57 protein-coding genes (1 of these 57 only partly in view) are annotated in these 56,388 nt (G+C 73.9%); 32 read left to right on the top strand and 25 right to left on the bottom strand.

The features are described 5' to 3' along the window. Positions 1-137: the start of a cysteine hydrolase gene (locus E4P40_RS28490; RefSeq protein ID WP_135157732.1), read on the bottom strand. It extends 400 nt beyond the left edge of the window; the window shows 137 of its 537 coding nt (coding positions 1-137); its start codon is at positions 135-137; the stop codon falls past the left edge of the window. Beyond that, positions 134-1,624, bottom strand: a complete 1,491-nt coding sequence (locus E4P40_RS28485; RefSeq protein WP_135157734.1) for a cytosine permease — start codon at positions 1,622-1,624, stop codon at positions 134-136. The genes E4P40_RS28490 and E4P40_RS28485 overlap by 4 nt, the downstream gene beginning before the upstream one ends. 157 nt (positions 1,625-1,781) lie before the next feature. Here E4P40_RS28485 and E4P40_RS04960 point away from each other — a divergent pair, with 157 nt between their 5' ends. Further along, positions 1,782-2,783, top strand: a complete 1,002-nt coding sequence (locus E4P40_RS04960; protein ID WP_135157737.1) for an iron-siderophore ABC transporter substrate-binding protein — start codon at positions 1,782-1,784, stop codon at positions 2,781-2,783. A gap of 63 nt (positions 2,784-2,846) precedes the next feature. Here E4P40_RS04960 and mftE (E4P40_RS04955) read toward each other — a convergent pair whose 3' ends face one another. Continuing rightward, complete coding sequence (gene mftE, locus E4P40_RS04955; RefSeq protein ID WP_135157739.1) at positions 2,847-3,554, bottom strand: mycofactocin biosynthesis peptidyl-dipeptidase MftE; 708 nt, start codon at positions 3,552-3,554, stop codon at positions 2,847-2,849. Between the two features lie 107 nt (positions 3,555-3,661). Here mftE (E4P40_RS04955) and E4P40_RS04950 point away from each other — a divergent pair, with 107 nt between their 5' ends. Then, entirely contained in the window at positions 3,662-4,141 is a 480-nt protein-coding gene (locus tag E4P40_RS04950) for a pyridoxamine 5'-phosphate oxidase family protein (RefSeq protein WP_135157742.1), read from the top strand. 12 nt (positions 4,142-4,153) lie between these two features. Here E4P40_RS04950 and E4P40_RS04945 read toward each other — a convergent pair whose 3' ends face one another. The 11 genes from E4P40_RS04945 to E4P40_RS04895 all read right to left on the bottom strand — a co-directional run bounded on the left by E4P40_RS04945 (position 4,154) and on the right by E4P40_RS04895 (position 14,748). Continuing rightward, positions 4,154-6,037, bottom strand: a complete 1,884-nt coding sequence (locus E4P40_RS04945) for an EAL domain-containing protein (RefSeq protein WP_135157744.1) — start codon at positions 6,035-6,037, stop codon at positions 4,154-4,156. A gap of 232 nt (positions 6,038-6,269) precedes the next feature. Continuing rightward, positions 6,270-6,791 (bottom strand): hypothetical protein, encoded by a 522-nt coding sequence (locus tag E4P40_RS04940; RefSeq protein WP_135157746.1) that lies wholly within the window; start codon positions 6,789-6,791, stop codon positions 6,270-6,272. Positions 6,792-6,844: 53 nt separating this feature from the next. Then, a complete protein-coding gene (locus E4P40_RS04935; RefSeq protein WP_135157748.1) occupies positions 6,845-8,293 on the bottom strand; it encodes a bifunctional 3-(3-hydroxy-phenyl)propionate/3-hydroxycinnamic acid hydroxylase in 1,449 nt (482 codons plus the stop codon). A 38-nt stretch (positions 8,294-8,331) separates the two neighbouring features. After that, a complete protein-coding gene (locus E4P40_RS04930; protein ID WP_135157750.1) occupies positions 8,332-9,006 on the bottom strand; it encodes a hypothetical protein in 675 nt (224 codons plus the stop codon). Between the two features lie 83 nt (positions 9,007-9,089). Further along, positions 9,090-9,569 (bottom strand): MOSC domain-containing protein, encoded by a 480-nt coding sequence (locus E4P40_RS04925; protein WP_245160139.1) that lies wholly within the window; start codon positions 9,567-9,569, stop codon positions 9,090-9,092. Between the two features lie 53 nt (positions 9,570-9,622). After that, positions 9,623-10,297: an ATP-dependent Clp protease proteolytic subunit gene (locus tag E4P40_RS04920; RefSeq protein ID WP_135157752.1), complete on the bottom strand. Its 675-nt coding sequence runs from the start codon at positions 10,295-10,297 to the stop codon at positions 9,623-9,625. Continuing rightward, positions 10,297-10,563 carry a helix-turn-helix transcriptional regulator gene (locus tag E4P40_RS04915; RefSeq protein ID WP_135157754.1) on the bottom strand — a complete coding sequence of 89 codons (267 nt, stop codon included), beginning with the start codon at positions 10,561-10,563 and terminating at the stop codon, positions 10,297-10,299. The genes E4P40_RS04920 and E4P40_RS04915 overlap by 1 nt, the downstream gene beginning before the upstream one ends. Positions 10,564-10,587: 24 nt before the next feature. After that, complete coding sequence (locus E4P40_RS04910; protein ID WP_135157755.1) at positions 10,588-11,724, bottom strand: XdhC/CoxI family protein; 1,137 nt, start codon at positions 11,722-11,724, stop codon at positions 10,588-10,590. Positions 11,725-11,771: 47 nt separating this feature from the next. Beyond that, a complete protein-coding gene (locus E4P40_RS04905) occupies positions 11,772-12,905 on the bottom strand; it encodes a VWA domain-containing protein (protein ID WP_135157757.1) in 1,134 nt (377 codons plus the stop codon). Next, positions 12,898-13,812, bottom strand: coding sequence for a MoxR family ATPase (locus E4P40_RS04900; RefSeq protein WP_245160140.1), 915 nt, complete (start codon positions 13,810-13,812; stop codon positions 12,898-12,900). Before E4P40_RS04900 ends, E4P40_RS04905 begins: the two co-directional genes overlap by 8 nt. A gap of 102 nt (positions 13,813-13,914) precedes the next feature. Next, positions 13,915-14,748, bottom strand: coding sequence for a PRC and DUF2382 domain-containing protein (locus E4P40_RS04895; protein ID WP_135157759.1), 834 nt, complete (start codon positions 14,746-14,748; stop codon positions 13,915-13,917). A 339-nt stretch (positions 14,749-15,087) separates the two neighbouring features. Here E4P40_RS04895 and E4P40_RS04890 point away from each other — a divergent pair, with 339 nt between their 5' ends. Beyond that, the gene (locus tag E4P40_RS04890) at positions 15,088-15,897 is read left to right on the top strand and encodes a DUF3097 domain-containing protein (RefSeq protein ID WP_135157760.1); all 810 of its coding nucleotides are present in this window, start codon (positions 15,088-15,090) and stop codon (positions 15,895-15,897) included. 18 nt (positions 15,898-15,915) lie between these two features. Here E4P40_RS04890 and E4P40_RS04885 read toward each other — a convergent pair whose 3' ends face one another. The 4 genes from E4P40_RS04885 to E4P40_RS28800 all read right to left on the bottom strand — a co-directional run bounded on the left by E4P40_RS04885 (position 15,916) and on the right by E4P40_RS28800 (position 20,374). Beyond that, complete coding sequence (locus tag E4P40_RS04885; RefSeq protein ID WP_135157761.1) at positions 15,916-18,573, bottom strand: FtsX-like permease family protein; 2,658 nt, start codon at positions 18,571-18,573, stop codon at positions 15,916-15,918. Between the two features lie 70 nt (positions 18,574-18,643). Beyond that, complete coding sequence (locus E4P40_RS04880; RefSeq protein WP_135157763.1) at positions 18,644-19,369, bottom strand: ABC transporter ATP-binding protein; 726 nt, start codon at positions 19,367-19,369, stop codon at positions 18,644-18,646. Continuing rightward, a complete protein-coding gene (locus E4P40_RS04875) occupies positions 19,366-19,953 on the bottom strand; it encodes a PadR family transcriptional regulator (RefSeq protein WP_135157764.1) in 588 nt (195 codons plus the stop codon). The genes E4P40_RS04880 and E4P40_RS04875 overlap by 4 nt, the downstream gene beginning before the upstream one ends. A 94-nt stretch (positions 19,954-20,047) precedes the next feature. Then, positions 20,048-20,374 (bottom strand): aldo/keto reductase, encoded by a 327-nt coding sequence (locus tag E4P40_RS28800; RefSeq protein ID WP_245160142.1) that lies wholly within the window; start codon positions 20,372-20,374, stop codon positions 20,048-20,050. On the opposite strand from E4P40_RS28800, the gene E4P40_RS28795 reads away from it, so the two are divergent. The 4 genes from E4P40_RS28795 (at position 20,342) to E4P40_RS04855 (ending at position 24,905) form a co-directional block, all read left to right on the top strand. Further along, positions 20,342-20,773, top strand: a complete 432-nt coding sequence (locus E4P40_RS28795; RefSeq protein ID WP_245160141.1) for an aldo/keto reductase — start codon at positions 20,342-20,344, stop codon at positions 20,771-20,773. The two genes, E4P40_RS28800 and E4P40_RS28795, sit on opposite strands and share 33 nt — an antisense overlap. A 94-nt stretch (positions 20,774-20,867) precedes the next feature. After that, complete coding sequence (locus tag E4P40_RS04865) at positions 20,868-21,455, top strand: PadR family transcriptional regulator (protein ID WP_135157764.1); 588 nt, start codon at positions 20,868-20,870, stop codon at positions 21,453-21,455. Continuing rightward, positions 21,452-22,177: an ABC transporter ATP-binding protein gene (locus tag E4P40_RS04860; RefSeq protein WP_135157763.1), complete on the top strand. Its 726-nt coding sequence runs from the start codon at positions 21,452-21,454 to the stop codon at positions 22,175-22,177. Before E4P40_RS04865 ends, E4P40_RS04860 begins: the two co-directional genes overlap by 4 nt. A gap of 70 nt (positions 22,178-22,247) precedes the next feature. Then, positions 22,248-24,905, top strand: a complete 2,658-nt coding sequence (locus E4P40_RS04855) for an FtsX-like permease family protein (RefSeq protein WP_135157761.1) — start codon at positions 22,248-22,250, stop codon at positions 24,903-24,905. An 18-nt stretch (positions 24,906-24,923) separates the two neighbouring features. On the opposite strand, the gene E4P40_RS04850 is transcribed toward E4P40_RS04855, so the two are convergent. After that, positions 24,924-25,742 carry a DUF3097 domain-containing protein gene (locus E4P40_RS04850; protein ID WP_245160143.1) on the bottom strand — a complete coding sequence of 273 codons (819 nt, stop codon included), beginning with the start codon at positions 25,740-25,742 and terminating at the stop codon, positions 24,924-24,926. Between the two features lie 330 nt (positions 25,743-26,072). Between E4P40_RS04850 and E4P40_RS04845 the strand changes: the two genes are divergently transcribed. The 11 genes from E4P40_RS04845 to E4P40_RS04795 all read left to right on the top strand — a co-directional run bounded on the left by E4P40_RS04845 (position 26,073) and on the right by E4P40_RS04795 (position 36,667). Then, complete coding sequence (locus E4P40_RS04845; RefSeq protein ID WP_135157759.1) at positions 26,073-26,906, top strand: PRC and DUF2382 domain-containing protein; 834 nt, start codon at positions 26,073-26,075, stop codon at positions 26,904-26,906. A 102-nt stretch (positions 26,907-27,008) separates the two neighbouring features. After that, positions 27,009-27,923: a MoxR family ATPase gene (locus E4P40_RS04840; protein WP_245160140.1), complete on the top strand. Its 915-nt coding sequence runs from the start codon at positions 27,009-27,011 to the stop codon at positions 27,921-27,923. Next, positions 27,916-29,049 carry a VWA domain-containing protein gene (locus E4P40_RS04835; protein WP_135157757.1) on the top strand — a complete coding sequence of 378 codons (1,134 nt, stop codon included), beginning with the start codon at positions 27,916-27,918 and terminating at the stop codon, positions 29,047-29,049. Before E4P40_RS04840 ends, E4P40_RS04835 begins: the two co-directional genes overlap by 8 nt. A gap of 47 nt (positions 29,050-29,096) precedes the next feature. Next, positions 29,097-30,233 carry an XdhC/CoxI family protein gene (locus E4P40_RS04830; protein ID WP_135157755.1) on the top strand — a complete coding sequence of 379 codons (1,137 nt, stop codon included), beginning with the start codon at positions 29,097-29,099 and terminating at the stop codon, positions 30,231-30,233. 24 nt (positions 30,234-30,257) lie between these two features. Beyond that, entirely contained in the window at positions 30,258-30,524 is a 267-nt protein-coding gene (locus tag E4P40_RS04825; RefSeq protein WP_135157754.1) for a helix-turn-helix transcriptional regulator, read from the top strand. Beyond that, the gene (locus E4P40_RS04820; protein WP_135157752.1) at positions 30,524-31,198 is read left to right on the top strand and encodes an ATP-dependent Clp protease proteolytic subunit; all 675 of its coding nucleotides are present in this window, start codon (positions 30,524-30,526) and stop codon (positions 31,196-31,198) included. Before E4P40_RS04825 ends, E4P40_RS04820 begins: the two co-directional genes overlap by 1 nt. Before the next feature lie 53 nt (positions 31,199-31,251). Then, a complete protein-coding gene (locus tag E4P40_RS04815) occupies positions 31,252-31,731 on the top strand; it encodes an MOSC domain-containing protein (RefSeq protein WP_245160139.1) in 480 nt (159 codons plus the stop codon). 83 nt (positions 31,732-31,814) lie between these two features. Further along, complete coding sequence (locus tag E4P40_RS04810) at positions 31,815-32,489, top strand: hypothetical protein (RefSeq protein WP_135157750.1); 675 nt, start codon at positions 31,815-31,817, stop codon at positions 32,487-32,489. Between the two features lie 38 nt (positions 32,490-32,527). Further along, the gene (locus tag E4P40_RS04805) at positions 32,528-33,976 is read left to right on the top strand and encodes a bifunctional 3-(3-hydroxy-phenyl)propionate/3-hydroxycinnamic acid hydroxylase (RefSeq protein WP_135157748.1); all 1,449 of its coding nucleotides are present in this window, start codon (positions 32,528-32,530) and stop codon (positions 33,974-33,976) included. A 53-nt stretch (positions 33,977-34,029) separates the two neighbouring features. Then, positions 34,030-34,551, top strand: a complete 522-nt coding sequence (locus E4P40_RS04800; protein WP_135157746.1) for a hypothetical protein — start codon at positions 34,030-34,032, stop codon at positions 34,549-34,551. A gap of 232 nt (positions 34,552-34,783) precedes the next feature. Beyond that, positions 34,784-36,667: an EAL domain-containing protein gene (locus E4P40_RS04795; protein WP_135157744.1), complete on the top strand. Its 1,884-nt coding sequence runs from the start codon at positions 34,784-34,786 to the stop codon at positions 36,665-36,667. Positions 36,668-36,679: 12 nt separating this feature from the next. Here E4P40_RS04795 and E4P40_RS04790 read toward each other — a convergent pair whose 3' ends face one another. After that, entirely contained in the window at positions 36,680-37,159 is a 480-nt protein-coding gene (locus tag E4P40_RS04790; protein ID WP_135157742.1) for a pyridoxamine 5'-phosphate oxidase family protein, read from the bottom strand. 107 nt (positions 37,160-37,266) lie between these two features. Here E4P40_RS04790 and mftE (E4P40_RS04785) point away from each other — a divergent pair, with 107 nt between their 5' ends. Beyond that, positions 37,267-37,974, top strand: coding sequence for a mycofactocin biosynthesis peptidyl-dipeptidase MftE (mftE, locus tag E4P40_RS04785; protein WP_135157739.1), 708 nt, complete (start codon positions 37,267-37,269; stop codon positions 37,972-37,974). Positions 37,975-38,037: 63 nt separating this feature from the next. Here the strand turns inward: mftE (E4P40_RS04785) and E4P40_RS04780 are convergent, their stop codons facing one another. Beyond that, the gene (locus E4P40_RS04780) at positions 38,038-39,039 is read right to left on the bottom strand and encodes an iron-siderophore ABC transporter substrate-binding protein (RefSeq protein ID WP_135157737.1); all 1,002 of its coding nucleotides are present in this window, start codon (positions 39,037-39,039) and stop codon (positions 38,038-38,040) included. 157 nt (positions 39,040-39,196) lie between these two features. Here E4P40_RS04780 and E4P40_RS28480 point away from each other — a divergent pair, with 157 nt between their 5' ends. The 9 genes from E4P40_RS28480 (at position 39,197) to E4P40_RS04735 (ending at position 50,797) form a co-directional block, all read left to right on the top strand. Beyond that, complete coding sequence (locus E4P40_RS28480) at positions 39,197-40,687, top strand: cytosine permease (RefSeq protein ID WP_135157734.1); 1,491 nt, start codon at positions 39,197-39,199, stop codon at positions 40,685-40,687. Beyond that, a complete protein-coding gene (locus E4P40_RS28475; protein WP_135157732.1) occupies positions 40,684-41,220 on the top strand; it encodes a cysteine hydrolase in 537 nt (178 codons plus the stop codon). Before E4P40_RS28480 ends, E4P40_RS28475 begins: the two co-directional genes overlap by 4 nt. A gap of 164 nt (positions 41,221-41,384) precedes the next feature. After that, a complete protein-coding gene (locus tag E4P40_RS04765; RefSeq protein WP_135157730.1) occupies positions 41,385-42,671 on the top strand; it encodes a multidrug effflux MFS transporter in 1,287 nt (428 codons plus the stop codon). A 97-nt stretch (positions 42,672-42,768) separates the two neighbouring features. Continuing rightward, positions 42,769-44,100 carry a phytochrome sensor protein gene (locus E4P40_RS04760; protein WP_135157728.1) on the top strand — a complete coding sequence of 444 codons (1,332 nt, stop codon included), beginning with the start codon at positions 42,769-42,771 and terminating at the stop codon, positions 44,098-44,100. 43 nt (positions 44,101-44,143) lie between these two features. Continuing rightward, on the top strand, positions 44,144-45,394 hold the full coding sequence (locus E4P40_RS04755) for an MFS transporter (protein ID WP_245160138.1): 1,251 nt from the start codon (positions 44,144-44,146) through the stop codon (positions 45,392-45,394). 302 nt (positions 45,395-45,696) lie between these two features. Continuing rightward, positions 45,697-46,203 carry a (2Fe-2S)-binding protein gene (locus E4P40_RS04750; RefSeq protein WP_245160137.1) on the top strand — a complete coding sequence of 169 codons (507 nt, stop codon included), beginning with the start codon at positions 45,697-45,699 and terminating at the stop codon, positions 46,201-46,203. Continuing rightward, a complete protein-coding gene (locus tag E4P40_RS04745) occupies positions 46,200-48,692 on the top strand; it encodes a molybdopterin cofactor-binding domain-containing protein (RefSeq protein ID WP_135157723.1) in 2,493 nt (830 codons plus the stop codon). The genes E4P40_RS04750 and E4P40_RS04745 overlap by 4 nt, the downstream gene beginning before the upstream one ends. A gap of 28 nt (positions 48,693-48,720) precedes the next feature. After that, a complete protein-coding gene (locus E4P40_RS04740) occupies positions 48,721-49,575 on the top strand; it encodes a xanthine dehydrogenase family protein subunit M (protein WP_135157721.1) in 855 nt (284 codons plus the stop codon). Positions 49,576-49,660: 85 nt separating this feature from the next. Then, positions 49,661-50,797, top strand: a complete 1,137-nt coding sequence (locus E4P40_RS04735; RefSeq protein ID WP_135157719.1) for an SRPBCC family protein — start codon at positions 49,661-49,663, stop codon at positions 50,795-50,797. 7 nt (positions 50,798-50,804) lie between these two features. Here the strand turns inward: E4P40_RS04735 and E4P40_RS04730 are convergent, their stop codons facing one another. From E4P40_RS04730 to E4P40_RS04720, 3 genes are all read right to left on the bottom strand, one after another. After that, on the bottom strand, positions 50,805-51,365 hold the full coding sequence (locus E4P40_RS04730) for an alpha/beta family hydrolase (protein WP_245160136.1): 561 nt from the start codon (positions 51,363-51,365) through the stop codon (positions 50,805-50,807). 68 nt (positions 51,366-51,433) lie between these two features. Further along, the gene (locus E4P40_RS04725) at positions 51,434-52,111 is read right to left on the bottom strand and encodes an HAD family hydrolase (protein ID WP_135157715.1); all 678 of its coding nucleotides are present in this window, start codon (positions 52,109-52,111) and stop codon (positions 51,434-51,436) included. 5 nt (positions 52,112-52,116) lie between these two features. Further along, positions 52,117-52,782 carry a DedA family protein gene (locus E4P40_RS04720; RefSeq protein WP_135157714.1) on the bottom strand — a complete coding sequence of 222 codons (666 nt, stop codon included), beginning with the start codon at positions 52,780-52,782 and terminating at the stop codon, positions 52,117-52,119. A gap of 72 nt (positions 52,783-52,854) precedes the next feature. Here E4P40_RS04720 and E4P40_RS04715 point away from each other — a divergent pair, with 72 nt between their 5' ends. The 3 genes from E4P40_RS04715 to E4P40_RS04705 all read left to right on the top strand — a co-directional run bounded on the left by E4P40_RS04715 (position 52,855) and on the right by E4P40_RS04705 (position 55,080). After that, positions 52,855-54,153 (top strand): amidohydrolase, encoded by a 1,299-nt coding sequence (locus E4P40_RS04715; RefSeq protein WP_135157712.1) that lies wholly within the window; start codon positions 52,855-52,857, stop codon positions 54,151-54,153. A gap of 85 nt (positions 54,154-54,238) precedes the next feature. Then, complete coding sequence (locus E4P40_RS04710) at positions 54,239-54,598, top strand: metalloregulator ArsR/SmtB family transcription factor (RefSeq protein ID WP_135157710.1); 360 nt, start codon at positions 54,239-54,241, stop codon at positions 54,596-54,598. Then, positions 54,595-55,080 (top strand): SRPBCC family protein, encoded by a 486-nt coding sequence (locus E4P40_RS04705; RefSeq protein WP_135157707.1) that lies wholly within the window; start codon positions 54,595-54,597, stop codon positions 55,078-55,080. Before E4P40_RS04710 ends, E4P40_RS04705 begins: the two co-directional genes overlap by 4 nt. A 4-nt stretch (positions 55,081-55,084) precedes the next feature. Here E4P40_RS04705 and E4P40_RS04700 read toward each other — a convergent pair whose 3' ends face one another. Next, positions 55,085-55,894, bottom strand: a complete 810-nt coding sequence (locus tag E4P40_RS04700; protein WP_135157705.1) for an MBL fold metallo-hydrolase — start codon at positions 55,892-55,894, stop codon at positions 55,085-55,087. 92 nt (positions 55,895-55,986) lie between these two features. Between E4P40_RS04700 and E4P40_RS04695 the strand changes: the two genes are divergently transcribed. Continuing rightward, positions 55,987-56,388 (top strand): DNA gyrase modulator (locus E4P40_RS04695; RefSeq protein ID WP_280790574.1); only part of this gene is annotated, 402 nt, incomplete at its 3' end.

The raw sequence follows: 56,388 nt of genomic DNA, 5'->3' as shown, positions 1-56,388 counted from the left end.
ACGACGCGGTCGCCGAAGCCCTCGACCAGCCGGCGGACGCGCGGCCGGATCTCGGCGAACCGGGGCGCCGTCCACGGGGAGTCCTCGTCGCCGAAGACGTGCTGCAGATCGACGACGACGAGCCAGCCGTCGGTCACCGGGACAGCTCCGCCTGCTCCTGGGCCCGGACCGCCGGCCCGCGGAGCGCGAGGGTGCCGAGCAGGCCGATGAGGAAGGCCGCGAGGACGCCGAGGTTCGCGAAGGCCCACGAGCCGTCCCGCCCGCCCAGCCCGGAGGGCTCCAGGAGGTAGCCCTGCCAGTCGAGCCACTCCGCGAAGGTGTTGGTGACCAGACCCCACCCGACGACAGTCCCGACGAGCAGCAGGACCAGCGGCACCGGCTGCACGCTGCCGTAGCGGCCGCGGGGGTCGAACAGTTCCCGCTCCGCGTAGTCGCGCTTCCGCAGCGCCAGGTCGGCCAGCATGATGCCGCACCATGCCGCGATGGGGACGCCGAGCGTGATCAGGAAGCCCTGGAACGGTCCGATGAAGTCGTCGGCGAAGAAGACGACGGCGACCGTCCCGATGACCATCAGGACGCCGTCGATCATGGCGGCGACCGGGCGGGGGACGCGCACCCCGGCAGCCAGCAGCGAGAGGCCGGACGAGTAGATGTCCAGCAGCGCCCCGCCGATCAGGCCGAGGACGACGACCAGGATGAACGGCACGAGGAACCAGGTCGGCAGGATCGTGCCGAGCGCGCCGATCGGGTCGAGGCCGATGGCCGCGGACAGCTCGGGGTCCGAGCCGGCCAGCAGGAGCCCCGTGACGAGCAGGATCACCGGGGCGAGCGCGCCGCCGAACGTGGTCCAGCCGACGACCCCGGCGGTCGAGGCGTGCCGGGGGAGGTACCGCGAGTAGTCGGCGGCGGCGTTCACCCAGCCGAAGCCGTAGCCGGTCATGGCCAGCACCAGGGCACCGATGAAGGCGGCCGTGGAGCCCGACGGCGCCGACGAGACCGCCGACCAGTCGATCTCCGGCGCCACCAGCGCGACGTACACGACGGTGAGCACTCCGGTGACGACGGTGATGACGGTCTGCATGCGGATGATCAGGTCGAACCCGAGGACCCCGCCCACGACGACGAGCCCGGCGACCACGAGCAGGGCGACCACCTCGGTGGCGGTGCCACCGCCCCAGCCGAGCTGGGTGAACACGGTGGACGTCGCCAGCGTGGCCAGCGAGACCAGTGCCGTCTCCCAGCCGACCGTCAGGATCCAGGACAGCACCGACGGCACCTTGTTGCCGTTCACCCCGAAGGCCGCACGGCTGAGCACCAGGGTCGGCGCGGACCCGCGCTTGCCGGCGATGGCGACCAGCCCGCAGAGCAGGAAGGAGACGACGATGCCGACGACCCCGGCGATCACGGCCTGCCAGAACGAGATGCCGAAACCGAGCAGGAACGAGCCGTAGGCCAGCCCGAGCACGCTGACGTTGGCGCCGAACCAGGGCCAGAAGAGCTGCCGCGGGGTGCCCTTGCGCTCGCTCTCGTCGATGACGTTGATGCCGTTGGTCTCGACCGCCACTCGCGGCGTCGGTACCTCGAGGCCGGGACCGGTCAGGTCGTGCTCCGCTCGCTGAGACATCGTGTCCGTCCTCCGGTCCGGGGCGCCCTGTCGCGCTCGGCACAGTAACCGCGGCGGGCAGGGTCGCCCGCCGGGGCGGGCCGTGGACGGGGTGGCGACCCAGCCGTGACGATCCTGTGGTAAGGTGAGCCTTACCTATCTGCCTGGAGGAGCTCCCATGCCGACCCGTCCGGCCGTCCCGGCCACCCTGCCGGCCACCCTGATGGCCGGCCTGCTGGTCCTCGCCGGGTGCGGCGGCGCCTCCGGCGACGACGGCGGCCCCGACGCCGGGAGCAGCACCTCCTCCGGAGCCTTCCCCGTGACCGTGAGCACCGCATTCGGCGACGTCACGGTCGAGGAGGAGCCGACGCGCGTGGTGGCGCTTGGCTGGTCGGACGCGGAGACGTCGCTGGCGCTGGGCGTTCAGCCGGTCGGCGTCAGCGACTGGCTCGCCGTCGGCGGCGACGGTCTCGGCGACTGGGTCGAGGAGGGCTACGACGAGGCGCCGGAGATCATCGAGACGCTGGAGCCCAGCTACGAGGCGATCGCGGCGCTCGAGCCCGATCTCATCCTCGACACCCGCTCCCCCGCCACCCAGGAGCGCTACGACCTGCTGAGCGCCATCGCTCCCACGATCGGGCAGCCCGAGGGCGTCGACCCGTACCTGACCACCTGGCAGCAGCAGCTGGAGATGGTCGGCCGGGCGCTGGGCAGGTCGGACGAGGCGGCCGACCTGGCGACGCAGGTCGAGCAGGCGTTCACCGACGCCGCCGCGGAGCACCCGGAGTTCGCCGGCACGGAGGTGGCCGTGGGCGCCTACTCGTCCGAGGGTTTCGGCGCGTACGTGCGCGGCGACGCACGCGTCGAGTTCATGGAGGATCTGGGCTTCAGGAACAAGACGGCCATCGACGACCTCTCGACCGGCGGCTTCTTCGTGCCGGTCAGCGACGAGCAGCTCGACCTGCTCGACGCGGAGCTGACCGTCGTCTTCCCGATCTTCGTCGAGGCCTCGGAGTTCACCTCCGACCCGCTGTGGCAGAGCCTGCCGTGGGTGCAGGGCGGGCACGCCGTCGTCCTGGACGACGTCACCGTGCTCAACGCCTTCTCCAGCGCCTCGGCGCCCGGCCTGCTCTACGCCCTGGAGACCGTGGTCCCGATGTTCGCCGAGAGCCTCGACTGACTCGCGGGGCTCAGCGCGGCCGCAGGAAGCACCCGACCGCGTGTCGTCCGGAGGACGACCCCCCTACTCGACGAGCCGGCCCGCGGGGTCGACCCGCCAGGAGCGGCCCGCGGCGACGAGCCGGTGCACCAGCTCGTCCACCAGGGCCGCTCCCTCGAAGGCCGACGCGCCGGCCGGGTCGCCGAGCACACCCGTGGGGCTGACGCCGGCCACGCCCTCGGCGCGCAGGCGGGGCAGCAGGCGGCCGATCGGCGTGGTCACCCCGGCCACGGCGGACGCCAGGCGGACCCCCTCCGGTTCCACGTGCAACATCAGTGACGTCTCGGTGCGGCCGGCGTGCGCGTCGCCGCCGGCCACCCCGCAGGGGAACCAGGCGACGTCCCGGCCCTCCGAGCGCAGCAGCGGCACCGCCGCGCGCAGCGCGTCGTGGTTGCCGCCGTGCCCGTTCACCAGCAGCACGCGGCCGGCCCACCGTCCGGCCGAGCGCCCGTACTCCACGAGCAGGCCGGTGAGGGCCTCGGTGCCGATCGAGATCGTCCCGGGGAAGCCCTCGTGCTCCCCGCTCGCGCCGTAGGCCAGCGCCGGCGCGAGCAGGGCGCCGTCGAACGCCTCGATGGCGGACTCGGCGACCGCGCAGGCCACCGAGGTGTCGGTGCTCAGCGGCAGGTGATGACCGTGCTGCTCGACCGATCCGAGCGGCACCACGAGCAGCGGGACGGCCGGGATCTCCGGCCAGGCGGCCGCGCTCAGGTAGGGGCCCCGATTGGACATCGCCGCAGCGTAGGCCGCGGATCGGGATCCGGGACGGGATCCCGGTCCGGTGAGCGGACCCGCGGACGCGGGTGTCAGGGGACCGGTTGTGGGCAATGGAATCCACCATGAGCGACGAGCAGACCGCCAAGGTGGCCGAACTGATCAAGGGTGAGCGTTTCGGCTTCCTCACCACGACCGCGCCCGACGGCACGGTGACCAGCCGACCCATGACGCTGCAGGAGGTGGAGTTCGACGGCGACCTCTGGTTCTTCGCCGAGCGGGATTCCTCCGCCGTCCAGCACGTGACCGTCTCTCCGCAGGTCAACGTCGGCGTCGGCTCGGGCGGCACGTGGGTGTCTCTGACCGGGCGCGCGTTCGTCGTCGAGGACAGGGAGAGGAAGCGGGAGCTCTGGAACAGCGCCGTCGAGGCCTGGTTCCCCGAAGGTCCGGACGACGACCGCGTCGTCCTGCTCAAGGTGGACGGCGACTCGGCGGAGTACTGGGACAGCCCCGGCGGGCGACTGGCGACCGTCTTCAGCTTCGCGAAGGCGAAGGTGACCGGTCAGCGGATCGACGCGGGGGAGAACGAGAAGGTCGACCTCTGAGCAGGCCCCTGGTCAGACCGTGCGGGCGCCCCGCAGCCGCTCGGCGGCGGGCGGGCCGGCCGGGGCCGGCACCCGGGGGAGCGGCATGGGCAGGTGCGCGGTGCAGCGGTCGGCCGGCTCGGGCCGGGCGAAGAAGTAGCCCTGGGCCTGCGCGCAGTCCAGATCCACCAGGGTCTGCCGCTGCTCCTCGGTCTCGACGCCCTCGGCGACGACGCCGAGGCCCAGGGTGCGGGCGAGCTCGACGATCGACGTGATGAGCGTGGTCGCAGAGCGGTCCTGCGGCAGGTCGCTGACGAAGCTGCGGTCGATCTTGATGATGTCGGCGGGCAGGTGGCGGAGGTAGGACAGGCCCGAGAAGCCGGTGCCGAAGTCGTCGATGGCGATGCGGATCCCGAGCGCCCGCAGCTCCTCGAGCTGGGCGACCACGGAGTCGGCGTCGCGGACGAGCACGCCCTCGGTGACCTCCAGGGTCAGCTGCCCCGCGGGGAAGCCGGTCTCCTCGAGGGCGGCGACGACGTCGCGGACGACGTCGCCGTCCTGGAACTGGCGGGGCGAGACGTTCACGGCCATCCGCAGGGGCGCACCGGTCCGGGTGGACCACGCCGCGCCCTGCCGCAGGGCGGCCCGCAGCACCCAGCGACCGATGCCGGTGATGGCACCGGTCTCCTCGGCGAGCGGGATGAACTCGAAGGGCGGGATGAGCCCGCGCTCCGGGTGGTTCCAGCGGACGAGCGCCTCGAAGCCCGTGGTGCGCCCGTCGGTCAGCCGCACGATGGGCTGGTAGTGGACCTCGAGCTGGCCGGCGACCGCGGCGTCGGCGAGGTCCTGGGCCAGGCCGGCACGGCGGCGGGCCGCCTCGGCCATCCCGTCGGCGTAGACGACCAGGCGGTTCTTGCCCTGGGCCTTGGCGAGGTACATCGCGAGGTCGGCGTTGCGGAGCAGGGCACCGGCGGTGCCGTCGCCCCCGTCGGTGGAGGCGGCGACCCCGACGCTGCCGTGGACGGTGACGGAGCCGCCGTCCAGGGGGACCGGGAGGGCGAGCGACGTGAGCACCCGCTCGCCGACCGCCCGGGCGACGTCCGGACCACCGTGGACGACGACGGCGAACTCGTCTCCGCCGATGCGCGCGACCACGTCGCCGGGCCGCACGCACCCGCGCAGGCGGTCGGAGAGGACGAGGAGGAGCTCGTCGCCCGCGGCGTGACCGCGGCTGTCGTTGACGTCCTTGAAGTCGTCCAGGTCGATGAACAGCAGGCTCACCGCGCCACCGCGCTGCAGGACGCGGTGCGTGATCTCCTCGAGCAGGGTGCGGTTGGCCAGGCCGGTCAGCGGGTCGCTGAGCACCTGGTCCTCGTTGAGCCGCCAGGCTGCGAGGTGGGCGAGGCTGGCGGCGAGCACGAAGGCGCCGTGGATCCCGGCCCACACCCACGGGTTGTGCTGGGCCTCGTGACTGAAGACGACGTGCGGATAGACGGTCCCGACGGCGCCGTGGTGGAGGATCACCATCAGGAGTGCGATGCCGTAGGGCACCCAGTCCTGGTACAGCGAGACCACGCCGACCATCACGAAGAAGATGAAGTGCGACTCGGTGACGCCCTGCCACAGGTGGACGAGGGCGACCGAGGCCGCCATCAGGCTGACGGTGGTGGCCGCGGCCTGGCCCTTGCGGCCGAGCTGGGGGAGGACGGCCAGCGCCACCGGGCCGGCGACGGCGAGGATGACGGCGACGGCGGCGGGCTGTCCGTAGCCGCGCAGCCAGGCGAAGATCACGAGCAGCGCCGACGACGCCAGGCACAGCCGCACGATGGCGCGGTGCCGGCGCTGCCACACGGCGTCGGGCAGCAGGCGACCCTCGGGGAGCAGCCGGGCCGCCCTGGCCCGCAGTTCGAGGATCACGTCCGCTCCATCGGACGGATCCGGGCTTTCCTGTAGCGGATGCCCGCCGGATGCCCCCAAGGGGTGGGTTGCGCGGAACGTCAGCGCACGTGGAGCCCCACCAGCGGCGATCCGTCGCAGCTCCTGACCGGGACGGGAGGGATCCGGGCATGTCCTGAGCGATCCCGGCGTGAGTGTGCGCAGACCGTGGTGAGGCGGGGCGCATCACCACGATCTGCGCACGGTCGGTCGCTCAGTCGTCGGAGCCGCGCCCGCCGCCTCCGCGGCCGGAGTTGTCGTCGTCATCCCCGCCGGAGCCGCGCCCGGAGCTGTCGTCGTCCCCACCGCGGCGGTCACCGCCGTGGTCGTCACCGACGTCGTGACCGGGGCCGTCGTCTCGGCCGTGACCGCCGCGGACCCGGCCGTCGCTGTCGTCCGGGGCGTCGTACGTCGGGCTCGGCGTCGACGAGCTGTGCGTCGCAGTGCCGTGGCCGGGGCCGTCGTCGGCACCGTGGCCGCCGCCGACCCGGTCGCCGCCGTGGTCGTCCGGGCGGGAGGAGTGGGTGGGCACCGAGGTGGGGGTGGTCTCCGCCGTCCGCTCGGCGGTGGACGACGAGCTCGAGGCGGTGGACGAGGACGTGGTGCCCGACGGCACCGTCGTGACCACGGAGGAGTCCTCCGTCGGCGTCGAGCCGCTGGGAGCGGCGGCATAGGCGAGCCCGGCCACGGAGGCGCTCATGGCGAGGGCGGCTGCGATGATCACTGGCTTTCTCATGCCGGCAAATGTGCGACCGCCCGGGACAAGGCCACGCTAAGGCGACGTCAACCTCAGCCCCGGGACCGCGGGAGCACGGCGCGGACGATGCGGTCGGGACGGATGCCGATCCGGGGAGCGCTCCCCAGCCACCGGTGCAGCGTCCCCCCGGGGTCCTCGAGGGACACCTCGCTGCCGTCGGCCCGGTGGACGCACAGGTCCGACGTGAGTTCCGACTCCCCCGGCCCGAGGACGTCGTCCAGGCGGCACCACCGGCCGTCGGCGACCACCTCGGGGTCGGGGACGAGCGTGCCGGCCAGCCGGCGACCCGCCCGCCCGCGGCGCTCGACCAGCGGACCCGGTCGGAGCGGCGGGGTCCGACTGTCGGTGGCCAGCGCGGCGACGGCCGGGATCCGCCGGACGGCGGCCAGCACCCCCCGGCGGACGACGTCGCCACCGCGCCCTCCACCCGTCATGAGCCGACCCAGCAGCAGGGCGACGCGGATCAGCGCACGGGCGTGCGGCTCGCGCTCGGCCTGGTAGGTGTCCAGCAGCTCCTCGTCGGCGGCCCCGTCGAGGACGTCGGCCAGCTTCCAGACCAGCTGGTGGACGTCACGGAGCCCCAGCCCCATGCCCTGGCCGACGAACGGCGGGCTCAGATGGGCGGCGTCCCCGGCCAGCAGCACGCGCCCGGCTCGCCAGCGGTCGGCCACCTGTGCGCGGAAGGTGTACTCGACCGCGCGGACGAACTCGACGGACGCGGGGTCGACGGGGGCCAGCAGCGCCGCCAGCCGCGCGGGCGTGGTCAGGTCGGCGACGGTCTCCCCGGGCGCCATCCGGGTCTCCCACCGGTACCGGTCACCGGTGACGGGCATGAACGTCGCCGGGTGCCGCGAGTCGCAGACCTGGTGTGCGCCGGGCCAGACGGGCAGCGCGTCCGCCGACCGGACGTCGAGCACGAGCCACCGGTCCGCTGGGCCGAGGTCGCGCATGGCCGAACCGATCAGGCCGCGCACGGTGCTGTTCGCGCCGTCGCACCCGAGCACCGCGGGGGCCCGGACGGACCGGTCCGCACCGCCGTCCCGGGGGCGGACGGTCAGGGTGACGCCGTCGCCGTCCTGGGTCAGGCCGGTCACCTCCGCACCGCGCCGGACGGCGACACCGGCGTCCTGCGCCGCTGCGGCGAGGACCTCCTCCAGGTCCGGCTGGTGCACGAAAGAGCCCTGCGGGAAGCCGTGGATGCCCGCGTCGGGATGGCGGTCGAACTCGGCGAGCACGCGGTGCGCCCCGTCCAGCAGGCGCAGCCCGGCCATCGGCCGGGTGCGGGCCAGCACCGGGTCGGCCACGCCGGCGGCCTGGAGGACGCGGAACACCTCGTCGTCGAGGTGCACGGCGCGGGGGAGGGGATAGGGCGCGCGGTGCCGCTCCAGGACCTCGACGGCGACGCCCCGCCGGGCGAGCAGCAGCGCCGCCGTCAGCCCCACCGGCCCGGCGCCGACCACGATCACGGGAGCGCCGGACACGCGGCCAGTCTCGCCGAGCGGCCGGCCCTCCCGCCGGGTCAGGACCCCGCGAGCTCGTTGAGGTCGAGCGCGTCGTCGGGCGCGGTGATGTCCTCCTCCTCGCCGAAACGGCTGAAGGTGAGGGTGCCGGCGTTGTCGCCCTTGTTGGAGATCTCCAGCGGATAGGCGTCGTCGGCGTCGGCGACCGACAGCCTGCTGCCGTCCTCCTGCTCGACCACGACCACGTCCGTGCCGTCGACCTCGCCGGTGGTGACGTCGTCCTTCACGGAGCTCTCCGGGTTGCGGAGCTGGTCGATGAAGCCCTGGAGCGAGAAGTCCTCGAACTCCGAGGCACCGTCGGCGGGGACGACGACCCACTGGCCGTCGAACTGCGCGGCGAACTCCTCGGGCATGCCGAAGCCGCTCCAGAACTCCGGTGGGGCCTGCAGGTAGACCTGGCCGCCGACGCTGAGCAGCTCGACGTCGACGCCGCCCATCGTCAGCGTGCCGGTGGCGTCCTCGCCCTGCAGGAAGAGGTCGACCTCGCCCTGCTCGCCGTCCTGCTCGATGGTGCCCGAGACCTGGACGGAGCCGGCCTCCTCGAGGGCGTCGGCGGCCGCGGCCGCGACCTCCGGCCCGGTCTTGCCGTCGAGCGGGCTGCCGCCGCACGCGGTGAGGAGCAGTGCGGCGGCGGCCGCAGTGGCACTCGCACGGGCGAGCTGGGGGATGTGCATGGGAGGTCCTCCGGACGTACCGATCTCCGGAACTCCGACGTCCGGCCTGGGAGATCCTGCGGTCCCGTCGGTCGATGCCTGCGCTAGCCGGCCTTTCCGGGCGTGTCGAGAAGCGTCAGGACGGCGGGGCCGAGCCGCAGCACACCGCCGGTCTCGGGGGCGCAGCGGATCCCGCCCCGGCCGCGCAGGCCGCGGTGAGCCCCCGGTGCGAGGGCGACGTCCATCCAGGCACAGGGGTTCGCCGGGCGGCCACCCCGCAGGACGACGACACCCTCCCCACAATCGAGGGCGAAGGTCGTCCTCCGCAGGCTCTCGACGTCCGCGCCCCTGAGGACGACGTTGCGGCGGGTGAGCAGCGGGGCGAACGGCGCCACCCCCAGGTCGAGGGCGAGCGCGTCGAGCGACTCGGCGGCGATGAGCGTCACGGAGGCGTCCCGGTGGGCGAGCCTCCCGGCGTAGCGGTCGCCCAGGATGCCGACGCCCGCCCGGATCTCGATCCGCTCGCGTCGGTCCCCGGCCTGCTCCGGGACCGTCGTGCACGGGCGGCCGTCGTAGCGGTGCACCGGGGAGGCGAGCAGCCCGACGACCTCGACGTCGTAGCGGTGGGCCGGCCCGCTCAGCGGTCGCGCCCCGGCTCCGTGGCGTCGGCCAGCCCGTAGTCCCGGGCCTCCGCTGCGTCCAGGAGCCGGCCGGCGCGCATGTCCGCGGCCACCTCCTCGACCGCACGTCGGCACGCCTCGGCCAGGCGCTCGGTGAAGCTCCGAAGCCGGGCCGCGCGCTCCGCGGCCAACGCCTCCACCTCCCGGCCCGGGATGCCGTGCGGCGACCGCGGCTCGCAGAGGTGGAACACGGCGTGCGCCCCGGCCACCCGGTGGTCGGCCACGGCGAGCAGCGCGACGGCCGGTCCGGTGAGCCGGCCCAGGGCGGTCGCGTGCACCGGGGCGCCCATCAGGTCGAGCGCGTCGACGAGAGGCAGGACCGTGTCGAGCTCGGCGCTCACGCCCGAGAGGCGGAGGCCCACCGGGTCGTCGCCCGTCGCGTCCAGCAGGGCGAGGGCGGCGATCGCGCGGTTCACCGCGTCGTCGTCCAGGTCGCCGGCCAACGCGACCACCCGCCGCTCGAGCAGCCGCTCACCGAGCCAGTCGCGGTCGCCCACGACCATCGACGCGGACGCCGAGACCGCACCGGGGCCGGTCGGCCTCGGTTCGGGCAGCCACGGCGTGTGACGCGGGAACGGAGGATCGGGCGGCGACGGGGGAAGCGGCGGGTAGGTGCCGGACGGTCGGTTCATCAGGACTCCTCGGACGGTCGGATCTGCCAGTCCACCGTCCGCCCCAGTGCGGCCGCGTACCGCTCGAGCGTGGAGAGCCGGGCATCGAGCGCCCCGCTCTCCAGCCGGGCGACGGCCGACTGCGAGGTCCCCATCCGCGCGGCGATCTCCGTCTGGCTGAGGTCGCCCTCCTGCCGGACGCGCACCAGCTCGTCGATCAGCTCCCGGCGTCGGCCCGAGAGATCCCCCAGGCCCGGGAAGGACGACTTCCGCGGCGGCGGTGTCATAGCGGGAAAGATATATCTGATCCGCTATAGCGCCGGCTCGGCGCGTTCCGCTGTCCGGTGAATCGGGCCCTCGATGCCGGCCAGGCGCTCCCCCGAGCCCCCCCAGCGCCCGGCGATGATCTCGGCGGCGATGGACACGGCCGTCTCCTCCGGCGTCCGGGCACCCAGGTCGAGCCCGATCGGCGACGACAGCCGGGCGATCTCCGCGTCGCTCAGCCCCGCCTCCCGCAACCGGGACTCCCGCTCGTCGTGCGTCCGCCGCGACCCCATCGCGCCGACGTAGGCCACCGGGATCCGCAACGCGACCTCCAGCAGCGGGACGTCGAACTTCGGGTCGTGGGTCAGCACGCAGAGCACGGTCCGCTCGTCGATGCGCCCGGCGTCCACCTCGGCCTGGAGGTACCGGTGCGGCCACTCGACGACGACCTCGTGCGCGTCCGGGAACCGCTTCGGCGTCGCGAACACCGGCCGGGCGTCGCAGACCGTGACGCGGTAGCCGAGGAAGACGCCCACCCGGGCGACCGCCGCGGCGAAGTCGATCGCGCCGAAGACGACCATGCGGGCGGGCGGCGCGAAGGAGTTCACGAAGAGGGTCAGGTCGTCGCCGCGCCGCTCCCCGTCGTGGCCCACGTGCAGCAGTCCGGTGCGACCGGCGGCCAGCATCCCGCGGGCGTCGGCCGCGACCGCGTCGTCCAGGCGCTGCAGCCCGAGCGTGCCCGACTCCCGGTCCGGCCAGAGCACCAGCCGCCGGCCCAGCCGGTCGTCCGGGCCCTTGACCACGGTCACGACGGCGACCGGTTCGTGGTTCTCGACCGACTCGGCGACCTCCCCCAGCTCGGGGAACGACTCGCGCGAGACGGACTCGACGAACACGTCGAGGATCCCGCCGCAGGTCAGGCCGACGGCGAACGCGTCATCGTCGCTCACGCCGTACCGCTCGAGGGTGGGCTCCCCCGTCTCGACGACGTCCTTGGCCTCCTCGTAGACCGCGCCCTCCACGCAGCCGCCCGAGACGCTGCCCACCGCCGTGCCGTCGGGGCCGACCAGCATCGAGGCCCCGGCCGGCCGGGGGGCCGACCGCCAGGTGGCGACCACCGTCCCCATCCCGACGGTCTCCCCCGCCTGCCACCAGCCGATCAAGTCATCCAACACGTCACGCACCGGACAGCTCCTTCCCGCGGATGGCCCCGTCGAGGGGTCCTTCGACTTCACGCATGTTGGATCACTCTCGTCAGCTCCTCGAACGCGGCCATGCTGTGCCCCGACACGAAGTGGTCGACCGACGGCAGGGCCGCCTGCATCCCCCCGGTCAACGGCTCGTACCCGCGGCGCCCCTTGTGCGGGTTCACCCAGACGACGGAGTGCGCGAGCCGCCGGAGCCGGACCATCTGCTGGGCGAGCAGATCCGTCCCACCGCGCTCCCACCCGTCGCTGCAGAAGACGACGACCGCGCCGCGGGCGGTGCCACGCTGGCCCCACCGGTCGAGGAACGCCTTGAGCACCTCGCCCAGCCGTGTCCCGCCCGACCAGTCGGGGATCGCCGAGCCGCTGGCCGCCAGCGCCTTGTCCGGGTCGCGCTGCCGCATCTCCCGAGTGACGCGGGTCAGCCGGGTGCCGATCGTGAACACCTCGGTCGAGGCCGGCCAGGCGCGTACGGCGGCGTGCGCGAACCGCAGCAGCGCGTCCGCGTACGGCGACATCGACCCGGAGACGTCGACCAGCAGGACGACGCGGCGCGGACGCGGCTGCCGCCGGTGGTGCAGCAGCCGCCGCACCTCACCGCCGTCGCGCAGCGCCGACCGCACGGTGCGGGCCGGGTGCACGGCGCCGCGCAGGCTGGGCCGGCGGCGCCGCGAGGGGCGCATCGGGGTGGCCGGCGCCAGGAGCGCGAACAGCCGGCGCAGGTGGTCGCGTTCGGCGGCGGTCAGGTCGGCGACGTCGCGGTGCCGCAGCACCTCGTCGGGACTGGCCTGCACGGCGAGCTCGGGGGAGTCCGGTGCGTCGTCGACGTCCCCGGTGCCGAGCTCGAGCGGCGCGGAGGCGGCCAGCTGCTGCACCGGGGGCAGGGCCGACGGACGGCCGGCCCGGGGAACCTCGCCGGCGAAGTACGCGGCGAAGGCGGCGTCGTAGCGGTCGAGGTCGTCGGGCCCGCTGCACAGCGTGAGGCGCCCGGCCCAGTACACGGCGGTCGGGTCGAGCACGTCGAGCGAGCCGAGCGCGGCCATCATCGCCTCCACCCGGTCCGGGGACGCGCCGACGCCGGCGTGGCGGAGCGTGCGGGCGAAACCGAGAACGGTGTCGACGACGTCCCGCTCCGGCCGGGTCAGGGAGGCCTCAAGCACCGAAGATCGCCCCGCGGGCCAGTGCCTGCACCCGATCGGTGTCCTCCCGGTACTTCAGCACCGCACCGAGCGTCCGGGCGGCCAGCTCGGGGTCCAGCGCGCGGGCGCCCAGGGTGTGCAGCGCCGTCGCCCAGTCCATCGCCTCGGCGATCCCGGGCGGCTTGAGCAGGTCCAGCGTGCGGAGCTTCCCGGTGGCGCGGGCGACCTCGCGAGCCAGCTGCTCGGTGACGTCCGGAAGGCGGCGGCGCAGGATCGCGACCTCGCGGTCGAAGTCGGGGTGCTGGAGCCAGTGGTACAGGCAACGGCGCTTGAGCGCGTCGTGCACCTCGCGCGTGCGGTTGGAGGTGAGGACGACGAGCGGCGGTGTGGTCGCCCGCACGGTGCCGAGCTCGGGGATGGAGATCGTGAAGTCCGACAGCACCTCGAGCAGGAACGCCTCGAACTCGTCGTCCGCCCGGTCGATCTCGTCGACGAGCAGCACGCTGGGCGCGTCCTCCAGTGCCTGGAGGAGCGGGCGGGCGAGCAGGAAGCGGCGGTCGTAGAGCGACGCCTCGAGACGCTCGGGGTCGTCGGCGGCATGGGCGGCCTCGGCGGCCCGGAGGTGCAGCAGCTGGCGGCCGAAGTCCCAGTCGTAGAGCGCCTGGCTGGCCTCGAGACCCTCGTAGCACTGCAGCCGGTAGATCGGCCGGCCGGTGACCTGCGCCAGCGCGTGGGCCAGGGCCGTCTTCCCCACGCCGGCCTCGCCCTCGAGGAACAGCGGGCGGTGCATCACCAGGGCCAGGTAGGCGGCGGTCGCGAGGCCCTCGTCGGGCAGGTAGCCGGTGCCCTCGAGCGCCGCGGCGAGCTCCCCGGGTCCGGTGAACGTCGGGGACTCGTCGGCGATCGTTCGGACGGTGGGCTCGCTCACAGGTGCGAGCATCTCACCTGCGCAGAGAACGGCGGCCGGTCGAGTCTGGTCCTCGACCGGCCGCCGCCGTCCTCATGTCCCGGCGCGTGCGCCGGGGGCCGTTCAGATGCGCCGGTCGCGGTCGGTCTCGATCGTGCGGTCGGTCTCCAGTGCGCCGTCGACCTCGATCTCCTCCTTGCGGAGGCCCTCGGTCACCGTGGCCTGCTCGGTGACGGTCTCCTTGTCCAGGCGGACGCGCTCGACCGGGACGGCCTCCTTGGCCACGACCGGGGTCTCGGCGTGCAGGACGACCTCGTGCTCCTCCTCGGAGATGGCCGGCCCGTCCATGGCGTTGCCGATGTTGGCGTCGGTGATGGGCTCGCGCTCGACGCGGACCTCTTCACGGGAGACGGGCACGGTCTCGGTGACGTTCTCGGTCACGACGTACTTGCGCAGGCGGGCGCGGCCGACCTCTTCCGAGCGGGTGCCGACGCTGAGCCGCTCCTCGGAGCGGGTCATCGCGTTGTCGGTGGTCGGGCCGGAGGTGTCGTGACCGACGGCGCCGCGGGCGTCGAAGTCGCTCGTCGTGCCGGTCGCCATACCCGTGGTGGTCGTCGTCTCCGTGGTCATGGCGGTGTCCGTGCCGGCGCCCATGCCGTAGTAGCGGTAGAGCTCCTGCTCCTCCTGCGGCGACAGGTGCCCGTCGGTGTCGATCTTCGGGGCGTCCTTCACGCGGGCCTTGCTCACCGGTACGCGCACGCCGTCGTTGGTCAGGTCTGCATTCCGGATCGGCACGAAGGACTCCTTCGTGCCGAACAGGCCGGTGCGCACCGTGACCCACTCGGGCTGGCCGGTCTCGTCGTCCAGGTAGACCTCTGCCGCGGAGCCGATCTTCTCACCGGACTCGTCGTACACGTCCTGGCCGATCACGCGGCTGATGGTGTCGGTGCCGATCATCGTCTTGGTGCTCCTATCCATGCACGGGGCTGGTGCGGTCCCTCGAATGGGTGACCTAGATCAGGACCCCGAAACGATTCCGCCCACCCCGACACACCCGACCTCGAACGCCGGGAGGCCTGACTACGCGTGACCGTCGGGCACACCTACGTACCGGATCTCGGCGTTTTCGCAGTTCAGCGCCCCAGTAGATCGCGCACAACCCGGTTCCGTGCCGGGCGACATGGCTGCACTGTGGCAATGACTCTGCGTCATCCTCCGGGACGCCGGGCGTGTCGGATCGCACGTCCCGGCGCGTCCTACCCACCCTGGCGGGCACCCGTGCTCAGCATGGAGGGCGTGCCTCCCCGCTCGCCCTACGACAACCTGGTCCACCCGCGCACCGTCAAGAAGCCGGTGCCGCAGGTGGAGGCCGAGAAGGACCTCGTCGTCGAGGACCCGAGCTCGGGCTTCGTCGGCGCCGTCATCCGCTGCGAGAAGGACGTCGTCCACCTCGAGGACCGCTTCGGCAAGGTGCGCGGCTACCCGCTCGGGCCCGGCTTCTGGGTCGACGGCCGCCCCGTCGTCCTGGTGCGGCCGAAGCACACGGCGCCGTCCGGGCCGTTGCGGAGCGCGTCCGGGTCGCTGTACGTCGACAACGCCCGCGCCCGGGTCGCCCGCGCCGGGCGCATCTACGTCGAGGGCAAGCACGACGCCGAGCTGGTCGAGAAGGTCTGGGGCCACGACCTGCGCATCGAGGGCGTCGTCGTCGAGCCGCTGCACGGCGTCGACGACCTGCCCGCCATCGTCAAGGACTTCCGCCCCACCCGCGGACGACGGCTCGGCGTGCTGGTCGACCACCTGGTGAAGGGCTCGAAGGAGTCCCGCATCGCCGAGCAGATCACCGGCGAGCACGCCCTGGTCGTGGGCCACCCCTTCATCGACATCTGGCAGGCCGTCAAGCCGCAGGTCGTCGGGATCAAGGCGTGGCCGACCGTCCCCAAGGGCGAGGACTGGAAGAGCGGCGTCTGCACGCGGCTCGGGTGGGAGGACGACACCGGCTACGTCTGGGCGCAGCGGATCCTCGCCCGGGTGAAGAGCTTCACCGACCTCGAGCCCCAGCTCCTGGGCCGCGTCGAGGAGCTGATCGACTTCGTCACCACGGACTGAAAGAGGACCCTCCTGCCCTCAGGCGATGCGCCGCGACATCGGGAGCTCCGACCGCACCGCGAGGCCGGTGACAGCCACCGCGAGCAGCGGCACGAGGACCGCCACCCCGCCGAGCAGCAGCCACGGGACGTCGATCACCGCCTGGCCGCCCGGGGTGCCGAAGCCGTCGCCCGCGGTCAGGGGATAGGCCACTGCGATCCCCGGCGCCAGTCCGACCAGGACGCCGAGCAGCGCCCCGCCGCCACCGACGACGGCGGCCGAGCCCATCGCCGTCAGCCGGCGGGTGCGCGGCGCGGCGCCGACGGCGGCCAGGGTGGCGAAGTCGGGGCGGGCGTCGGTCAGCGCCAACCCGGTGGCGGTCAGCGTCGCGACGAGGACGAGCAGCGCGGCCAGCCCGGAGAGGACGTACCGGGCGACCGCCAGGTCGTCCTGCCAGCCGCGCTCGACCGACACTCCGGCAACCCCGGAGAGGACGCCGATCGCCTCCTGCATCTGCTGCTCCTGCTCCGGCGTCACGGGATCGTCCGGTCCACCGGTCACCAGCGTCGTCGTCTGCACCTCGAGCGGCAGCCGGTCGGCCAGGACGGGTGGCACGAGGATCACCGCCGGCAACTGGACCAGCTCGCCCGTCGGCAGCGGTACGTAGCTGGCCGGCAGGGACGCCGTCGCGGTGACGGAGCCCTCGTACTGGCCGCCGCCGGTGTCCTCGTACTCGACGGTGGCCAGCGCGACCGTGCCGTCGTCGGCCACCGCGCCGGTCCCGAGGACCACGACGCGCCCGGCCCCGAGTTCCCGGGCGACGTCGTTCCGGAGGCTCGCGTCGATCAGATCGTGCGCCGTCGCTGCGTCGAGCGAGACGACCTCCCCGTAGCCGCCGGTGACGGTGACGGGCTGGGTCAGCCACCAGCGACACTCCTCGACCGACCCGGAGCAGCCCGGCCGCAGCACCGCCAGCTCGCGCATCGCGCCGTTCACCCACGGCACCGCCCGGATCCGGTGGACCGCCCGCTCCGGCGCCTGCTCGCGGAGCACCGCCTCGACGTCGGCCCATGCCCGCTCGCCGATGTCACCGGTGATCAGCGCGGTGCCGAGCGGTGCCAGGGGGACGTAGTCGCGCCGGGCCTGGGCGCTGTCACTCGCGCTGCCGATCGACAGCGCGGTGACCCCCGCGACCGTCGCCATGACGGCGGCCATCGCCGGCGCGGTGCGGCTGCGGTTCCGGGTGGCGTCCCGGACGGCCAGCCGGCCGGGGACCGGGAGCCGGCTCCCGAGCGGCGCCAGCAGGCCCACCAGCCACGGCGAGGCGGTCACCAGACCCACGATCAACAGCACCGCCCCGGCCGCGACCCCGATCTCGGCGCCACGGGCCCCGAGGACGACGAGGAGCAGGCCGGCGGCGGCGAGCACGAACCCGAGGAGGGGGGACCGCCACGACGTCCGGACCTGACCCCGGCGCCCGGCCAGGGTCTCGACGATGTCGGTCCGCGCAGCCTGCCGGGCCGGGAACCAGGCCGCCCCCAGCCCGGCCACGAACCCGACGAGGACGATGACGGCGACGTCCAGCAGCGGGACCTCGAAGGGCCCCAGCGAGCGGCCGGTCCAGGGTTCGACGACCGGCCCGCCGAGGCGGGCCAGGACCACGCCCAGGCCGGCGCCCAGGACGGCGGCTCCCCCACCGAGGACGACACCGCTGGCCAGGACGACGCGGCGCAGGTCGGCCGCGGACCCACCGGCGGCGCCGATCAGTGCGAGATCACGGCGCTGCCTGCGCACCCCGACGGCGAACGCCGGGCCCGCGAGAAGGACGACCTCCAGGACCACCGATGCGACGACCAGCGCCAGCACGGCCTGCCCGGCCGGGTCGCTCTCGAACATGTCGGCCGGCTCGTCCGGCGGCAGCCACTCGGCCGGGGACGGCGGATCGGCGACGACCTCGCGGGACACCACGAGGAGCCCGCGGGCGTTCAGCTCCTGCACTCCCGCCCAGTCCAGGCCGCCGGGGACCCTCACGAGGAACCGGGTGAGCGGGCCGGTGAGCAGGTCGGCGCCGGTCTCGGGGAGCACCAGGAACGGCTCGTCCCGGCCGGGCCGGGACACGACGCCGACCACGCGGGCGGACACCTCGTCGGTGGTGAGCTCCAACGTGTCGCCGATGACGTACCCCCGGTCGGCGACGGGGCGGCTGATCGCCACCTCGCCGTCCTCCCGCGGCAGACGGCCGCTGCCGAGGGTGAACGTGCCGTCGAGCAGGGGATCCCCCGAGTCGCGGGCGAAGGCGGTCAGGGCGGCACGGCCGACGTCGGTCCGGTAGGTCACCCGGCCCTCGACGGTCTCCACGACGCGCGAGCCCTCCGGCAACAGCCCGGCCACCTCGTCGGCTGTCCACGGCGGATCCGCAGCGGCCGCGCCCTGGTGCCAGGTGGCCCCGGTCTCCGGATCGGCGTAGACCTGCTCGCGGGCCTCGCCCACGATCTGCGCGTCGGCCGAGCCCAGCGCGATCGCCGCCTCCTCGACCGGACTGAGGTCCGCCGTCCGGAAGAACGTGTCCGCGCCGACCACGGCCATCACCGGGAGGCCCACCATGGCGAGCACGAGCAGTGTCCGCCCCCGGTGCCGGAGTGCGTCGCGCCGGGCGATGCGCAGCGCGAGGCGCCAGCGCACGACCCATCCACTCACGGCACCTCCTCGCTGACGCTCGTCGGCCCCGTTCCGGACGCTGTGTCTTCGGGTGAGCTCGCAAGCTCGCTCACGCAGCACCCCCGGCCAGCAGCGACTCCGCACCCGCGACGGGCCCGCTCTGGTCGACCACGACGCCGTCCCGCAGGAAGACCACCCGGTCGGCCCAGGCCGCGTGCCGCGCCTCGTGCGTGACCAGGACGCCGGCGGCGCCGGCCTCGCACCGGGCGCGGAGCACCCGGAGCACCTCCTCGCCGGTGGTCGAGTCCAGCGCGCCGGTCGGCTCGTCGGCGAGCAGCAGCCGGCGTGGGCCGACCAGGGCCCGCGCGATCGCCACCCGCTGCTGCTGGCCCCCGGACATCTCGTCGGGGAAGCGGCCGGCGAGCGCGCCGACGCCGACCTCGTCGAGTGCCTCCCGTGCCGCGCGCCGGGCCATGCCGCCGCGGACGCCGTCCAGTTCCAGGGGGAGGGAGACGTTCTCCACGGCCGACAGCGACGGCAGCAGGTTGAGGTCCTGGAAGACGTAGCCGACGCTTCGCCGGCGGACGGCGGCCACCTGCGATGCCGACAGCGTCGCGAGGTCGCGGCCCTCGACGAACACCGAACCGGCGGTGGGGGTGTCCAGCCCGCCCGCGACGTGCAGGAGGGTCGACTTGCCCGAGCCGGACGGCCCCATGACGGCGACCAGCTCACCTGCACGGACGGCGAGGTCGACGCCGCGCAGGGCGTGCACGACCGCGTCCCCCTGCAGGTGCTCCCGGGTGACGCGCGACAGGAGCAGCACCGGCGCGCTCATCGCCGGACCTGGTGCGCGGCCGCCACCGGCGCCGGGGGCACGGGCGCCGGGGCCGACCGGCCGGCGGCGGCCCGGGCGACCCGCGCCTCGCAGTGGTCCAGCCAGCGGATCTCCGCCTCCGCCCGGAACACCAGGGAGTCGAGCACCAGCGACCAGGCCAGGTCCCCGCCGCCGTCGCCGGCCCGGACCTTCAGCCGGGTCAGCTCCTGCAGCGAGGTCATCGTCGCCCCGCGCTGGGTCTGGACGACCGAGATGACGTCCACCCCCGGGGTCGTGACGGCGAGGGCGAGCTTGATGGCCAGTTCGTCCCGCGGGGCCGCCTTCGGGCTGACCGGCGAGGTGAACCAGGCCTTCACCTCCGCGCGCCCCTCATCGGTGATCCGGTAGGCGATCCGGCCGTCGGCGTCCGGTGCGCCGTCCTGCACGACGAAGCCGTCGCGCTCCAGCCGGTCGAGGGTCGTGTAGACCTGCCCCACGTTCAGCGGCCAGGTCGCGCCGGTGGCCGCGTCGAACTCCGCGCGCAGCTGGTAGCCGTGGCTGGGACCGCGCTCCAGGAGCGCCAGCAATCCGTGTCGGATGGACATGGATACGGAGTATGCATACCGAGTATGCCCAACGGAAGGGGGCGCGCCGCGGATGAGCGCGGGACGGGTCCGGGCCGGACCCACCCCGCAGGACTCAGCCGGGGATGTAGGTGAACTCGTCGGGGTCCGGACCGGTGCGCTGATCGCGGTTCAGTGCCGAGATCGCGGCCATCGCCGACTCGTCGAGCTCGAAGTCGAAGATGCCGAAGTTCTCCTCGACGCGGCTGCGGGTCACGGACTTCGGGAACACGACGTCCCCGCGCTGGATGTGCCAGCGCAGCGTGACCTGGGCCGGAGTCTTCCCGACCTGCCCTGCCACCTCGCGGATGACGGCGTCGCCGTCGACCTGGCCCCTGGCGATCGGCGCCCACGCCTCGGTGACGACCTCGTGCTCGGCGTCTCCAACTTCCAGCCGCACCACCTGCGCACGCTGTTCGCCGAGACGGAGGTGCGCCCGGCGGTCAACCAGATCGAGGTGCACCCGTACCTGACGCAGGACGAGCTGCGCGCGTTCGACGCCGAGCACGAGGTCGTCACCGAGGCGTGGGCGCCGATCGCCAGGGGCCAGGTCGACGGCGACGCCGTCATCCGCGAGGTGGCAGGGCAGGTCGGGAAGACTCCGGCCCAGGTCACGCTGCGCTGGCACATCCAGCGCGGGGACGTCGTGTTCCCGAAGTCCGTGACCCGCAGCCGCGTCGAGGAGAACTTCGGCATCTTCGACTTCGAGCTCGACGAGTCGGCGATGGCCGCGATCTCGGCACTGAACCGCGATCAGCGCACCGGTCCGGACCCCGACGAGTTCACCTACATCCCCGGCTGAGTCCTGCGGGGTGGGTCCGGCCCGGACCCGTCCCGCGCTCATCCGCGGCGCGCCCCCTTCCGTTGGGCATACTCGGTATGCATACTCCGTATCCATGTCCATCCGACACGGATTGCTGGCGCTCCTGGAGCGCGGTCCCAGCCACGGCTACCAGCTGCGCGCGGAGTTCGACGCGGCCACCGGCGCGACCTGGCCGCTGAACGTGGGGCAGGTCTACACGACCCTCGACCGGCTGGAGCGCGACGGCTTCGTCGTGCAGGACGGCGCACCGGACGCCGACGGCCGGATCGCCTACCGGATCACCGATGAGGGGCGCGCGGAGGTGAAGGCCTGGTTCACCTCGCCGGTCAGCCCGAAGGCGGCCCCGCGGGACGAACTGGCCATCAAGCTCGCCCTCGCCGTCACGACCCCGGGGGTGGACGTCATCTCGGTCGTCCAGACCCAGCGCGGGGCGACGATGACCTCGCTGCAGGAGCTGACCCGGCTGAAGGTCCGGGCCGGCGACGGCGGCGGGGACCTGGCCTGGTCGCTGGTGCTCGACTCCCTGGTGTTCCGGGCGGAGGCGGAGATCCGCTGGCTGGACCACTGCGAGGCGCGGGTCGCCCGGGCCGCCGCCGGCCGGTCGGCCCCGGCGCCCGTGCCCCCGGCGCCGGTGGCGGCCGCGCACCAGGTCCGGCGATGAGCGCGCCGGTGCTGCTCCTGTCGCGCGTCACCCGGGAGCACCTGCAGGGGGACGCGGTCGTGCACGCCCTGCGCGGCGTCGACCTCGCCGTCCGTGCAGGTGAGCTGGTCGCCGTCATGGGGCCGTCCGGCTCGGGCAAGTCGACCCTCCTGCACGTCGCGGGCGGGCTGGACACCCCCACCGCCGGTTCGGTGTTCGTCGAGGGCCGCGACCTCGCGACGCTGTCGGCATCGCAGGTGGCCGCCGTCCGCCGGCGAAGCGTCGGCTACGTCTTCCAGGACCTCAACCTGCTGCCGTCGCTGTCGGCCGTGGAGAACGTCTCCCTCCCCCTGGAACTGGACGGCGTCCGCGGCGGCATGGCCCGGCGCGCGGCACGGGAGGCACTCGACGAGGTCGGCGTCGGCGCGCTCGCCGGCCGCTTCCCCGACGAGATGTCCGGGGGCCAGCAGCAGCGGGTGGCGATCGCGCGGGCCCTGGTCGGCCCACGCCGGCTGCTGCTCGCCGACGAGCCGACCGGCGCGCTGGACTCGACCACCGGCGAGGAGGTGCTCCGGGTGCTCCGCGCCCGGTGCGAGGCCGGCGCCGCCGGCGTCCTGGTCACGCACGAGGCGCGGCACGCGGCCTGGGCCGACCGGGTGGTCTTCCTGCGGGACGGCGTCGTGGTCGACCAGAGCGGGCCCGTCGCGGGTGCGGAGTCGCTGCTGGCCGGGGGTGCTGCGTGAGCGAGCTTGCGAGCTCACCCGAAGACACAGCGTCCGGAACGGGGCCGACGAGCGTCAGCGAGGAGGTGCCGTGAGTGGATGGGTCGTGCGCTGGCGCCTCGCGCTGCGCATCGCCCGGCGCGACGCACTCCGGCACCGGGGGCGGACACTGCTCGTGCTCGCCATGGTGGGCCTCCCGGTGATGGCCGTGGTCGGCGCGGACACGTTCTTCCGGACGGCGGACCTCAGTCCGGTCGAGGAGGCGGCGATCGCGCTGGGCTCGGCCGACGCGCAGATCGTGGGCGAGGCCCGCGAGCAGGTCTACGCCGATCCGGAGACCGGGGCCACCTGGCACCAGGGCGCGGCCGCTGCGGATCCGCCGTGGACAGCCGACGAGGTGGCCGGGCTGTTGCCGGAGGGCTCGCGCGTCGTGGAGACCGTCGAGGGCCGGGTGACCTACCGGACCGACGTCGGCCGTGCCGCCCTGACCGCCTTCGCCCGCGACTCGGGGGATCCCCTGCTCGACGGCACGTTCACCCTCGGCAGCGGCCGTCTGCCGCGGGAGGACGGCGAGGTGGCGATCAGCCGCCCCGTCGCCGACCGGGGGTACGTCATCGGCGACACGTTGGAGCTCACCACCGACGAGGTGTCCGCCCGCGTGGTCGGCGTCGTGTCCCGGCCCGGCCGGGACGAGCCGTTCCTGGTGCTCCCCGAGACCGGCGCCGACCTGCTCACCGGCCCGCTCACCCGGTTCCTCGTGAGGGTCCCCGGCGGCCTGGACTGGGCGGGAGTGCAGGAGCTGAACGCCCGCGGGCTCCTCGTGGTGTCCCGCGAGGTCGTCGCCGATCCGCCGTCCCCGGCCGAGTGGCTGCCGCCGGACGAGCCGGCCGACATGTTCGAGAGCGACCCGGCCGGGCAGGCCGTGCTGGCGCTGGTCGTCGCATCGGTGGTCCTGGAGGTCGTCCTTCTCGCGGGCCCGGCGTTCGCCGTCGGGGTGCGCAGGCAGCGCCGTGATCTCGCACTGATCGGCGCCGCCGGTGGGTCCGCGGCCGACCTGCGCCGCGTCGTCCTGGCCAGCGGTGTCGTCCTCGGTGGGGGAGCCGCCGTCCTGGGCGCCGGCCTGGGCGTGGTCCTGGCCCGCCTCGGCGGGCCGGTCGTCGAACCCTGGACCGGCCGCTCGCTGGGGCCCTTCGAGGTCCCGCTGCTGGACGTCGCCGTCATCGTCCTCGTCGGGTTCGTGGCCGGGCTGGGGGCGGCCTGGTTCCCGGCCCGGCAGGCTGCGCGGACCGACATCGTCGAGACCCTGGCCGGGCGCCGGGGTCAGGTCCGGACGTCGTGGCGGTCCCCCCTCCTCGGGTTCGTGCTCGCCGCCGCCGGCCTGCTCCTCGTCGTCCTCGGGGCCCGTGGCGCCGAGATCGGGGTCGCGGCCGGGGCGGTGCTGTTGATCGTGGGTCTGGTGACCGCCTCGCCGTGGCTGGTGGGCCTGCTGGCGCCGCTCGGGAGCCGGCTCCCGGTCCCCGGCCGGCTGGCCGTCCGGGACGCCACCCGGAACCGCAGCCGCACCGCGCCGGCGATGGCCGCCGTCATGGCGACGGTCGCGGGGGTCACCGCGCTGTCGATCGGCAGCGCGAGTGACAGCGCCCAGGCCCGGCGCGACTACGTCCCCCTGGCACCGCTCGGCACCGCGCTGATCACCGGTGACATCGGCGAGCGGGCATGGGCCGACGTCGAGGCGGTGCTCCGCGAGCAGGCGCCGGAGCGGGCGGTCCACCGGATCCGGGCGGTGCCGTGGGTGAACGGCGCGATGCGCGAGCTGGCGGTGCTGCGGCCGGGCTGCTCCGGGTCGGTCGAGGAGTGTCGCTGGTGGCTGACCCAGCCCGTCACCGTCACCGGCGGCTACGGGGAGGTCGTCTCGCTCGACGCAGCGACGGCGCACGATCTGATCGACGCGAGCCTCCGGAACGACGTCGCCCGGGAACTCGGGGCCGGGCGCGTCGTGGTCCTCGGGACCGGCGCGGTGGCCGACGACGGCACGGTCGCGCTGGCCACCGTCGAGTACGAGGACACCGGCGGCGGCCAGTACGAGGGCTCCGTCACCGCGACGGCGTCCCTGCCGGCCAGCTACGTACCGCTGCCGACGGGCGAGCTGGTCCAGTTGCCGGCGGTGATCCTCGTGCCACCCGTCCTGGCCGACCGGCTGCCGCTCGAGGTGCAGACGACGACGCTGGTGACCGGTGGACCGGACGATCCCGTGACGCCGGAGCAGGAGCAGCAGATGCAGGAGGCGATCGGCGTCCTCTCCGGGGTTGCCGGAGTGTCGGTCGAGCGCGGCTGGCAGGACGACCTGGCGGTCGCCCGGTACGTCCTCTCCGGGCTGGCCGCGCTGCTCGTCCTCGTCGCGACGCTGACCGCCACCGGGTTGGCGCTGACCGACGCCCGCCCCGACTTCGCCACCCTGGCCGCCGTCGGCGCCGCGCCGCGCACCCGCCGGCTGACGGCGATGGGCTCGGCCGCCGTCGTCGGTGGCGGCGGGGCGCTGCTCGGCGTCCTGGTCGGACTGGCGCCGGGGATCGCAGTGGCCTATCCCCTGACCGCGGGCGACGGCTTCGGCACCCCGGGCGGCCAGGCGGTGATCGACGTCCCGTGGCTGCTGCTCGGCGGGGTGGCGGTCCTCGTGCCGCTGCTCGCGGTGGCTGTCACCGGCCTCGCGGTGCGGTCGGAGCTCCCGATGTCGCGGCGCATCGCCTGAGGGCAGGAGGGTCCTCTTTCAGTCCGTGGTGACGAAGTCGATCAGCTCCTCGACGCGGCCCAGGAGCTGGGGCTCGAGGTCGGTGAAGCTCTTCACCCGGGCGAGGATCCGCTGCGCCCAGACGTAGCCGGTGTCGTCCTCCCACCCGAGCCGCGTGCAGACGCCGCTCTTCCAGTCCTCGCCCTTGGGGACGGTCGGCCACGCCTTGATCCCGACGACCTGCGGCTTGACGGCCTGCCAGATGTCGATGAAGGGGTGGCCCACGACCAGGGCGTGCTCGCCGGTGATCTGCTCGGCGATGCGGGACTCCTTCGAGCCCTTCACCAGGTGGTCGACCAGCACGCCGAGCCGTCGTCCGCGGGTGGGGCGGAAGTCCTTGACGATGGCGGGCAGGTCGTCGACGCCGTGCAGCGGCTCGACGACGACGCCCTCGATGCGCAGGTCGTGGCCCCAGACCTTCTCGACCAGCTCGGCGTCGTGCTTGCCCTCGACGTAGATGCGCCCGGCGCGGGCGACCCGGGCGCGGGCGTTGTCGACGTACAGCGACCCGGACGCGCTCCGCAACGGCCCGGACGGCGCCGTGTGCTTCGGCCGCACCAGGACGACGGGGCGGCCGTCGACCCAGAAGCCGGGCCCGAGCGGGTAGCCGCGCACCTTGCCGAAGCGGTCCTCGAGGTGGACGACGTCCTTCTCGCAGCGGATGACGGCGCCGACGAAGCCCGAGCTCGGGTCCTCGACGACGAGGTCCTTCTCGGCCTCCACCTGCGGCACCGGCTTCTTGACGGTGCGCGGGTGGACCAGGTTGTCGTAGGGCGAGCGGGGAGGCACGCCCTCCATGCTGAGCACGGGTGCCCGCCAGGGTGGGTAGGACGCGCCGGGACGTGCGATCCGACACGCCCGGCGTCCCGGAGGATGACGCAGAGTCATTGCCACAGTGCAGCCATGTCGCCCGGCACGGAACCGGGTTGTGCGCGATCTACTGGGGCGCTGAACTGCGAAAACGCCGAGATCCGGTACGTAGGTGTGCCCGACGGTCACGCGTAGTCAGGCCTCCCGGCGTTCGAGGTCGGGTGTGTCGGGGTGGGCGGAATCGTTTCGGGGTCCTGATCTAGGTCACCCATTCGAGGGACCGCACCAGCCCCGTGCATGGATAGGAGCACCAAGACGATGATCGGCACCGACACCATCAGCCGCGTGATCGGCCAGGACGTGTACGACGAGTCCGGTGAGAAGATCGGCTCCGCGGCAGAGGTCTACCTGGACGACGAGACCGGCCAGCCCGAGTGGGTCACGGTGCGCACCGGCCTGTTCGGCACGAAGGAGTCCTTCGTGCCGATCCGGAATGCAGACCTGACCAACGACGGCGTGCGCGTACCGGTGAGCAAGGCCCGCGTGAAGGACGCCCCGAAGATCGACACCGACGGGCACCTGTCGCCGCAGGAGGAGCAGGAGCTCTACCGCTACTACGGCATGGGCGCCGGCACGGACACCGCCATGACCACGGAGACGACGACCACCACGGGTATGGCGACCGGCACGACGAGCGACTTCGACGCCCGCGGCGCCGTCGGTCACGACACCTCCGGCCCGACCACCGACAACGCGATGACCCGCTCCGAGGAGCGGCTCAGCGTCGGCACCCGCTCGGAAGAGGTCGGCCGCGCCCGCCTGCGCAAGTACGTCGTGACCGAGAACGTCACCGAGACCGTGCCCGTCTCCCGTGAAGAGGTCCGCGTCGAGCGCGAGCCCATCACCGACGCCAACATCGGCAACGCCATGGACGGGCCGGCCATCTCCGAGGAGGAGCACGAGGTCGTCCTGCACGCCGAGACCCCGGTCGTGGCCAAGGAGGCCGTCCCGGTCGAGCGCGTCCGCCTGGACAAGGAGACCGTCACCGAGCAGGCCACGGTGACCGAGGGCCTCCGCAAGGAGGAGATCGAGGTCGACGGCGCACTGGAGACCGACCGCACGATCGAGACCGACCGCGACCGGCGCATCTGAACGGCCCCCGGCGCACGCGCCGGGACATGAGGACGGCGGCGGCCGGTCGAGGACCAGACTCGACCGGCCGCCGTTCTCTGCGCAGGTGAGATGCTCGCACCTGTGAGCGAGCCCACCGTCCGAACGATCGCCGACGAGTCCCCGACGTTCACCGGACCCGGGGAGCTCGCCGCGGCGCTCGAGGGCACCGGCTACCTGCCCGACGAGGGCCTCGCGACCGCCGCCTACCTGGCCCTGGTGATGCACCGCCCGCTGTTCCTCGAGGGCGAGGCCGGCGTGGGGAAGACGGCCCTGGCCCACGCGCTGGCGCAGGTCACCGGCCGGCCGATCTACCGGCTGCAGTGCTACGAGGGTCTCGAGGCCAGCCAGGCGCTCTACGACTGGGACTTCGGCCGCCAGCTGCTGCACCTCCGGGCCGCCGAGGCCGCCCATGCCGCCGACGACCCCGAGCGTCTCGAGGCGTCGCTCTACGACCGCCGCTTCCTGCTCGCCCGCCCGCTCCTCCAGGCACTGGAGGACGCGCCCAGCGTGCTGCTCGTCGACGAGATCGACCGGGCGGACGACGAGTTCGAGGCGTTCCTGCTCGAGGTGCTGTCGGACTTCACGATCTCCATCCCCGAGCTCGGCACCGTGCGGGCGACCACACCGCCGCTCGTCGTCCTCACCTCCAACCGCACGCGCGAGGTGCACGACGCGCTCAAGCGCCGTTGCCTGTACCACTGGCTCCAGCACCCCGACTTCGACCGCGAGGTCGCGATCCTGCGCCGCCGCCTTCCGGACGTCACCGAGCAGCTGGCTCGCGAGGTCGCCCGCGCCACCGGGAAGCTCCGCACGCTGGACCTGCTCAAGCCGCCCGGGATCGCCGAGGCGATGGACTGGGCGACGGCGCTGCACACCCTGGGCGCCCGCGCGCTGGACCCCGAGCTGGCCGCCCGGACGCTCGGTGCGGTGCTGAAGTACCGGGAGGACACCGATCGGGTGCAGGCACTGGCCCGCGGGGCGATCTTCGGTGCTTGAGGCCTCCCTGACCCGGCCGGAGCGGGACGTCGTCGACACCGTTCTCGGTTTCGCCCGCACGCTCCGCCACGCCGGCGTCGGCGCGTCCCCGGACCGGGTGGAGGCGATGATGGCCGCGCTCGGCTCGCTCGACGTGCTCGACCCGACCGCCGTGTACTGGGCCGGGCGCCTCACGCTGTGCAGCGGGCCCGACGACCTCGACCGCTACGACGCCGCCTTCGCCGCGTACTTCGCCGGCGAGGTTCCCCGGGCCGGCCGTCCGTCGGCCCTGCCCCCGGTGCAGCAGCTGGCCGCCTCCGCGCCGCTCGAGCTCGGCACCGGGGACGTCGACGACGCACCGGACTCCCCCGAGCTCGCCGTGCAGGCCAGTCCCGACGAGGTGCTGCGGCACCGCGACGTCGCCGACCTGACCGCCGCCGAACGCGACCACCTGCGCCGGCTGTTCGCGCTCCTGGCGCCGGCCACCCCGATGCGCCCCTCGCGGCGCCGCCGGCCCAGCCTGCGCGGCGCCGTGCACCCGGCCCGCACCGTGCGGTCGGCGCTGCGCGACGGCGGTGAGGTGCGGCGGCTGCTGCACCACCGGCGGCAGCCGCGTCCGCGCCGCGTCGTCCTGCTGGTCGACGTCTCCGGGTCGATGTCGCCGTACGCGGACGCGCTGCTGCGGTTCGCGCACGCCGCCGTACGCGCCTGGCCGGCCTCGACCGAGGTGTTCACGATCGGCACCCGGCTGACCCGCGTCACTCGGGAGATGCGGCAGCGCGACCCGGACAAGGCGCTGGCGGCCAGCGGCTCGGCGATCCCCGACTGGTCGGGCGGGACACGGCTGGGCGAGGTGCTCAAGGCGTTCCTCGACCGGTGGGGCCAGCGTGGCACCGCCCGCGGCGCGGTCGTCGTCTTCTGCAGCGACGGGTGGGAGCGCGGTGGGACGGATCTGCTCGCCCAGCAGATGGTCCGGCTCCGGCGGCTCGCGCACTCCGTCGTCTGGGTGAACCCGCACAAGGGGCGCCGCGGGTACGAGCCGTTGACCGGGGGGATGCAGGCGGCCCTGCCGTCGGTCGACCACTTCGTGTCGGGGCACAGCATGGCCGCGTTCGAGGAGCTGACGAGAGTGATCCAACATGCGTGAAGTCGAAGGACCCCTCGACGGGGCCATCCGCGGGAAGGAGCTGTCCGGTGCGTGACGTGTTGGATGACTTGATCGGCTGGTGGCAGGCGGGGGAGACCGTCGGGATGGGGACGGTGGTCGCCACCTGGCGGTCGGCCCCCCGGCCGGCCGGGGCCTCGATGCTGGTCGGCCCCGACGGCACGGCGGTGGGCAGCGTCTCGGGCGGCTGCGTGGAGGGCGCGGTCTACGAGGAGGCCAAGGACGTCGTCGAGACGGGGGAGCCCACCCTCGAGCGGTACGGCGTGAGCGACGATGACGCGTTCGCCGTCGGCCTGACCTGCGGCGGGATCCTCGACGTGTTCGTCGAGTCCGTCTCGCGCGAGTCGTTCCCCGAGCTGGGGGAGGTCGCCGAGTCGGTCGAGAACCACGAACCGGTCGCCGTCGTGACCGTGGTCAAGGGCCCGGACGACCGGCTGGGCCGGCGGCTGGTGCTCTGGCCGGACCGGGAGTCGGGCACGCTCGGGCTGCAGCGCCTGGACGACGCGGTCGCGGCCGACGCCCGCGGGATGCTGGCCGCCGGTCGCACCGGACTGCTGCACGTGGGCCACGACGGGGAGCGGCGCGGCGACGACCTGACCCTCTTCGTGAACTCCTTCGCGCCGCCCGCCCGCATGGTCGTCTTCGGCGCGATCGACTTCGCCGCGGCGGTCGCCCGGGTGGGCGTCTTCCTCGGCTACCGCGTCACGGTCTGCGACGCCCGGCCGGTGTTCGCGACGCCGAAGCGGTTCCCGGACGCGCACGAGGTCGTCGTCGAGTGGCCGCACCGGTACCTCCAGGCCGAGGTGGACGCCGGGCGCATCGACGAGCGGACCGTGCTCTGCGTGCTGACCCACGACCCGAAGTTCGACGTCCCGCTGCTGGAGGTCGCGTTGCGGATCCCGGTGGCCTACGTCGGCGCGATGGGGTCGCGGCGGACGCACGACGAGCGGGAGTCCCGGTTGCGGGAGGCGGGGCTGAGCGACGCGGAGATCGCCCGGCTGTCGTCGCCGATCGGGCTCGACCTGGGTGCCCGGACGCCGGAGGAGACGGCCGTGTCCATCGCCGCCGAGATCATCGCCGGGCGCTGGGGGGGCTCGGGGGAGCGCCTGGCCGGCATCGAGGGCCCGATTCACCGGACAGCGGAACGCGCCGAGCCGGCGCTATAGCGGATCAGATATATCTTTCCCGCTATGACACCGCCGCCGCGGAAGTCGTCCTTCCCGGGCCTGGGGGATCTCTCGGGCCGACGCCGGGAGCTGATCGACGAGCTGGTGCGCGTCCGGCAGGAGGGCGACCTCAGCCAGACGGAGATCGCCGCGCGGATGGGGACCTCGCAGTCGGCCGTCGCCCGGCTGGAGAGCGGGGCGCTCGATGCCCGGCTCTCCACGCTCGAGCGGTACGCGGCCGCACTGGGGCGGACGGTGGACTGGCAGATCCGACCGTCCGAGGAGTCCTGATGAACCGACCGTCCGGCACCTACCCGCCGCTTCCCCCGTCGCCGCCCGATCCTCCGTTCCCGCGTCACACGCCGTGGCTGCCCGAACCGAGGCCGACCGGCCCCGGTGCGGTCTCGGCGTCCGCGTCGATGGTCGTGGGCGACCGCGACTGGCTCGGTGAGCGGCTGCTCGAGCGGCGGGTGGTCGCGTTGGCCGGCGACCTGGACGACGACGCGGTGAACCGCGCGATCGCCGCCCTCGCCCTGCTGGACGCGACGGGCGACGACCCGGTGGGCCTCCGCCTCTCGGGCGTGAGCGCCGAGCTCGACACGGTCCTGCCTCTCGTCGACGCGCTCGACCTGATGGGCGCCCCGGTGCACGCGACCGCCCTGGGCCGGCTCACCGGACCGGCCGTCGCGCTGCTCGCCGTGGCCGACCACCGGGTGGCCGGGGCGCACGCCGTGTTCCACCTCTGCGAGCCGCGGTCGCCGCACGGCATCCCGGGCCGGGAGGTGGAGGCGTTGGCCGCGGAGCGCGCGGCCCGGCTTCGGAGCTTCACCGAGCGCCTGGCCGAGGCGTGCCGACGTGCGGTCGAGGAGGTGGCCGCGGACATGCGCGCCGGCCGGCTCCTGGACGCAGCGGAGGCCCGGGACTACGGGCTGGCCGACGCCACGGAGCCGGGGCGCGACCGCTGAGCGGGCCGGCCCACCGCTACGACGTCGAGGTCGTCGGGCTGCTCGCCTCCCCGGTGCACCGCTACGACGGCCGCCCGTGCACGACGGTCCCGGAGCAGGCCGGGGACCGACGCGAGCGGATCGAGATCCGGGCGGGCGTCGGCATCCTGGGCGACCGCTACGCCGGGAGGCTCGCCCACCGGGACGCCTCCGTGACGCTCATCGCCGCCGAGTCGCTCGACGCGCTCGCCCTCGACCTGGGGGTGGCGCCGTTCGCCCCGCTGCTCACCCGCCGCAACGTCGTCCTCAGGGGCGCGGACGTCGAGAGCCTGCGGAGGACGACCTTCGCCCTCGATTGTGGGGAGGGTGTCGTCGTCCTGCGGGGTGGCCGCCCGGCGAACCCCTGTGCCTGGATGGACGTCGCCCTCGCACCGGGGGCTCACCGCGGCCTGCGCGGCCGGGGCGGGATCCGCTGCGCCCCCGAGACCGGCGGTGTGCTGCGGCTCGGCCCCGCCGTCCTGACGCTTCTCGACACGCCCGGAAAGGCCGGCTAGCGCAGGCATCGACCGACGGGACCGCAGGATCTCCCAGGCCGGACGTCGGAGTTCCGGAGATCGGTACGTCCGGAGGACCTCCCATGCACATCCCCCAGCTCGCCCGTGCGAGTGCCACTGCGGCCGCCGCCGCACTGCTCCTCACCGCGTGCGGCGGCAGCCCGCTCGACGGCAAGACCGGGCCGGAGGTCGCGGCCGCGGCCGCCGACGCCCTCGAGGAGGCCGGCTCCGTCCAGGTCTCGGGCACCATCGAGCAGGACGGCGAGCAGGGCGAGGTCGACCTCTTCCTGCAGGGCGAGGACGCCACCGGCACGCTGACGATGGGCGGCGTCGACGTCGAGCTGCTCAGCGTCGGCGGCCAGGTCTACCTGCAGGCCCCACCGGAGTTCTGGAGCGGCTTCGGCATGCCCGAGGAGTTCGCCGCGCAGTTCGACGGCCAGTGGGTCGTCGTCCCCGCCGACGGTGCCTCGGAGTTCGAGGACTTCTCGCTCCAGGGCTTCATCGACCAGCTCCGCAACCCGGAGAGCTCCGTGAAGGACGACGTCACCACCGGCGAGGTCGACGGCACGGACGTGGTCGTGGTCGAGCAGGAGGACGGCAGCAGGCTGTCGGTCGCCGACGCCGACGACGCCTATCCGCTGGAGATCTCCAACAAGGGCGACAACGCCGGCACCCTCACCTTCAGCCGTTTCGGCGAGGAGGAGGACATCACCGCGCCCGACGACGCGCTCGACCTCAACGAGCTCGCGGGGTCCTGACCCGGCGGGAGGGCCGGCCGCTCGGCGAGACTGGCCGCGTGTCCGGCGCTCCCGTGATCGTGGTCGGCGCCGGGCCGGTGGGGCTGACGGCGGCGCTGCTGCTCGCCCGGCGGGGCGTCGCCGTCGAGGTCCTGGAGCGGCACCGCGCGCCCTATCCCCTCCCCCGCGCCGTGCACCTCGACGACGAGGTGTTCCGCGTCCTCCAGGCCGCCGGCGTGGCCGACCCGGTGCTGGCCCGCACCCGGCCGATGGCCGGGCTGCGCCTGCTGGACGGGGCGCACCGCGTGCTCGCCGAGTTCGACCGCCATCCCGACGCGGGCATCCACGGCTTCCCGCAGGGCTCTTTCGTGCACCAGCCGGACCTGGAGGAGGTCCTCGCCGCAGCGGCGCAGGACGCCGGTGTCGCCGTCCGGCGCGGTGCGGAGGTGACCGGCCTGACCCAGGACGGCGACGGCGTCACCCTGACCGTCCGCCCCCGGGACGGCGGTGCGGACCGGTCCGTCCGGGCCCCCGCGGTGCTCGGGTGCGACGGCGCGAACAGCACCGTGCGCGGCCTGATCGGTTCGGCCATGCGCGACCTCGGCCCAGCGGACCGGTGGCTCGTGCTCGACGTCCGGTCGGCGGACGCGCTGCCCGTCTGGCCCGGCGCACACCAGGTCTGCGACTCGCGGCACCCGGCGACGTTCATGCCCGTCACCGGTGACCGGTACCGGTGGGAGACCCGGATGGCGCCCGGGGAGACCGTCGCCGACCTGACCACGCCCGCGCGGCTGGCGGCGCTGCTGGCCCCCGTCGACCCCGCGTCCGTCGAGTTCGTCCGCGCGGTCGAGTACACCTTCCGCGCACAGGTGGCCGACCGCTGGCGAGCCGGGCGCGTGCTGCTGGCCGGGGACGCCGCCCATCTGAGCCCGCCGTTCGTCGGCCAGGGCATGGGGCTGGGGCTCCGTGACGTCCACCAGCTGGTCTGGAAGCTGGCCGACGTCCTCGACGGGGCCGCCGACGAGGAGCTGCTGGACACCTACCAGGCCGAGCGCGAGCCGCACGCCCGTGCGCTGATCCGCGTCGCCCTGCTGCTGGGTCGGCTCATGACGGGTGGAGGGCGCGGTGGCGACGTCGTCCGCCGGGGGGTGCTGGCCGCCGTCCGGCGGATCCCGGCCGTCGCCGCGCTGGCCACCGACAGTCGGACCCCGCCGCTCCGACCGGGTCCGCTGGTCGAGCGCCGCGGGCGGGCGGGTCGCCGGCTGGCCGGCACGCTCGTCCCCGACCCCGAGGTGGTCGCCGACGGCCGGTGGTGCCGCCTGGACGACGTCCTCGGGCCGGGGGAGTCGGAACTCACGTCGGACCTGTGCGTCCACCGGGCCGACGGCAGCGAGGTGTCCCTCGAGGACCCCGGGGGGACGCTGCACCGGTGGCTGGGGAGCGCTCCCCGGATCGGCATCCGTCCCGACCGCATCGTCCGCGCCGTGCTCCCGCGGTCCCGGGGCTGAGGTTGACGTCGCCTTAGCGTGGCCTTGTCCCGGGCGGTCGCACATTTGCCGGCATGAGAAAGCCAGTGATCATCGCAGCCGCCCTCGCCATGAGCGCCTCCGTGGCCGGGCTCGCCTATGCCGCCGCTCCCAGCGGCTCGACGCCGACGGAGGACTCCTCCGTGGTCACGACGGTGCCGTCGGGCACCACGTCCTCGTCCACCGCCTCGAGCTCGTCGTCCACCGCCGAGCGGACGGCGGAGACCACCCCCACCTCGGTGCCCACCCACTCCTCCCGCCCGGACGACCACGGCGGCGACCGGGTCGGCGGCGGCCACGGTGCCGACGACGGCCCCGGCCACGGCACTGCGACGCACAGCTCGTCGACGCCGAGCCCGACGTACGACGCCCCGGACGACAGCGACGGCCGGGTCCGCGGCGGTCACGGCCGAGACGACGGCCCCGGTCACGACGTCGGTGACGACCACGGCGGTGACCGCCGCGGTGGGGACGACGACAGCTCCGGGCGCGGCTCCGGCGGGGATGACGACGACAACTCCGGCCGCGGAGGCGGCGGGCGCGGCTCCGACGACTGAGCGACCGACCGTGCGCAGATCGTGGTGATGCGCCCCGCCTCACCACGGTCTGCGCACACTCACGCCGGGATCGCTCAGGACATGCCCGGATCCCTCCCGTCCCGGTCAGGAGCTGCGACGGATCGCCGCTGGTGGGGCTCCACGTGCGCTGACGTTCCGCGCAACCCACCCCTTGGGGGCATCCGGCGGGCATCCGCTACAGGAAAGCCCGGATCCGTCCGATGGAGCGGACGTGATCCTCGAACTGCGGGCCAGGGCGGCCCGGCTGCTCCCCGAGGGTCGCCTGCTGCCCGACGCCGTGTGGCAGCGCCGGCACCGCGCCATCGTGCGGCTGTGCCTGGCGTCGTCGGCGCTGCTCGTGATCTTCGCCTGGCTGCGCGGCTACGGACAGCCCGCCGCCGTCGCCGTCATCCTCGCCGTCGCCGGCCCGGTGGCGCTGGCCGTCCTCCCCCAGCTCGGCCGCAAGGGCCAGGCCGCGGCCACCACCGTCAGCCTGATGGCGGCCTCGGTCGCCCTCGTCCACCTGTGGCAGGGCGTCACCGAGTCGCACTTCATCTTCTTCGTGATGGTCGGCGTGGTCTCGCTGTACCAGGACTGGGTGCCCTACGGCATCGCACTCCTGATGGTGATCCTCCACCACGGCGCCGTCGGGACCGTCTATCCGCACGTCGTCTTCAGTCACGAGGCCCAGCACAACCCGTGGGTGTGGGCCGGGATCCACGGCGCCTTCGTGCTCGCCGCCAGCCTCGCCCACCTCGCAGCCTGGCGGCTCAACGAGGACCAGGTGCTCAGCGACCCGCTGACCGGCCTGGCCAACCGCACCCTGCTCGAGGAGATCACGCACCGCGTCCTGCAGCGCGGTGGCGCGGTGAGCCTGCTGTTCATCGACCTGGACGACTTCAAGGACGTCAACGACAGCCGCGGTCACGCCGCGGGCGACGAGCTCCTCCTCGTCCTCTCCGACCGCCTGCGCGGGTGCGTGCGGCCCGGCGACGTGGTCGCGCGCATCGGCGGAGACGAGTTCGCCGTCGTCGTCCACGGTGGTCCGGACGTCGCCCGGGCGGTCGGCGAGCGGGTGCTCACGTCGCTCGCCCTCCCGGTCCCCCTGGACGGCGGCTCCGTCACCGTCCACGGCAGCGTCGGGGTCGCCGCCTCCACCGACGGGGGCGACGGCACCGCCGGTGCCCTGCTCCGCAACGCCGACCTCGCGATGTACCTCGCCAAGGCCCAGGGCAAGAACCGCCTGGTCGTCTACGCCGACGGGATGGCCGAGGCGGCCCGCCGCCGTGCCGGCCTGGCCCAGGACCTCGCCGACGCCGCGGTCGCCGGCCAGCTCGAGGTCCACTACCAGCCCATCGTGCGGCTGACCGACGGGCGCACCACGGGCTTCGAGGCGCTCGTCCGCTGGAACCACCCGGAGCGCGGGCTCATCCCGCCCTTCGAGTTCATCCCGCTCGCCGAGGAGACCGGTGCCATCACCGGCATCGGTCGCTGGGTGCTGCGGGCCGCCCTGCGGCAGGGCGCGGCGTGGTCCACCCGGACCGGTGCGCCCCTGCGGATGGCCGTGAACGTCTCGCCCCGCCAGTTCCAGGACGGCGACGTCGTCCGCGACGTCGTCGCCGCCCTCGAGGAGACCGGCTTCCCCGCGGGGCAGCTGACCCTGGAGGTCACCGAGGGCGTGCTCGTCCGCGACGCCGACTCCGTGGTCGCCCAGCTCGAGGAGCTGCGGGCGCTCGGGATCCGCATCGCCATCGACGACTTCGGCACCGGCTTCTCGGGCCTGTCCTACCTCCGCCACCTGCCCGCCGACATCATCAAGATCGACCGCAGCTTCGTCAGCGACCTGCCGCAGGACCGCTCTGCGACCACGCTCATCACGTCGATCGTCGAGCTCGCCCGCACCCTGGGCCTCGGCGTCGTCGCCGAGGGCGTCGAGACCGAGGAGCAGCGGCAGACCCTGGTGGATCTGGACTGCGCGCAGGCCCAGGGCTACTTCTTCGCCCGGCCCGAGCCGGCCGACCGCTGCACCGCGCACCTGCCCATGCCGCTCCCCCGGGTGCCGGCCCCGGCCGGCCCGCCCGCCGCCGAGCGGCTGCGGGGCGCCCGCACGGTCTGACCAGGGGCCTGCTCAGAGGTCGACCTTCTCGTTCTCCCCCGCGTCGATCCGCTGACCGGTCACCTTCGCCTTCGCGAAGCTGAAGACGGTCGCCAGTCGCCCGCCGGGGCTGTCCCAGTACTCCGCCGAGTCGCCGTCCACCTTGAGCAGGACGACGCGGTCGTCGTCCGGACCTTCGGGGAACCAGGCCTCGACGGCGCTGTTCCAGAGCTCCCGCTTCCTCTCCCTGTCCTCGACGACGAACGCGCGCCCGGTCAGAGACACCCACGTGCCGCCCGAGCCGACGCCGACGTTGACCTGCGGAGAGACGGTCACGTGCTGGACGGCGGAGGAATCCCGCTCGGCGAAGAACCAGAGGTCGCCGTCGAACTCCACCTCCTGCAGCGTCATGGGTCGGCTGGTCACCGTGCCGTCGGGCGCGGTCGTGGTGAGGAAGCCGAAACGCTCACCCTTGATCAGTTCGGCCACCTTGGCGGTCTGCTCGTCGCTCATGGTGGATTCCATTGCCCACAACCGGTCCCCTGACACCCGCGTCCGCGGGTCCGCTCACCGGACCGGGATCCCGTCCCGGATCCCGATCCGCGGCCTACGCTGCGGCGATGTCCAATCGGGGCCCCTACCTGAGCGCGGCCGCCTGGCCGGAGATCCCGGCCGTCCCGCTGCTCGTGGTGCCGCTCGGATCGGTCGAGCAGCACGGTCATCACCTGCCGCTGAGCACCGACACCTCGGTGGCCTGCGCGGTCGCCGAGTCCGCCATCGAGGCGTTCGACGGCGCCCTGCTCGCGCCGGCGCTGGCCTACGGCGCGAGCGGGGAGCACGAGGGCTTCCCCGGGACGATCTCGATCGGCACCGAGGCCCTCACCGGCCTGCTCGTGGAGTACGGGCGCTCGGCCGGACGGTGGGCCGGCCGCGTGCTGCTGGTGAACGGGCACGGCGGCAACCACGACGCGCTGCGCGCGGCGGTGCCGCTGCTGCGCTCGGAGGGCCGGGACGTCGCCTGGTTCCCCTGCGGGGTGGCCGGCGGCGACGCGCACGCCGGCCGCACCGAGACGTCACTGATGTTGCACGTGGAACCGGAGGGGGTCCGCCTGGCGTCCGCCGTGGCCGGGGTGACCACGCCGATCGGCCGCCTGCTGCCCCGCCTGCGCGCCGAGGGCGTGGCCGGCGTCAGCCCCACGGGTGTGCTCGGCGACCCGGCCGGCGCGTCGGCCTTCGAGGGAGCGGCCCTGGTGGACGAGCTGGTGCACCGGCTCGTCGCCGCGGGCCGCTCCTGGCGGGTCGACCCCGCGGGCCGGCTCGTCGAGTAGGGGGGTCGTCCTCCGGACGACACGCGGTCGGGTGCTTCCTGCGGCCGCGCTGAGCCCCGCGAGTCAGTCGAGGCTCTCGGCGAACATCGGGACCACGGTCTCCAGGGCGTAGAGCAGGCCGGGCGCCGAGGCGCTGGAGAAGGCGTTGAGCACGGTGACGTCGTCCAGGACGACGGCGTGCCCGCCCTGCACCCACGGCAGGCTCTGCCACAGCGGGTCGGAGGTGAACTCCGAGGCCTCGACGAAGATCGGGAAGACGACGGTCAGCTCCGCGTCGAGCAGGTCGAGCTGCTCGTCGCTGACCGGCACGAAGAAGCCGCCGGTCGAGAGGTCGTCGATGGCCGTCTTGTTCCTGAAGCCCAGATCCTCCATGAACTCGACGCGTGCGTCGCCGCGCACGTACGCGCCGAAACCCTCGGACGAGTAGGCGCCCACGGCCACCTCCGTGCCGGCGAACTCCGGGTGCTCCGCGGCGGCGTCGGTGAACGCCTGCTCGACCTGCGTCGCCAGGTCGGCCGCCTCGTCCGACCTGCCCAGCGCCCGGCCGACCATCTCCAGCTGCTGCTGCCAGGTGGTCAGGTACGGGTCGACGCCCTCGGGCTGCCCGATCGTGGGAGCGATGGCGCTCAGCAGGTCGTAGCGCTCCTGGGTGGCGGGGGAGCGGGTGTCGAGGATGAGATCGGGCTCGAGCGCCGCGATCGCCTCGTAGCTGGGCTCCAGCGTCTCGATGATCTCCGGCGCCTCGTCGTAGCCCTCCTCGACCCAGTCGCCGAGACCGTCGCCGCCGACGGCGAGCCAGTCGCTGACGCCGACCGGCTGAACGCCCAGCGCCAGCGACGTCTCCGCGTCCGACCAGCCAAGCGCCACCACGCGCGTCGGCTCCTCCTCGACCGTGACGTCGCCGAATGCGGTGCTCACGGTCACGGGGAAGGCTCCGGAGGAGGTGCTGCTCCCGGCGTCGGGGCCGCCGTCGTCGCCGGAGGCGCCGCCGCACCCGGCGAGGACCAGCAGGCCGGCCATCAGGGTGGCCGGCAGGGTGGCCGGGACGGCCGGACGGGTCGGCATGGGAGCTCCTCCAGGCAGATAGGTAAGGCTCACCTTACCACAGGATCGTCACGGCTGGGTCGCCACCCCGTCCACGGCCCGCCCCGGCGGGCGACCCTGCCCGCCGCGGTTACTGTGCCGAGCGCGACAGGGCGCCCCGGACCGGAGGACGGACACGATGTCTCAGCGAGCGGAGCACGACCTGACCGGTCCCGGCCTCGAGGTACCGACGCCGCGAGTGGCGGTCGAGACCAACGGCATCAACGTCATCGACGAGAGCGAGCGCAAGGGCACCCCGCGGCAGCTCTTCTGGCCCTGGTTCGGCGCCAACGTCAGCGTGCTCGGGCTGGCCTACGGCTCGTTCCTGCTCGGTTTCGGCATCTCGTTCTGGCAGGCCGTGATCGCCGGGGTCGTCGGCATCGTCGTCTCCTTCCTGCTCTGCGGGCTGGTCGCCATCGCCGGCAAGCGCGGGTCCGCGCCGACCCTGGTGCTCAGCCGTGCGGCCTTCGGGGTGAACGGCAACAAGGTGCCGTCGGTGCTGTCCTGGATCCTGACGGTCGGCTGGGAGACGGCACTGGTCTCGCTGGCCACGCTGGCGACGTCCACCGTGTTCACCCAGCTCGGCTGGGGCGGTGGCACCGCCACCGAGGTGGTCGCCCTGCTCGTGGTCGCCGGGCTCGTCGTCGTGGGCGGGGTCCTCGGGTTCGACCTGATCATCCGCATGCAGACCGTCATCACCGTCGTCACCGGAGTGCTCACCGTCGTGTACGTCGCGCTGGTGGCGCCGGAGATCGACTGGTCGGCGGTCTCGTCGGCGCCGTCGGGCTCCACGGCCGCCTTCATCGGTGCCCTGGTGCTGGCCATGACCGGCTACGGCTTCGGCTGGGTGAACGCCGCCGCCGACTACTCGCGGTACCTCCCCCGGCACGCCTCGACCGCCGGGGTCGTCGGCTGGACCACGTTCGGCGGCGCGCTCGCCCCGGTGATCCTGCTCGTCACGGGGCTCCTGCTGGCCGGCTCGGACCCCGAGCTGTCCGCGGCCATCGGCCTCGACCCGATCGGCGCGCTCGGCACGATCCTGCCGACCTGGTTCCTCGTGCCGTTCATCCTGGTCGTCGTCCTCGGCCTGATCGGCGGGGCGCTGCTGGACATCTACTCGTCCGGCCTCTCGCTGCTGGCTGCCGGGGTGCGCGTCCCCCGCCCGGTCGCCGCCATGATCGACGGCGTCCTGATGGTCATCGGGACGGTCGCCGTCGTCTTCTTCGCCGACGACTTCATCGGACCGTTCCAGGGCTTCCTGATCACGCTCGGCGTCCCCATCGCGGCATGGTGCGGCATCATGCTGGCCGACCTGGCGCTGCGGAAGCGCGACTACGCGGAGCGGGAACTGTTCGACCCCCGCGGCCGCTACGGCAGCGTGCAGCCGGTGCCGCTGGTCCTGCTGCTCGTCGGGACTGTCGTCGGGTGGGGTCTGGTCACCAACACCTTCGCGGAGTGGCTCGACTGGCAGGGCTACCTCCTGGAGCCCTCCGGGCTGGGCGGGCGGGACGGCTCGTGGGCCTTCGCGAACCTCGGCGTCCTCGCGGCCTTCCTCATCGGCCTGCTCGGCACCCTCGCGCTCCGCGGGCCGGCGGTCCGGGCCCAGGAGCAGGCGGAGCTGTCCCGGTGACCGACGGCTGGCTCGTCGTCGTCGATCTGCAGCACGTCTTCGGCGACGAGGACTCCCCGTGGACGGCGCCCCGGTTCGCCGAGATCCGGCCGCGCGTCCGCCGGCTGGTCGAGGGCTTCGGCGACCGCGTCGTCTGGACGCGGTTCGTGGCGCCGGGCGAACCGGCGGGCGCCTGGGTGGAGTACTACGAGCAGTTCTCCTTCGCCCTCGTGCCGCAGGACGCGCGGCTCTACCAGCTGGTCGAGGACCCGGGCGCGCAGCCCGTCGTCACGACCACCACCTTCGGCAAGTGGGGCCCCGAGCTCGCCGGGATCGTGGGCGACGGCCCGCTCACCGTCACCGGGGTGGCCACCGACTGCTGCGTCATCTCCACGGTGCTCCCGGCGGCCGACGCCGGCCTGAAGGTCCGCGTCGTCACCGACGCCTGTGCCGGATCGGGGGACGACGACCACGACCGCGCGCTGCGGGTCATGAGTCTCTACGCGCCGCTGGTCGAGCTCGTGACCACCGACGAGGTGCTCGGCGGGCGATGACCCCTGCCCGGGTGGCCCGTCCCGTCGCCGCGCGGGCGAGGAGTCCCCGGTCACCCCTCCCGGCGCGTCCGGAATGAGCCGGGACCGGATGCGCTTGTCGCCGTCCGTACTGCGGAACGCGCCGACGAAGGCCCCGCGTCATCGACGATCGAACGAGGGACCTCGTGACCACCACCCAGGAGCGGCCGGGCGCCGCAGATCTGCCGGCCGCCGAGCTGCCCACCCGGGAACCCGCCCGTCCGGGAACCGCCCGCCTCGCCCTGCTGCTCGGCGCCTTCGTGGCGCTCGGGCCGCTCACCATCGACATGTACCTCCCGGCCCTGCCGACGATCACCGACCAGCTCGCCACGACCTCGGCCACCGTGCAGCTCACGCTCACCGGCACGCTGGTCGGACTCGCGCTCGGCCAGCTCGTGCTCGGGCCGCTGTCGGACGCCCTCGGCCGACGGGGACCGCTGCTCGCCGGGACCGCGCTGCACGTGGTCGCCTCGCTGCTGGTCCTGGTCGCGCCGAACATCGCCGTCCTCGGCGCGCTGCGGGTGCTCCAGGGCGTGGGGACGGCGGCCGGCGCGGTGATCGCACTCGCCATCGTCCGCGACCTCTTCGACGGCCGCGCGGCCGCGACGATGCTCTCGCGGCTGTTCCTCGTGCTCGGCGCGGCCCCGGTGCTCGCCCCGACCATCGGCGGGGAGCTCCTGCGGTTCACGTCCTGGCGCGGGATCTTCGCCGTCCTCGCCGCCTACGGGGCGGTGATGGTCACCGTCGGGTGGTTCTTCCTCCGGGAGACCCTGCCGCCCGCCCGGCGCACGAGCGCCGGCGTCCGCGGGACGCTGGGCGGCTACCGGGCGCTCTTCCGCGACCGCACCTACCTCGGCCTGGTGCTCGTCGCCGGGCTGACCATGGCCGGCCTGTTCAGCTACGTGTCGGGCTCGGCCTTCGTCTACCAGGAGGAGTTCGGGCTCGACGAGCAGCAGTTCGGTCTGCTGTTCGGCGCCGGGGCGGTCTGGCTCATCGCTGCCACGCAGCTCAACCCGGTGCTGCTCCGCCGCTGGTCCCCCGCGCACCTGCTCGTCGCCGGCACGCTGGCCGGCCTGGCCGGCGGGGCGGCGCTCGTCGGCGTCTCGGCGACGGGGACCGGCGGGCTGTGGGCCGTGGCCGGCAGCCTCTGGGCGGTGCTCTTCGCGTGCGGGATCGCGCTGCCCAACGCGCCGGCCCTGGCGCTCTCCCGGCACGGTGACAGCGCCGGCACGGCCGCCGCGCTCCTCGGCGCCATCCAGTTCGGCGTGGGCGCCGTCGTCTCCCCCGTCGTCGGCCTGCTCGGCAACGACGCCCTCGCGATCGGATCGGTCATCGGGACCGCGCTGGTTCTCGCGCTGGCCGTCCTCGCCGCCGTCCGGCCGTGGCGGCTGCCCCTCCCCGGGGACCCGAGGGGCCCGGGCGCCGCTTCCTGAGCGTCCGGGTTCGGTTGCCTGCAACCGGATCTCTGGTGGAAAGGCCCGTCAGCAGCCACGATGGGCCGGACATGAGCCACCGTTGGCGGAGCATCCCGTGCCCCCGGCTGTGAACCCCTGGCTGGCCCTCCCCTCGGGACGGCCCAGCCCGGCTCTCACCCGGCGGCTGCGCGCTGCCCACGAGCGGCTCGTCACGGGCTCCCTCCCCGATGGTGACCCGGCCGACGACGCCGTCCGGTCGGTGGTCCGGGAGTCCTGGCGGCGGTCGCTGGGCAACGGCGTGGACCCGGACGGCGGGTCGCCGCCGGTCGACCTCCTGGACGACGAGCTGATCGCCTACCGGGAGGCCCATCCGCTGGCGCCGGTCATGCCGGTGATCCGCCGGCTGCTGGTCCAGGACGCCGAGGCCGACCGGATGATCGTCGCGGTCACCGACGCCGGTGGCCGGATGCTGTGGGTGGAGGGCGACGCGGGCCTGCGCTCGCGGGCGGAGGGCATGAACTTCGTCGCCGGCGCCCGCTGGTCGGAGGACGTCGCCGGCACCAACGCCCCAGGCACGGCGCTGGCCATCGACCACGCCGTCCAGTTCTACGGCAGCGAGCACTTCCGCCGTCCGGTGCAGCCGTGGAGCTGCTCGGCCGCACCCGTGCACGACCCGGTGACCGGCGTCCTGCTCGGCGCCATCGACGTCACCGGCGGCGACCACGTCGCCAGCCCGCACGTGCTCACGCTGGTGCGGGCGACGGTCGCGGCGGTGGAGTCCGAGCTCCGCTGGCAGCGCCGCGAGCAGCTGCAGCACGGCCGCCGTCCCGCTCCCCCGCCGCTGCAGCGGCTGGCGCCGCGGCTCGACGTCCTGGGCCGCGAGCGGGCGCGCCTGACGTTGCCGACCGGTCCGCTCGAGCTGTCGCTGCGCCACTCGGAGCTCCTCCTCCTGCTCGCCGAGGCGGCCGTGGCAGGGGAGGGCCGGACCACCGCCCAGCTGGCCGCCGAGTGCCACCGGGGGGAGGCCGCGGCCGTCACCGTGCGGGCCGAGCTCTCCCGCCTGCGCCGGCTGGTCGGCGCCGACCAGGTGGGCTCGCGTCCCTATCGGCTGCTCGGCCCGATCGACACCGATCTCGACCAGGTCCGCAGGCTGCTGGCCCGCGGGTCGGTCGGCTCGGCGCTGGAGCGTTATCCGGGTGCAGTGCTGCCCGGCTCGCGCGCGCCCGGCGTCGCGGTCGCCCGCGAGCGGGTGGGGGCGCTCCTCCGGCAGGCGGTGCTGCGCAGCCGCCGCCCCGAGCTGCTGCTCCGCTACGCACAGCTGCCCGAGGCCAGGGACGACGTCGCTGTCTGGCAGACGTGCCTCGACTGGCTGCCGGCCAGCTCCCCGCGCCGGGCGGTCGCCGCGGAGCACCTGTTGCGCCTGAGGCGCGCGACACGCACCCGCTGACTCCCCGGGAATGCCCGGGCGGGCTGCGCACTTGGCTCGTGGAGTGAGTGCCCCACCGCTGTCGACGGACCGCCCGCTCAGCACCGTACGGACCGTGGTCGCCGTCGTGGCCCTGGCGCTCGGCGGCTTCGCGATCGGCACCACGGAGTTCGTGACGATGGGCGTGCTGCCCGACATCGCCGACGGGGTGGGCGTCGACATCCCGTCGGCAGGGCACGTCATCTCCGTCTACGCGCTCGGGGTCGTCGTCGGCGCCCCGGTCATCGCCGCGCTGAGCGCGCGGCTCCCTCGCCGGGCCCTGCTCGTCGGCCTCATGACGGCGTTCCTGGTCGGCAACCTGCTCACCGCCGTCGCCCCCGGCTACCGCACCCTGCTGGTCGCCCGGTTCCTGAGCGGCCTGCCGCACGGCGCCTACTTCGGGGTCGCCTCGCTGGTCGCCGCCTCGCTGGTCGCCCCGCGCCTGCGTGGCCGGGCGGTCAGTTCGGTCCTCCTCGGCCTCGCCGCCGCGATGCTCACGGGCGTGCCGGCGGCCACCTGGCTGGGGCAGCAACTGGGCTGGCGCTCGGCGTACTGGACCGTCGTGGTCCTGGCCGCGCTGACCGTGGCCGCGGTCCTCGCCGTGGTGCCCTCGACGCCCGGCCGGTGCGAGGCGACGGTCCGCGGTGAGCTGGCCGCGCTCCGCCGGCCCCAGGTGCTGCTGACGCTGCTGGTCGGCGTCGTCGGCTTCGGCGGCATGTTCGCCCTGTACAGCTACATCGCGCCGGTCGTGACCGACGTCGCCGCGCTCTCGCGCGGGACCGTGCCGTGGGTGCTGTTCGTCTACGGCGCCGGAGGCGTCATCGGGACGGCGCTCGGCGGGCGGCTCGCCGACCTGGCGCTCTTCCGGTCGCTCGTCGCCAGCCTCGTCGTGCTCGGGGTGCTGCTGGCCGTCGTCGCCCTGGTCTCGCCGTGGGCGCCGGGCCTGTTCGTCGGCGTCCTCCTGGTGTCGGTCGCCGCCTCCTCCCTGGCCGTGCTGCTCCAGATGCGGCTCATGGAGACCGCCGGGGACGCGCAGATGCTCGGTGCCGCTCTCAACCACTCCGCGCTCAACCTGGCCAACGCCCTGGGCGCGTGGCTGGGCGGCCTGGTGATCGCCGCCGGCCTGGGCTACCGCGCGCCGAGCGTCGTGGGTGCGGGGCTCGCCGCCGCCGGGCTGGTCCCGCTCGCGGTCTCGGCGGTGCTGCGCCGTCGCGGGCCGGCGGCCGCTCCGGTGCACCTCCCGCGGGAGCAGGCGGCCACCGCGTCCGCCGCGTAGCCCGGGCGCGCTGCAACGACGCTGCAACGTTGCGATTCCCCGCACGCGCGCCCCCGTCGTCCTCATCTCCTCCCCGATTTCGCCGCTGTTTGGCCGGTCTCTGCCGCATCCGCGGAGAGCAGGGTCCAAAGACCCGAGGTAAGCGTGGCCTAAGTGGCCTCGGCGGGGTCAGACTCCGCCCGTACTCCGGAAGTGACCGGGGCCACACCTCAGAGCGGAGGTTCGATGACCGAGCCAGCGAGGTCATGCAGGGGCGCAGCACCCCGGGGCACGGGGACGACGAGCGCCGGCGAGGAGACCTCGTGACCCAGATTTCTGTGCGGGTCGACGGCGCGTCCTACAGCGACGACGTCGAACCGCGGACGCTTCTCGTCCACTACCTGCGCGAGCAGTTGGGCAAGGTCGGCACCGTCGTCGGCTGCGACACCAGCAACTGCGGCGCCTGCACCGTGCACCTCGACGGCGAGGCCGTGAAGAGCTGCACCGTCTTCGCCGTCCAGGCCGACGGCAGCGAGGTGACCACGATCGAGGGGATCGCCTCACCGCAGGGCGACCTGCACCCGATGCAGAAGGCGTTCCACGAGATGCACGGCCTGCAGTGCGGGTTCTGCACCCCCGGGATGATCATGGCCTCGATCGACCTCGTGAACGACAACCCCGACCCGAGCGAGGACGAGGTCCGCGAGGGCATCGAGGGCAACCTCTGCCGCTGTACCGGCTACCAGAACATCGTCCGCGCGGTGCAGCAGGCCGCCGCGGAGATGAACGGGCGCCCGGCCACTGCCGAGACGCTGGGAGCGCAGTCGTGACGCTCGTCGAGGAACCCGCGACCGCCGCACCCGAGAAGGAGATCGGCAAGGCGCGTCGGCGCAAGGAGGACGCCCGCCTGATCACCGGAAAGACCACGTGGACCGACAACATGGTCCTGCCGGGGATGCTGCACATCGCCGTCGTCCGCAGCCCCGTCGCACACGCCAAGATCACCAATGTCGACGTCACGGCAGCCCAGCAGTCGCCGAACGTCGTCGCGGTCTTCACCGGGCAGGACTTCAAGGAGGAGCAGGGCTCGATCCCGTGCGCCTGGCCGGTCACCCCGGACATGGTCAACCCCGGGCACCCGTCGGTCGCCGTCGACGAGGTCAACCACGTCGGCGAGGCCGTCGCGGTGATCGTGGCGCGGAGCAAGACCGCTGCGCAGGATGCCGTCGAGCTCGTGGACGTGGACTACGACCCGCTGCCGGTCGTCCTGGACATGGAGCAGGCGACGTCGCAGACGCCCTCGCTGTGCCACGACCACCTGGAGTCGAACGAGAGCTTCAACTTCGTCTTCGACGGCGGCGAGGCCGGGACGTGCGGCGACACCGACCAGGCGTTCGCCGACGCCGAGGTCGTCGTCAGCCGCCGGTTCGTCCAGCAGCGGCTGATCCCGGCCTTCATGGAGCCGCGGTCGACCGTGGTCCAGCCCCAGGGGGACAACTACACCCTGTGGTCCTCGACCCAGGTACCGCACCTCCTCCGCGTGATGCTGGCGATGATCACCGGCATCCCCGAGCACAAGCTGCGCGTGATCGCCCCGGACGTCGGGGGCGGCTTCGGCGGCAAGCTGCAGGTCACGCCCGAGGAGGTCATCAGCCTGCTGGTGGCCCGCCGCCTGGGGAAGCCGGTCAAGTGGACCGAGACCCGCAGCGAGTCGCTGATGAGTGCGCACCACGGCCGCGACCAGATCCAGTACATCGACATCGCATCCGACCGCGAGGGCAACCTCAAGGGCTTGCGCTGTCGCATCCTCTCCGACATGGGGGCCTATCTGCGGCTGGTCAGCCCGGGCGTCCCGGTGCTCGGCGCCTTCATGTACGTCGGGATTTACAAGTTCCCGGCCTACCGCTTCGACTGCCGGGGCATCTTCACCAACAAGGTGCCGACCGACGCCTACCGAGGTGCCGGCCGCCCCGAGGCCACCTTCGCCATCGAGCGGATCATGGACGAGCTCGCCGTGGAGCTCGGCATGGACCCGCTCGAGCTGCGCCGCAAGAACTGGATCAAGGCCGAGGAGTTCCCCTACACGACCGCGGCCGGGCTCGAGTACGACAGCGGCGACTACGAGCAGGCCACCCAGCAGGCGCTGCAGCTGCTCGGCTACGACGAGCTGCGCGAGGAGCAGCGCCGCCGACGGGAGTCGAACGACCCGGTCCAGCTGGGCATCGGCATCTCCACGTTCACCGAGATGTGCGGGCTGGCCCCCTCGCGGGTGCTGGGCTCGCTGTCCTACGGCGCCGGCGGCTGGGAGAACGCCTCCATCCGCATGCTGCCCACGGGCAAGGTCGAGGTGGTCACCGGCAGCACGCCGCACGGGCAGGGGCACGAGACGGCGTGGAGCCAGCTCGTCGCCGACTCCCTCGGCGTCCCCTTCGAGGACGTCGAGGTGCTGCACGGCGACACCTCCATCTCCCCGCGCGGCCTGGACACCTACGGGTCCCGGTCGCTGGTGGTCGGCGGCGCCGCGGTGATGAAGGCCGCGGACAAGGTGGTCGCCAAGGCCCGCCGGGTCGCCGCGCACCTGCTCGAGGCCGACGAGGACGATCTCGACTTCGCCAACGGCAGCTTCTCGGTGCGCGGCACGCCCGGCACCGGCCTGTCGATCCAGGAGATCGCGCTCGCCACGTTCGCGGCGCACAACTTCCCGGAGGACATGGAGCCGTCGATCGACGCGGAGGCGACGTTCGACCCGGTGAACTTCTCCTTCCCGCACGGCACGCACCTCTGCGCGATGGAGGTCGACACCGAGACCGGCATGGTGAAGATCCGCAAGTACGCGTCCGTGGACGACGTCGGCGTGGTCGTCAACCCGCTCATCGTCGAGGGGCAGGTGCACGGCGGCCTTGCCCAGGGCATCGCGCAGGCCCTCTACGAGGAGGCGGTGTACGACGACGACGGCAACCTGACCACGGGCACGTTCGTCGACTACCTGGTGCCCTCGGCCGCGGACCTGCCGCACTTCGACACGGGCAACACTGTGCACGCGGCACCGGGCAACCCCATCGGCGCCAAGGGTGTGGGCGAGGCGGGATGCATCGCCAGCACCCCGGCGGTGGTGAACGCCGCCATCGACGCCGTCCGGCACCTGGGCGTCTCCGACATCCTCATGCCGCTGACGCCCGAGCGGGTCTGGCGGGCCATCCACCACGGTGGGGACGGCGGTGACCGGGCGACAGCGGGCACCAACGCCTACGGCGGGGCCTCGACCGAGACGACCGCCGGTGTGGCCACCGACGCTTCCTCGCTGGGAGGGGACCGATGATTCGCCGGCTCGACGGAGGAGAGACGCCATGATCCCCGCACCGTTCGCGTACGCCCGCCCCACCACGGTCGACGAGGCGCTGCAGGCCGTCGCCTCGGGCGGCGAGGACGTGAAGATCCTCGCCGGCGGGCAGTCGCTGATCCCGGTCATGCGGCTGCGCCTGGCCGCGCCGGAGACCGTCGTCGACCTGACGAAGGTCGCCGAACTCCGGGGTGTGCGGGACGAGGGTGACGCGATCGTCATCGGCGCGATGACGACGCACTCCGACGTCCTGTCCGATCCCCTGATCGCGCAGTACGCGTCGCTCATCGCCGACGCGACGGAGACGGTGGCCGACCGGCAGGTGCGCCATCGCGGCACGTTCGGCGGCGCGCTGGCGCACGCCGACCCGGCCGGCGATCTCCCGGCCGTGGCGCTCGCCCTGGACGCCGAGTTCGTCGTCGCCGGGCCGAACGGACGGCGCAGCGTGCCGGCGGTGGAGTTCTTCGTCGACTACCTCACCACGGCGCTGGAGGAGGGGGAGCTCCTCGTCGAGATCCGCGTGCCCAAGCACGAGGGCTGGGGCATGCACTACGAGAAGTTCAATCGCGTCGCGCAGGCGTGGTCGATCGTGGCGGTCGCCGCGGCGGTCCGCCTCGAGGGCGGGCGCATCGCCGAGGCGAAGATCGGGCTGACCAACATGGGCCCGACGCCGCTGCGGGCCACCGGCGTCGAGGCGGCGCTGGCCGGGGCGGACGCCACGCCGGACGCCGTTGCCGTGGCGGCAGCACGGGCGGCGGAGGGCACGAGTCCGAGCAGCGACCTCAACGCGCAGGCCGACTACCGCCAGCACCTCGTCACCGTGCTCACGCGCCGGGCGGTGACGAGGGCGGCTGGCCTGTAGCGTTCTATCGCCGGTCCGTAACTGTCCGTCTCGGCCGGTCCGCCTCCGGGTGGACCGGCCGAGCCGCCCTCCAGGAGGTCTTGCCGTGCAACTGGAGAACTCGTTCACCGTGCCCGTGCCCGTCGACGAGGCGTGGCGGGTGCTCCTCGACATCGAGCGGATCGCACCCTGCATGCCGGGGGCGGCCCTCGACTCGGTCGACGGCGACGACTTCACCGGACGGGTGAAGGTCAAGCTCGGCCCGATCAACCTCACCTACCAGGGCAAGGCCTCGTTCATCGAGAAGGACGAGGCCGCGCACAAGGCGGTGATCGACGCGCGGGGCAAGGACCAGCGGGGCAACGGCACCGCCGCCGCCGTGGTGACCGCGAAGCTGGCGGCCGAGGGCTCCATCACCCGGGTCGACGTGCTGACCGATCTCAACATCACCGGCCGCCCCGCCCAGTTCGGCCGCGGCGTGATGACCGACGTGGGGAACAAGCTGCTGGGCCAGTTCGCCGACAAGCTGGCCGCCCAGCTGGGCGAGGGCGACGCGCAGGGAGACGCCCAGCGCGCGAGCGCCTCGGCGTCGCCGGCAGGGGCTCGGCCTGGCCCGGCGAAGAAGGCCGCCGCCACCGCGGCGGGCGCGGTGGAGGAGATCGCCGCGTCCGCCGAGCAGGCGGCCGGTGACGGTGCCGCCGGCACGACCGTGAAGAAGGCCGCCGCCGCGACGAAGAAGGCGGCCGCGGCCGCGACGGACAAGGCGTCGGCCACGGTGGAGATCCCGGCCAAGGCGGCGCCCGCGAAGAAGGCCGTGCCGGCGAAGGCGGCTCCCGCCAAGGCCGCACCGGCGAAGGCCGCACCGGTGAAGGCCGCTCCCGCCAAGACCGCACCGGTGAAGGCGGTCCCTGCGGAAACCGACGCGCCCTCCTCGACGGACAACGCACCCGCGGTCACGGACACCGCCCCGGCCGCGGACATCGTCCCGCAGGCTCCGAGCGGACCGCCGAGCGGTCCGTCCGGCCCGCCCCGCAAGGCGCCCACCGGCGGTCCGGTGCGCAGCGTGCCGTCGTCCGGCCCGCGGGTCGTGACGAAGCCGCAGGAGGAGCCGGAGCCGATCGACCTGCTCGAGGTGGCCGGGGGAGCCGCCATGGCGCGCTACGCGGCCCCGGCGGCGGGCGTCGCCGGTGTCCTGCTGGTCCTGACCCTGCTCGTCCGCCGCCGGCGTCGCCGCCGCGGCTGACACCTCCTCAGCCGGCGAGGAGCTCGGCCAGCCAGGAGAGCGCGGCCATCGCCACGACGTCCACGTTCTTCTTGAGGGCGTGGTCGCCGGGGACCGCGTAGACCGAGGCGGTCGTCTGCCCGGACAGCACGGCGGCCACCGCCGCCGGGTCGCCGAACGCATCCGTCTCCCCCTGGACGACGACCAGCGGTACGCCGACCGCGGTCAGCTCGCCGGCGCGGCTCTTCTCCGGCCTGCCCGGCGGGTGCAGGGGGAAGGCCAGCGCGAGCACGCCGGCCGCGCCGTGCTCGACCGCCGTCCGGCAGGCGACCCGCGCCCCGGCGCTCCGGCCGCCGAGGACGAGGGGCCCCGTCAGCAGGTCCGCGGCGCGCAGGTCGACCAGGACCGCACGCCAGCCCTCGTCGAGCCTCGGCGGGGCGACGGCGATCCGCTTGCCGGCGACCCGCCACGGCTGTTCGACCCGGATCACCCGCCACCCCGCGGCCGCAGCCGTCGCCGTCACCGCGACCAGGTCGGCCGAACCGATCCCGCCGCCCGCGCCGTGCCCGAGGACGAGCGTCCCTCGCACGGCGCCGTCCACGTCCGTGACGTGTGCCCGGGCCGGCCCCAGGGGCGTTCCGATCTCACGGATCCCGGTCATGCGGTGGGGAGGGCGAGCAGTGCGTCGACGACCCCGGCGAGAGCGGCCGCGGCGACGTGCGGAGCGGCGTACACGGCGGGGTAGCTCCGCTCGGTGCGCGGGAACCACGCGCCGGTGAGACCGGCCACCTGGGCGCCCTGCACGTCCCAGCCGTGCGCGGCGACGAGGGCCATCCGTTCCGGCGCGACCGCGCAGCTGCCGGCCGCCCACAGGTAGACCTCGCGGGCCGGCTTCCAGCTGCGGATGGCCTCGCTGGACAGCGAGCGCTCGACCAGCGGCGTGATCCCGCCCCGCTCGAGGCCGGCCTCGGCGACGCCGGGGGTGCCGTGCGTGAGGGTGACCACGCGGATCCCGGCCGCGGTCAGCCGGCGGAGCGCCGGCTCCACGTCCGGGTGCGGGGCGAGCTCGAGGAAGGCGGCGGCGACCCCCGCTCGCTGCCCGGCGTCCAGTTCGCTGGTCTGCGCCAGCGCGGCGTCGAAGGCCTCACGGAAGCGGAACCAGGTGCCGCTGACCAACCCGGCCATGCCGGTCAGCAGGGTGCGCGCGAAGACCGTCGCGAGCAGGCCCGGCTCCTGGCCGGCCTCCACCAGGGCGGCCCGCACGGGCGCCAGGTCGAGCAGCGTCTCGTTGACGTCGAAGGCGACGACCTCGGGGCGGGTCCTGGCGGTCGGCATCCGCGTCAGGCGCGAGGGTCGGTGCCGGCGGCGCGTGCCCGGCGGTGGCGGCGGACGTCCTTCGCGCGCTTGTAGACGAGGTAGCCGACGCCGAGCGCGAAGGCGGCGACCACCGCGTAGTCCAGGTACTTGAGGTTGTCCTGGATGAAGTCGCCGGCGGCGACCCCGAGGCCGATGAGCACGGAGTTCCAGATCAGGCTGCCCGCGGTGGTGAACACCAGGAACTGGGCGAACGGCATCCGGACGACGCCGGCCGGCACCGAGATGAAGCTGCGCACGATCGGCACCATGCGGCCGAAGAAGACCGCCGACCGCCCGTGCCGCTCGAACCAGGCGAACGTCTTGTCCACGTCCTCGGTCTCGACCAGCGGCAGGCGGTCGAGGAAGGCGTGCGAGCGCCGCGGCCCCAGCGCCCGGCCGACGTAGTAGAAGAAGATCGCGCCGAGCACCGAGCCCAGCGTGGCGAAGAGGACGACCGGGACCACGTCCATCCGGCCGTCGTTGATGAGCACCCCGGCCAGCCCGAGCACCGCCTCGCTGGGGATCGGCGGGATGACCGTCTCGGCGAGGATGCTCAGGCCCACACCGACCGGGCCGAGGTCCTCCACGAGGTCGAGCAGGAAGCCGGTGATCCCGCCCTCGTCGGTTGCGGCGGCGGCGAGGAGCGACATGCGCCCCACGGTAACGGCGGCTCCTGTGCGTTGCCGCGCCCCACAGGGGGTGCGGCGCTAGGTTCGGGTCCCATGCGACTCCGCTTCACCGCCCGTGCCGTCGTGATCGGGGATCGGGCCGGCACCGTCGTCCCCGACGCCGTGCTCGACGTCGCGGACGGCGAGATCGGCTGGGTGGGCCCGGCCGCCGAGGCGCCGCCGGCCGGGGACGCCGAGGTCGTCGCGCTGCCCGGCGTGCTGACGCCGGGGCTGGTGAACGCGCACTCCCACGCGCCGATGGTGCTGTTCCGCGGCCAGGGGGAGGGCCTGCCGCTGGACCGCTGGCTGCAGGAGGTGATGTGGCCGCGCGAGGCGCGGCTGACCCCCGAGGACGTGGCGGTCGCCATGACCGCCGCATCGGCGGAGATGCTGGCCAACGGCGTGACCACCAGCGTCGAGATGTACTTCCACCCCGAGCGGATCGCGGCCGCGGTCGGCGCCACCGGTGCGCGCGCCGTGATCGCCACCCCGCTGATCCCACTGCCGGGCCTGCCCCCGTTCGAGGAGCAGCTCCGGCACGCGGTCGAGCTGGCGGGAGCCGCCCCCGACGACGGCACCGTCGAGTACGGCATCGGGCCGCACGCGGCCTACACCGTGCCGCTGCCCGTGCTGCGCGAGGCCGCCGGGGCCGCGCGCGAGCACGGGCTGCTGCTGCACCTGCACGTCGCCGAGACGGCGGTCGAGGGCGCCGACCTGCTGGCCATGCACGGGCTGTCGGTCCCGGCCCTGCTGGCCGCGCACGATGTGCTCGGCGGCCGGGTTCTCGCGGCGCACTGCGTGCACATGGACGATGCGGACCTCGAGCTCTGGCAGGAGTACGACGTCGCCGTCAGCCACTGCCCCGCGAGCAACGCGAAGCTCGCCAGCGGCGTCGCCCGGCTGCGCGACATGCTCGACCTCGGCATCCGGGTGGGCCTCGGCACCGACGGCCCGGCGTCCAACGACGGCCTCGACCTGCTCGCCGACGCCCGGCTGGCCGCCTCTCTCGCGCGATTGGCGCGCCGGTCGGCGACGGCGCTGACCGCCGCAGAGGCGTTCTGGCTGGCCACCGGTGGCGCGGCGGACGCCATCGGCCGCCCGGACCTGGGTCAGCTCGCGGCCGGGCGACGGGCCGACCTCGTGCACGTCGACACCCGCGACCTCGTGTTCGAGCCGGTCGGGGACCCGGCCGACCTCCTGACGCACCTGGTCTGGTCCGGCGGGGGCCGGTACGTGCGCGACGTCTGGATCGGCGGGCGGCAGGTGGTCCGAGAGGGCACCTCGACGACGGTCGACGTCGACGCACTGCGGGCCGAGGTCGCCGGCCGCGCGGCCCGGCTCGCCGCCCGCTGAGTTTCTTCAACCGTGCGGTTGACTACCCACCACGCGCAGCGCTAGCCTCCTTCTCAACCGCAAGGTTGAGTACGAGGAGGATGCAGTGGCGGCAGATCCGCTCTCCCGGGTGTTCTCGGCGCTGGCCGACCCCACCCGGCGGGACATCGTGGCGCGGCTCGCGGTCGGCGACGCCACGGTCAACGAGCTCGCCGCGCCCTACGACGTGACCGTCCAGGCCGTCTCCAAGCACCTGAAGGTCCTGGAGGACGCCGGCCTGGTCAGCCGGAGCCGGGAGGCGCAGCGCCGCCCGGTGCACCTCGAGGCGAATGTCTTCGACCTGATGACCAAGTGGATCGAGCGATACCGGCGCCAGGCCGAGGAGCGCTACCGCCGTCTCGACGACGTCCTGCGCTCCATGCCCGTTGACACCACCCCACCACCCCAGGGAGGAACCCCGTCATGACCAGCACCACTCACCGCGAGACCCAGATCGTCGCCGACCCCGACGTCCCGCTCGTGCGCATCATCCGCGAGTTCGACGCCCCGCCGGAGAAGGTCTACCGCGCGCACGTCGACCCGGAGCTCGTCGCCCGGTGGATGGGCCCGAAGGACCTGCAGGTCCGCATCGAGTCGTGGGACTGCCGGACCGGCGGCTCCTGGCGCTTCGTGAATATCGCCGGCGGTGAGGAGTACGCCTTCCGCGGCTGCTTCCACGAGGTCCGGCCGAACGAGCTGATCGTGCAGACCTTCACCTGGGAGGGCATGCCCGACGGCGTCGCCCTGGAGAAGCTCTCCTTCGAGGTCCTCGGGAACGGCCGCACCCGGCTCACCACGACGTCGCTGGTCGACTCGTTCGAGGGCCGCGACGGCTTCCTGGCCAGCGGCATGGAGGTCGGCGTCAACGAGGGCTACGAGAAGCTGGACGACCTCCTCGCCCGCAGCTGACCCCTCAGCGTCGGGCGCGCAGGGAGATGGTGTCGCCGCGGCCGACCGGGCGCAGTTCCCCGGGCAGCTCGCGGCGACCCACCTCGGCGAGGAAGTCGCCCAGCGGGGACTTGAAGCGGTCGTAGTCGTCGTAGTGGATGGGCACGGTCACCGGCGGCTTCAGCAGCTCGACCAGGTCGGCCCCCTGCTGCGCATCCATCGTGACCGTCAGGCCGAGCGCCTTCGTCCCGCCGAGGTGGGGGATGAGGACGTCGAGCGGCCCGCACCGCTGGAGCACCTCGCCCAGGAACGGCCGGTAGAGGGTGTCCCCGCTGATGTAGCCGCGCCAGGTCACCGATCCGCCCCGCACGAGCTCGACCACGCTGCCCATCACGTCCGGCAGCAGCGTCGCCAGCGGGCCGGGGCCGTGGACGCCCGGCACCGCGGTGACCCGCAGGACGTCCCCGCCCCGCGAGAACTCGTGGGTCTGCCAGGGCTCGAGGTCGGCGGTTCCGGTGAAGCCGCGGTCGGCCAGGCACTTCGCGGCCTCGGACGTCGTCACCACGGGGGTGTCCTTCGGCAGCGACTTCGTGGCGACGCGGTCCCAGTGGTCGCCGTGCATGTGCGACAGCAGGATCCCGTCGAGGGCCGGCAGCTGCGTCGGCTGCAGCGCCGGCTCGGTCAGCCGCTTGGCGCGCAGTCCGTAGCCCAGCCGCGCCCGCTGGCCGCGGTGCAGGAAGTTCGGGTCGGTCAGCAGCGTGAAACCGCCGATGCGCAGGAGCATCGTGGCGGTGCCGCCGAAGGTCATGGTCACGTCGTCCACGGGCTGCGCCATCACGCGCCCGTACCCCGGACGAGATCCGAAATCCGTAGCCGTGCGAACAATCCCTTCGTGCACGCCCGGTGACTGCTGGTAGACAGGGGGCCGTGTCAGGACCCCGCGCTCTCGACGAGTCCTTCCTCGCCCTGCCGCTCTCCGCGCTGACGGACGCCGCCCTCACCCGGGCGGTCGACCTCGGTTGCGAGCACGCCGACATCCGCGTGGAGCGGATCCGCACCCAGAACATCAGCCTCCGTGACGCCCGCCCCGAGGCCTTCAGTGACGGGGAGGACCTCGGGCTCGCCGTCCGGGTCGTGCACGAGGGCACCTGGGGCTTCGCCGCCGGCGTCGTCCTGACCGCGGCCGAGGCGGTCCGGCTGGCCGAGGAGGCCGTGGCGGTCGCGACGGTGTCCGCCGCCGTCAACACCGACCGCGTCGAGCTGGCCCCGGAGCCCGTCTACCCGGACGCCACCTGGGTCTCGGACTACGAGCTCGACCCGTTCGACGTG

The organism is Blastococcus sp. CT_GayMR20 (assembly GCF_004570345.1).
The sequence above is the reverse complement of the archived record's forward strand: the minus strand, read 5'-3'. Positions and strand labels throughout refer to the sequence as shown.

Excerpts from the sequence above, each read along its gene's own strand:
- E4P40_RS04850 (WP_245160143.1), bottom strand. The coding sequence starts at position 25,742 with ATGGAGGGCGTGCCTCCCCGCTCGCCCTACGACAACCTGGTCCACCCG.
- E4P40_RS04950 (WP_135157742.1), top strand. The coding sequence starts at position 3,662 with ATGAGCGACGAGCAGACCGCCAAGGTGGCCGAACTGATCAAGGGTGAG.
- E4P40_RS04915 (WP_135157754.1), bottom strand. The coding sequence starts at position 10,563 with ATGACACCGCCGCCGCGGAAGTCGTCCTTCCCGGGCCTGGGGGATCTC.
- E4P40_RS04715 (WP_135157712.1), top strand. The coding sequence starts at position 52,855 with ATGCGACTCCGCTTCACCGCCCGTGCCGTCGTGATCGGGGATCGGGCC.
- E4P40_RS04865 (WP_135157764.1), top strand. The coding sequence starts at position 20,868 with ATGTCCATCCGACACGGATTGCTGGCGCTCCTGGAGCGCGGTCCCAGC.
- E4P40_RS04740 (WP_135157721.1), top strand. The coding sequence starts at position 48,721 with ATGATCCCCGCACCGTTCGCGTACGCCCGCCCCACCACGGTCGACGAG.
- E4P40_RS04810 (WP_135157750.1), top strand. The coding sequence starts at position 31,815 with ATGCACATCCCCCAGCTCGCCCGTGCGAGTGCCACTGCGGCCGCCGCC.
- E4P40_RS04780 (WP_135157737.1), bottom strand. The coding sequence starts at position 39,039 with ATGCCGACCCGTCCGGCCGTCCCGGCCACCCTGCCGGCCACCCTGATG.
- E4P40_RS04700 (WP_135157705.1), bottom strand. The coding sequence starts at position 55,894 with ATGGCGCAGCCCGTGGACGACGTGACCATGACCTTCGGCGGCACCGCC.
- E4P40_RS04790 (WP_135157742.1), bottom strand. The coding sequence starts at position 37,159 with ATGAGCGACGAGCAGACCGCCAAGGTGGCCGAACTGATCAAGGGTGAG.
- E4P40_RS04920 (WP_135157752.1), bottom strand. The coding sequence starts at position 10,297 with ATGAACCGACCGTCCGGCACCTACCCGCCGCTTCCCCCGTCGCCGCCC.
- E4P40_RS04875 (WP_135157764.1), bottom strand. The coding sequence starts at position 19,953 with ATGTCCATCCGACACGGATTGCTGGCGCTCCTGGAGCGCGGTCCCAGC.
- E4P40_RS04720 (WP_135157714.1), bottom strand. The coding sequence starts at position 52,782 with ATGTCGCTCCTCGCCGCCGCCGCAACCGACGAGGGCGGGATCACCGGC.
- E4P40_RS04825 (WP_135157754.1), top strand. The coding sequence starts at position 30,258 with ATGACACCGCCGCCGCGGAAGTCGTCCTTCCCGGGCCTGGGGGATCTC.
- E4P40_RS04895 (WP_135157759.1), bottom strand. The coding sequence starts at position 14,748 with ATGATCGGCACCGACACCATCAGCCGCGTGATCGGCCAGGACGTGTAC.
- mftE (WP_135157739.1), top strand. The coding sequence starts at position 37,267 with ATGTCCAATCGGGGCCCCTACCTGAGCGCGGCCGCCTGGCCGGAGATC.
- mftE (WP_135157739.1), bottom strand. The coding sequence starts at position 3,554 with ATGTCCAATCGGGGCCCCTACCTGAGCGCGGCCGCCTGGCCGGAGATC.
- E4P40_RS28485 (WP_135157734.1), bottom strand. The coding sequence starts at position 1,624 with ATGTCTCAGCGAGCGGAGCACGACCTGACCGGTCCCGGCCTCGAGGTA.
- E4P40_RS04860 (WP_135157763.1), top strand. The coding sequence starts at position 21,452 with ATGAGCGCGCCGGTGCTGCTCCTGTCGCGCGTCACCCGGGAGCACCTG.
- E4P40_RS04725 (WP_135157715.1), bottom strand. The coding sequence starts at position 52,111 with ATGCCGACCGCCAGGACCCGCCCCGAGGTCGTCGCCTTCGACGTCAAC.
- E4P40_RS28480 (WP_135157734.1), top strand. The coding sequence starts at position 39,197 with ATGTCTCAGCGAGCGGAGCACGACCTGACCGGTCCCGGCCTCGAGGTA.
- E4P40_RS04930 (WP_135157750.1), bottom strand. The coding sequence starts at position 9,006 with ATGCACATCCCCCAGCTCGCCCGTGCGAGTGCCACTGCGGCCGCCGCC.
- E4P40_RS04800 (WP_135157746.1), top strand. The coding sequence starts at position 34,030 with ATGAGAAAGCCAGTGATCATCGCAGCCGCCCTCGCCATGAGCGCCTCC.
- E4P40_RS04960 (WP_135157737.1), top strand. The coding sequence starts at position 1,782 with ATGCCGACCCGTCCGGCCGTCCCGGCCACCCTGCCGGCCACCCTGATG.
- E4P40_RS04880 (WP_135157763.1), bottom strand. The coding sequence starts at position 19,369 with ATGAGCGCGCCGGTGCTGCTCCTGTCGCGCGTCACCCGGGAGCACCTG.
- E4P40_RS04820 (WP_135157752.1), top strand. The coding sequence starts at position 30,524 with ATGAACCGACCGTCCGGCACCTACCCGCCGCTTCCCCCGTCGCCGCCC.
- E4P40_RS04940 (WP_135157746.1), bottom strand. The coding sequence starts at position 6,791 with ATGAGAAAGCCAGTGATCATCGCAGCCGCCCTCGCCATGAGCGCCTCC.
- E4P40_RS04845 (WP_135157759.1), top strand. The coding sequence starts at position 26,073 with ATGATCGGCACCGACACCATCAGCCGCGTGATCGGCCAGGACGTGTAC.
- E4P40_RS04705 (WP_135157707.1), top strand. The coding sequence starts at position 54,595 with ATGACCAGCACCACTCACCGCGAGACCCAGATCGTCGCCGACCCCGAC.